This window comes from Caulobacter sp. DWP3-1-3b2, from assembly GCF_049896325.1.
Taxonomy (GTDB): Bacteria; Pseudomonadota; Alphaproteobacteria; order Caulobacterales; family Caulobacteraceae; genus Caulobacter.
This window is the reverse complement of record NZ_JAFCUB010000001.1, coordinates 130274-185517: the sequence shown is the minus strand read 5'-3', so window position 1 is coordinate 185517 and position 55244 is coordinate 130274. Positions and strand designations below refer to the sequence as shown.

Here is a 55244-nt window from a genome sequence, read left to right as displayed (position 1 = left end):
GCGGCGCCAACATTGCTGTCGAGGCGGCGATGGACCATGTGTTCGGCTACGCGGTCGGCGTCGACCTGACCCGCCGCGACCTGCAGGCCGCCGCCAAGGCCAAGGGCCAGCCGTGGGACGCCGCCAAGGGCTTCGACGCCAGCGCCCCGATCACCGCCATCCGCCCGATCGACCAGGCCAGCGTCGACGGCGCCATCCGCCTGTCGGTCAACGGCCAGGAGCGCCAGCTCGGCCAGATCGCCGACATGATCTGGACCATCCCGGAAGTGATCGCCGAGGCCTCCAAACTTTGGACCCTGATGGCCGGCGACCTGATCTTCACCGGCACCCCCGAGGGCGTCGCCGCCATCGGGCGGGGCGACACGGTGACGGGCGAGGTCGAGGGCGTGGGCCAGCTTATCTTCACGGTAGTCTGAGGCGGCGCATGAAACTCACCCTGCACAGCGCCTGGCGGGCCAGCGCGCCCTATCGCGTTCGGATTGGCTTGAACCTCAAGGGGCTCGCCTATGAGGTCGCCCCCGTCGATTTGGTCCACAGCCAGCACCACGAAGCCGCCTATGTCGCGCTCAACGCCCAGCGGCTTTTGCCGACGCTCGAAGTGGACGGCAGGGCTCTGACCCAAAGCCTGGCGATCCTGGAATGGCTGGACGAGACGGTTCCCGAGCCCCGCCTGCTGCCTGCCGACCCGTTCGACCGCGCCGTGGTCCGCGCCATGGCCGAGATCGTCGCTTGCGACATCCATCCATTGAACAACCTGCGCATCCTGCGGGCCCTGACCGGACTGGGCGTCGAGGAGCCGGCGCGTAACGCCTGGGCCACGCGCTGGATCACCGACGGCTTCACCGCGCTGGAGCCCATGGTGGCCAAACATGGCCGAGGCTTCGCCTTTGGCGATGCGCCCGGCCTGGCCGATTGCTGCCTGGTTCCGCAGATCTATAACGCCGAACGCTTCAAGGTGGACCTGACGCCGTTTCCAGCGATCCGCGCCGTCGCCGCGCGGGCCGCCGAGCATCCGACCATCGCCGCCGCCCATCCCAACCTCCAGCCGGACGCCCTCCATGCTTGAAGACCTCAAGAACAACAATCTGGCCTGGTCGCTGCGCAAGACCGAGGCCGACCCGCAGTTCTTCAAGCGACTGGAAGGCCAGCAGAGCCCGGAATATCTGTGGATCGGCTGCAGCGACAGCCGCGTGCCGGCCAACGACATCGTCGGGCTGGACCCGGGCGAGCTGTTCGTCCACCGCAACGTCGCCAACCTAGCCCCGCCGCAGGATGCGAACTATCTCAGCGTGCTGCAGTTCGCGGTCGATGTGCTCAAGGTCAAGCACGTGATGGTCGTGGGCCACTATGGCTGCGGCGGCGTGGCGGCGGCGATCGACGGCCAGCGGCGTGGTCTGGTCGATCACTGGCTGCACCCGATCCGCGAGGTTCACGCCGAGCACAAGCACGAGCTCGCCGCACTGCCGACGCAGAAGGACAAGCTCAACCGCCTGTGCGAGCTGAACGTCATCCGCCAGGTCCGCAACGTCGCCTCCGACGTCTTCGTCCACGACGCCTGGGCGCGCGGCCAACCCGTGTCGGTGCACGGCTGGGTCTATTCCCTGGCCAACGGCCTGGTGAACGACCTCGATGTCGGGATTTCCAGCCTGGAGGACTACGAGCGGGTGGCCAGCGGGCCGTGTTGATCGCCTCGTTAGATCAGGCGTGCAGGAACACGTAGGCATATAGCGGCACACAGAGGACCAGCAGCGTCCGCCCGGTCATCACCAGGCGCGACAACTTGCGATCGTTGAAGCTGTTGTGCCGTCCGCTGAACAGGAAGGGCATCGTTTTCCACGGGAAGTTTGACGAGACGCCGGCCCACAGGGATCTAGCCAGCGAGCCGGGATTCTCCAGGCGCTCAAGCCTGGACATCACCAGCACCAGCGTGATCCCGTAGACCATCCCGACCAGCCAGGCGACGAAGAAGATCGGCAACATCGTGTGGCCGACGTCGCCCTGATGCAAATCGAAGCGGAACGGCGTGGTCCCCGCCGTGCGGGTGAACATCAACGGCGGCTGGTCGCCCGGGTGGCCACGCTTGGCGCATTCGGACCCGAGGTGTTCATTGCGCGTCGGGCCAGGCCAGATGGCCGACATCGGCATCATGTCGCAAAGGTTCAGCGACGAGACGAGGGGCCGGCGCAGATCGGCGTAGGCCTGGCCGGGCAGGCTGCCGATCCAGGCCTCGACGGCGTTGACGTCCTCGACCTTGCAGACGAAGCCGACCCGGTTGATGGCGCTTTCGACCTCGCGAACCCGGTCGGCCAGCCGGTCGGGGTCGGTGTCCATTAAGGTCACCGTCGGCGTGAAATAGCCGATCGAGGCGTAGTCGCCACCGAGGATGACCAACGCCGCATCGGCGTCCATCGACTTGGCCGCCGCGTCGGGATCCTCCAGGACCGAGGGCTCCCGGGTGATGGCCTCCTTCAGCAGCGCCATGACGCCCTTGCGCTTGGCGAACCAGCGCTTGCGGACTGTGGTCACCGCCTTGAGGGCGTCTTCTCTTGTCGAGGGGCAGGAAGCGGCACACCCAGCGGTCGTTTTGCCCAGCTCGTTCAGGCGGTCCAGCAAGCCCGGCGAGGAGGTCGCCGGATAGGCGCGCACCGAGGTGGTTCGCACATAGCCGCCGCCCAGGCGCGGCACGAGGTCCCCCTGGAAATCGTCGTCCGTCAGGAAGGCGTCAAGATTAGGCCGGGGTCTCCGGCGCCTTAACGTAGTGGCGCTTGGTGGAGATGCGCTGGATAGGGTTCGGTCGCGCGCCGACGAAGGGCGCGCCCGTCGTCAGGCGTCCAGGTAGGGCCGTTGGCGGATGTGCCGCCCGAGGGCGTCGAAGAAGTAGGGGTCGCGCTTGTTGAGCCAGTGGCAGGCTCCGTGGATGGCCAGGCCGATCGGGATGCTGATCAGGGGAACCTGGAGGCCCAGCGCCAGGACGGCCGTCAGAGTGCCGTTCAGCACAGCGATCATTTGCGGAACGCCCGCGATCGTCACCGGCTCCGAAAGGGAGCTGTGGAAGGCGATCTCCAAACCCTCGATTTCCGACTGCGCCACCTCAGAACGCCGCTCCGGCGGTGGGGTTGAAGAAGGTGCTGACGAAGGTCGTGGCGGTGAAGGCGATGGCGATGATGCCGACAGCCTTGGCGACGGGACCGCAGAGCGACTGCATCACCATGGTGAGCGGGCCCTCCCATGGCATGGCGGTGCCGCCGCCAGCCACCCCCGCTGGGGTGGCCAGAAACAGGCCGACACTGGCGGCGAGCATCACGGCATGGGCGGCTCGACCGAAACGAAGCGGCGCGGACGAGACATTTCGGATCGGATTCATGGGTGGGGTCTCCCGATGCCGACGCCCGCGAACGCCGGGCTACCCACGACTGAAACCCAAGGAAGTCTAGCTCAAACACTCTTTTTATCTAAAAAGTGCGTTCAGTGCGTTTTGCACAGTCCTGCCCGCTCCTGGCCCTCGAGCGTCACGGCGCGAGGGGAGGGACCATAGCGTTCACGTAGTAGGATGGCCTAACGGTGGCGAACCTCCGGCTTCCCCGGGCTGAGCGCCCAGTCTTTCTTGGGAATCGACAAGGTGCAGGCGTGACCGACCGAAGCCATAAGCGGACCAGCGACCGCCCGTCGCGGGGGCGCTCGTTCCGTGAAGTCGACTCTCATTGTCCTGCTCAGCGCCCTGTCTCTATCAGCCTGCGTGAGCTACGCGCCCGCGCCGGTGGAGCCGTCGGCCTTGGCAGTGGAGGCTCGGACCCGAACTCTGAATCTGGGGCAGGTTCGCGACAAGGTGGCGTCAATCGCTCCCGACGCGACCTGGAGCGGCCCCCGCCTGGATCGTCTGGCGCTCTTCGCGAGCGCGCTGCTCAATAACCCTGACATCGCCGCCTCGAGCGCGGGCGTCGACAGCGCCCTGGCAGCGGCCAAGGCGTCTCGCGTCGGCCCGGCCGCGACGTTCACGCTGAGCGCCGAGTACGCCCGCAGCGCGGCCGAAAGTTCCCCCTGGCTGCTCGGTGGGGCGCTCGACGTCCCCCTCGACCTGGGCGCCCGCCGCCAGGCCCGGCTAACCAGCTTCGATCTCGCCGTCGATATCGCGCGTTACGACCAGGCCGACAGAATCTGGTCGGTCCGCATGGCCGTCCGACGGGCGTTAGCCGATTACTTCATCGCGGAACGCCAGGCCGTCGCCTACGAGCGCGTAGCCCAGGTGCGGGCGCGCCAGCTGGCGGCGATGGAGAATCGGGTCAACGCGGGGGAAGCGTCGCGCGCCGAACTGGAGCGCGTCCGCGCTGATGGGGCCGACGCCGTTCGTCGTGCCGCCGACGCCAACAGCAATGCTCGCGCCGCCATCAAGTCACTTGCCGCCGCTTTGGGCGTACCATTCGAGGCCCTGAACGGGCTCGCCCTAACCTGGGCGGGTTTCGATGAGCCAACTGATGATCCCGGCGCGCGGGTGACGGACGATTCTCGCGTCGGGGCCATCCTGTCCCGGGCTGACGTGCTCAAGGCGGTAGCCGCCTATGATCAGGCCGAAGCCGACCTTCGCGCGGAGGTCGCACGCCAATACCCGGCGATCAGTATTGCGCCCGGCTACACCTGGGAGCGCGGTCTGGTGAAAATCCCAGTGTCCGTTGGTCTGGTATTGCCGCCCCTCGACCTCAATCGCGGCGCCATCGCGACCGCGCAGGCCAAGCGGACAGAAGCCGGACGGAAGCTGGAGGCCGTTGTGTCCACATCGCAGGCGGCCATCGACGCGGGATTGGCCGAGACCCACGCCGCGCGCGAGGCGCTCACTCGCGTGAGGCGGGTCGAACTCGTCGCTGCGGCCCGCCTTGCCGCCCAGGCAGATCGCGAATTGGCGCAGGGGGCCATCGACCGCACGGATTGGGCCGCCGCTCAGGCCGGCGCCCTTCTCGCCCGCATCTCCGAACTTGACGCTCTGGCCCGTGTGCATGCCGCCGACGCCAGTCTTGAAGACGCTCTTCGCGGACCCTTGGAAGGACCCGAGACGATGATCGTGGACACCGCCTCGAGGAGCCGCCCATGAGCCGTTACAGCGCCGCCGGCTGGGCTGCCGTAGGCGCCGCGACGGCAGCGCTGGCGATTTTCGGCGCTTCGGCGCATCGCACGGCGCCAAGCGCCTCGGTGGAGGAAGGAGTTGGGGGGACCGCGTCCCTGGCCACCCTCGTCGATGGCGAGGTTCGGCTCAGCGCCGCGCAACAGGAGCGGGCGGGCTTGCGCGTGGCGCCCTTAGCGGCCGGAGGCGCGCCACAGATCAAGCAGGGTTTCGCGCGAGGACTGGATGTCAGCACCCTCGCCGCGATCAATGCTGAAATTGCCACAGCGCGCGCGGCCGCCGTTGCCTCCAAGGCCGAGGCGCGCCGCCTTGTCGCTCTGGCCGCACAGGATCAGAGCGCGTCGGCGCGGGCGGTAGAAGCCGCCCGCGCCCAGGCCGCCGCCGATGCGGCGCGGACAGATCTCGCCGAACGCCGCGTCGGACTCGAATTCGGCGCGGGGCTGGCGCGACTGGATCTGGCCGCCCGTCAAAGGCTGCTGGGCGAGATCGCGGCCGGAAAGGCTGCCCTGGTGCGGATCGATGTCCCCGGCGCATCGTCGAGGGACGGCTCGCGGGTGATCGTCGCCGACGGCGGCATCACCGCTTCCGTCAGTGTGCTCGGTCCGGCGGCGGCGGCGGACCCCCGGCTGCAAAGCGCCGGCCTGCTGGCCATCGTCCGCGGTCCGATGGCACGGTCCGCCACAGTCGGGCGCGTGCTGGCCGCGAGCCTGGAACAGTCTTCCACAGAGCCCGGGGTCATCGTTCCTCGGGAAGCCCTGGTGCGGTGGCGCAATGCCGTATGGGCCTACCGTCGCACGGCCCCCGGTGTGTTTGTCCGGCGTGAGCTGGTGGACGCCCGTCCGATCGCGAGCGGCTGGTTCGTCACAACGGGCTTTTCCCCCGGCGACGTGGTCGCGGTAGGCGGCGGCGCGGGAACACTGCTCGCCATCGAACGCGGCGGCGAGCAGCCCGGCGAGAAAGACTAGCCAATGCTTTCGCTCATTGTCAGGGTCTGCCTGCGCCATCCCGGCATCGTGCTGCTGTGCGCCTTGCTGTTGCTCGGGTTCGGTGGCGCGACCGTCGTCTCGGCGCGCTATGATGTCTTTCCGGAGTTCGTCCCGCCCCAGGCGAGCGTCCAGACCGAGGCGACCGGCCTCACCCCCGAACAGGTCGAGGCCCTGGTCACCCGGCCGCTGGAGACCGTCATCAACGGCGCAAACGGCGTCGCTGCGGTCCGCTCGGAATCCATCCAGGGCCTGTCCGTGATCACCGTCATCTTCGTCGAGGGCAGCGATCCGTTTCGCGCACGCCAGGTCGTTGCGGAAGCCTTGAGCGAGGCGGCGGGTCGCCTGCCGGCCGGCGTCTCCGCCCCCAAGCTCAGCCCGCTTACCTCCTCGACCATGGATCTCCTGAAGATCGGCTTCACCAGCGACCGGTTGAGCCCGATGGCCTTGCGAGACCTCGTCCAGTGGACCGTGCGGCCACGGATGCTAGCCACACCTGGGGTCGCCCGAGCCACGATCTTCGGCGGCGACCAACGTCGGTTGGAGGTCCGCGTGCGGCCGACCGATCTGATCGCCCGAAACATCGCGCTCTCCGAAGTCGCGACCGCCGTCCAGGCCAGCACCCTGGTCCGCGGCGGCGGGTTCGCCGAAACACCCAGCCAGCGCATCCTGGTCGAACCCACCAACGGGGCGGTCACGGCCAAGTCCCTTTCAGGCGCACTTCTGCCCGCCGCCTCGGGCCTGCCGGTGAGATTGGGCGATGTCGCTGATGTCGTGGAAGCCCCGGCGCCGAAGTTTGGCGACGCCTTGATCATGGGGCGGGGCGGCGTGCTGATCGCGCTTTCGAGCCAGTATGGGGCCAACACGCTCGACGCGACGCGCGCTGCGGAGGCGACGCTGGCCGAGCTGCGACCCGCCCTGGAGGCGCAGGGCGTCAAGATCTACCCGAGCCTCCACAGGCCAGCGAACTTCATCGACTCTGCGCTGCGCGGCATCCGCACCGACTTGCTGATCGGGGCGGGCATGATCGGCCTGATCCTGTTGGTCTTCCTGCGAGATCTGAGGGTCGCATTCATCGCGTTTGTCTCCATCCCCCTTTCACTTCTCGCCGCGCTGATCGTGCTCGACCGGATGGGTCAGACCATCAACACCATGACCTTGGGCGGTCTGGCCGTGGCGCTCGGCGTGGTCATCGACGACGCCATCGTCGGGGTTGAGAACATCGTGCGCCGCCTTCGCGAGGACCGTTCGGAGTCCGACAGGGTAGGGATTATCGAGGCGGCATCGGTCGAGGTGCGAGCTCCGGTCGTCTATGCGACCTATGTCCTGGCGCTGACCATCGCACCCATCCTCTTCCTGACCGGCCTGCAGGGCGCGTTTTTCGGGCCACTTGCCTTCGCGTTCCTGTTGGCGACCCTGGCCTCCCTGGCGGTGGCCATCACCGTGACGCCCGCGCTGTCGCTGCTGCTCCTGCGTCGCGTCCGGCTGCATGGCGAACCGGGTTACCTAAGAAAACTGAAGAGCCTTCACGCTCGGGTCCTGGAGCCGATCTGCGCACGACCCCGCCTGGTCGTGGCCGGCGCCGCGCTAGTCGGGGTTCTGGCGTTAGGAGCCTTTTTGGTCTTTGGCTCTGAACTGCTGCCCACGTTTCGCGAGCGGCACTACGTGCTGCAGGTCAACGGGCCCGCCGGCGCGTCGATGGGATGGATGCGCGACCTTGGCGGTCGCATCACCAAGGACTTGTTGGCGATCCCCGAGGTGGCGACGGTCGAACAGCAGATCGGCCGCGCCGAGGCTGGAGAGGACACCTTTCCCCCGCACCGCAGCGAGTTCCATGTTGAGCTACGTCCCCTCGGCGGAGCCGGCGAGGACCGGGTTCTGGCGCGCATCCGAGAGGTTCTGGCGCAATATCCCGGCGTCCAGAGCGAGGCCCTGACCTTCCTGGGCGACCGCATCAGCGAATCCCTGTCCGGGGAGACGGCGAAGGTTGCGGTCAATGTCTATGGACCCGACCTCGACGTTCTCGATCGGGTCGCCGCCGATGTGGCTCGCGCCCTGCAATCGGTTCCCGGCGCGGCAGACGTCCAGGTGAAGGCTCAGCCCGGCGCCCCGACCCTGAAGATCGTCCTCGACCCGGATCGCATGGCGCTTCGCGGCGTGGCTCCGACCGATGCCTATGACGCCATCGAAACGGCCTTCCAGGGCCGCACCGTGGCGCAAGTCACCGGCGCCGATCGCATCACCGAGGTGGCCATCGTCCTCCCACCGGAGTTGCAGCGTGATCCGGAAGGCGTCGGAGCCTTGCTGGTGCGCACGGCGGACGGTGCGACGACCCCGTTGTCGGATGTCGCCACCATTCGCCTGGGCGAAGGACGCACCGTCATCAATCACGACGGCGGTCAACGCCGGCAGGTGGTTACCGCCAACCCGACCCAGGCCGATGTCTCCGGCTTTGTGCGCGACGCGCGCGCCCAGGTCGCGCGCACCGTCACCCTGCCGCCGGGTGTCTTCCTCGAATACACCGGCGTGGCCCAAGGCCAGACTGCGGCGGCCCGCCAGATCCTGGTCAATGTCGCCGCAGCGTCGATCGGCATCACCGCGCTCCTCGTGCTCGCCTTCGGCGGCGGTCGGCCCGCCGGATTGATCCTTGCGGGGACACCGTTTGCGCTGGCTGGCGGCGTCGCCGCCGTGGCCTTGACCGGCGGCGTGCTCTCGCTGGGTGCTTTGGTCGGTTTCGTCACGCTGTTCGGAATCGCCGCCCGCAATGCCATTCTCCTTATCTCTCACGTCGATCATCTGGTGAGCGAAGAGGGCCAGCTCTGGGGATTGGCGACGGTTCTGCGCGCGACCCAGGAACGCGTGACACCAATCCTGATGACCGCCTTGGTCACTGGACTTGGCCTGGCGCCCCTAGCGCTCGAGGCGGGCCAATCCGGACGCGAGGTGCAGGGTCCCATGGCTGCGGTGATCCTCGGCGGATTAATCACTTCGACCCTGATGAGCCTGCTGCTGCTCCCGGCGCTCGTTCTCGCCTATCGTTATCCGCGGGGACCAACCCACGAGAGATCACGCGATGCGCCTGCTGCTGATCGAGGATGATGCTGAGACGGCCGCCTTCGTCTTCGAGGGCCTCAGCCTGCGTGGCCACGCCGTCGAGACGGTAATGGACGGCCAGGCCGGGCTGGCCACGGCGATGGCCGGTGGCTTCGACGTGATGATCATCGATCGGATGCTTCCCAGCCTGGACGGGCTGTCGGTCGCCAGGGCCCTGCGCGACGCCGGGATTGAAAAGCCCATTTTGATCCTGACGGCGCTGGGCTCGGTCGAGGATCGGGTCGCCGGCCTGGAAGGGGGGGGCGACGATTATCTGGTCAAGCCGTTCTCGATGCCGGAACTGATCGCGCGCGTTGACGCCCTTGGCCGCAGAAGCGCATCCGGTTCGCCCACCCGGTTGTCCATCGCCGATTTGACGCTCGACCGTCTGACGCGGGAGGTCCGGCGGGCCGGTGAGATGATTGACCTGCAGCATCGTGAGTTCCAACTGCTCGAAGCCTTGATGCTGCAGACGCCCAATGTGGTGACCCGCATCATGCTGCTGGAAGGCGTTTGGAAAATTCGCTTCGATCCGGGCACCAGCCTGGTGGAAAGCCACGTCAGCCGCCTTCGGGCCAAGATCGATCGCGCGGGAAGCCCGATGCTGATCCACACCGTGCGAGGAGAAGGCTATGCCGCTCGCGCGCCTTAGCCAGCTCTGGCGCTCGACCAGCTTTCGGATTTCCCTCATCCACGCCGCACTACTGGCCGCTGCAATCATCGGTGCGGTAAGCGGAGGCTGGATCGCGACCCGAGGCGCGGCCGAGCGCGAAGCCCATGATCGCATAGCCCTGGAGGTCCACGCCGTCACGCTTGAGATCCAGGCAGAGGGTCTGAAGGCCGCCGGCGACGCAGTGATGGCGCGTGCAGAACGACCCGGCGCGCTGGAATACCGTCTGGTTGATTCCGCCGGCCGTCATGTCGCGGGCGACTTGAGCGACCTGGGACCCAAGGAGGGTTGGAGGCGCCTCGACTTTGATGGATCCGCGCCCGGACTTGAGGGCAAGGACCGCCTTCTTATCCTGACCCAGCGCCTGCCAGATGGCGCGCGGCTCACGGTCGGAGAGGGCCTTGGGAGAGCCGAAGCGCTTCGCGATACGCTCTTTCGGACCCTGCTGTTGTGGGGCGGTTTGGCATTGGCCCTGGGGCTGGCGGCAGGGCTCTATCTGACACACCGAGCGCTTGAACGCATGAACGCCCTGGTTCGCACTGTGCGCGCTGTCGCCGACGGCAACCTGGCGGCCCGTGCATCCGACGCGAGACCTGAAGGCGATGACATTGGTCAGCTAGCCACGGGCGTCAATCAGATGCTCGATCGCATCGACGTCCTGGTGGCCGCCGTGCGCCGGGTTTCTGCCGATGTCGCCCATGATCTTCGAACCCCCTTGTCGCATGTCCGCCAACGGCTCGACACGGCCACGACTGCCGCGACGCCAGAACTCCGAAACGCCGCCCTTCAGTCGGCCAAAGACGGCATCGACAGGGCCATGCGGATGTTCGACGCGATGCTTCGCCTGGCGGAGATTGACGCCGGCGCGGCGCGGGCGCGTTTCGCGACCGTCGACCTGGCGGATCTGACCGATCGTGTGGCCGACGCTTACCGAGCCGAGTTGGAGGCGTCGGGACGGACTCTGCTCGTCCAGGTCGCGGGGTCCTTGGTCGTCGAGGGTGACGCCGACCTCCTCACTCAGGCGTTGGCCAATCTGCTGGAGAACGTCTTGAAGCATTCCCGCGCGGGCGCCGCAGTGCAGGTGCGCCTCGTTGAGAAGCGGGAAGGGATCCAACTCAGCGTCGAGGATGACGGACCCGGTATCCCACCCGAGATGTTCGAGGTGGCGGTCCGCCCGTTCTCCCGGCTGGATCCTGCCCGCGCAGCGCCGGGCACGGGTCTTGGCTTGGCGATCGCCGCCGGCGTGGCTCGTCTGCACGGCGGGCGGCTGCTGCTTGAAGACGCACGGCCGGGATTGCGCGTAACCATGCTGCTGGCCCAGGGCCTCATGCTTTCGCAAGGCGCCGCCTTTCGAGCCGCCGATGGAAACTGACAAGCCCAAGGCATCCTGGCGCTCCGGCATCTCGGCTGTTCCAAGAGGGGTCTGGGCGCTCGGCCTGGTATCGATGTTCATGGATATCTCTTCAGAGATGATCCACAGCCTGCTGCCGGTGTTCCTCGTCGGAACCCTGGGCGCCAGCGTTGCTCTGGTCGGTGTCATTGAAGGCGTCGCCGAGGCCACGGCTTCGATCACCAAAATCTTCTCCGGTTGGCTGAGCGACCGGCTCGGTAAGCGCAAGCTTCTGGCCGTCATAGGCTACGGCCTCGGAGCACTGAGCAAGCCCATCTTTCCCTTGGCAGCGACCCTGCTGGAGGTGTTCGGCGCCCGTTTCGCAGACCGGATCGGCAAGGGCGTACGGGGCGCGCCCCGCGATGCGCTCGTCGCCGATCTGTCGCCTCCTTCCGTTCGCGGCGCCGCCTTTGGCGTTCGCCAGTCGCTCGACACCATCGGCGCGTTTACGGGCCCGCTGGTGGCGATGGCGCTGATGCTGGTGCTCGCCGGGAATATTCGCGCAGTCTTTGCGTGGGCAGTCGTCCCGGCCATCGTTGCGGTTCTGTTGCTGGTGTTCGGCGTTAAAGAGCTGAGAGCTTCCGCTGGCGCACACGGCGCAGCGCGACCGCCCATTCAGTGGGCCGAGGTGAGGGGTATTGGGCCGGCGTTCTGGGGCGTGGTCGCCTTGGGCGTCGTGTTCACAATGTCCCGGTTCAGTGAAGCCTTCCTGGTTCTTCGAGCACAGGATGCCGGTTTGCCGATCGCACTTGTCCCCGTCGTTATGGTGGTCATGAATGTCGTCTACTCGCTCGCAGCCGCGCCGGCGGGAAGCCTGTCCGACCGGATCGACCGGCGACGGGTCCTCGCTGCCGGCCTGGTCTGTCTGGTGCTCGCAGATCTATTCCTGGCGCTGGGCGACGATGTCGCCAGTGTGCTAGTTGGGGTGGCCCTGTGGGGCCTGCATATGGGCCTCACCCAAGGCCTGTTGGCGGCGCTCGTCGTCGACACGGCGCCGACCCATCTGAGGGGAACGGCGTTCGGTCTCTTCAACCTTGCGGGCGGCGTGACCATGCTCGCGGCGAACACATTGGCCGGGGCACTTTGGTCGGCCTATGGGTATCAAGCGACGTTTCTGAGCGGCGGACTATTTGCCGGCCTCACGCTCGTCGGCTTGGTGGTGATAATCCGCCGCCAGCGGAATAGGTATTCGCCGCACGGCTGACATGCTGCCCATCATCATGATGTTAAATCAGAACATTTAGACGCAGGGAACGCTGCGCTACGTTCAGCCTCGAGTGAGGTTACGGGTTTGGTCGCCAGAGGGACTATGACCTTGCAAGACCGACAAATCGCCAGGGGAGCGTCTCGCCGGCATGAAACGGGATGAAGTCTTCGGAGGCTTCCACAAGCTTGGCGGGCACATTCACCGGCCAACGTTCGAGAATGATTTTATCGCTGTTTGGAGCAAGGCCATAGAAGGCCGGTCCGTGCTCCGATGCAAACCCCTCAAGGCGATGCAGAACCCCTTCCTCCTCGAAAGTCATGGCGTAACTCTCGATTGCGAACGGGGCGTTGAAGATGCCGGCGCATCCGCACGCTGATTCCTTTTGCGTGATGGAGTGCGGCGCGGAGTCTGTGCCCAGGAAGAACTTCGGCGATCCTGATGTTGCCGCCCGCCGCAGCGCGAGGCGGTGCGACTCTCGCTTCGCCACAGGGAGGCAATAGTGATGGGGACGGATGCCGCCCTCAAACATCGCGTTGCGGTTAATACGCAGGTGATGGGGTGTGATGGTCGCCGCAAGGTTTGGGCCACAGGCTTCCACGAACGTCACGGCGTCGGCCGTCGTGATGTGTTCGAAAACCACCTTGAGTGCGGGAAAATCCGTGATCAGCTTCGCTAGGATGCGGTCGATGAAGACAGCCTCACGGTCAAAAATGTCGACATGGCGATCTGTCACCTCGCCATGGATCAGCAACGGCATGCCGATCCGCTGCATGACATCAAGCACGCGGTGGATCTTTTGGATGTCCGTGACGCCGTGATCCGAATTGGTGGTGGCGTGCGCAGGGTAGAGCTTGCAGGCGGTGAATACGCCATCTGCAAAGCCGCGTTCGATTTCGCCAGCGTCGATGGTGTCGGTGAGGTAGCAGGTCATCAACGGCTCGAAGGCCAGGCCCGGCTCAACAGCGGCGAGGATGCGGTCTCGATAGCCCTTCGCGGCCGCGACAGTCGTGACCGGCGGATTGAGATTGGGCATGACAATGGCCCGCGCAAACTGCCTGGCCGTGTAGTTCACGACGGAGGCGAGTATCGCGCCGTCGCGAAGATGGACATGCCAGTCATCGGGGCGACGAAGCGTCAGGCGCGCAGGGGGAGCCGGATTTTCTTCGTTCATTGGCTTGTCCGAGATCGTCATTCGCATGTCCTTGATAGGCGTGGCCGAGGATCAGAAGGCAACTGAGGCTCAGTGCCGCCGTATTTTGTCAGCAACTGCGCGAGGAGCTCATTGGGGAACCGGCGGTTCCGAATAATGGCGTAGAAGCTCTCGGTGAGTTGCGGGATCCGGCAATGCTCGACCAGCACCCCGGATGCCAACTCGTCGCGCACAACGATAGGCGGAACGAGCGTCACGCCTTCGCGCTCGCGGGCGAGCAGCCGCAGCATCGCCATGTCATCGACTTCGGCCAGGATGATGGGGCGAACGCCCGCCAGATCCAGCAGGCGATCGAAGCCGACCCTGATGTCGCTGTCCAGGCTCGGAAGAAGGATGGGCTCGCTGCGTAGATCCTCCGGAAAGCGGAATGCCGGCTTCCCCGATCTCGGCCGGCCGACCAGACTGACCGGCTGCTCATTGAGAAGGTGATTTCGAAACGGCGCCCGGGCGTCGCGTTGCGCGGCGCTGTTGGAGAGGACCACATCGATGGCATGGGCTTCGAGTTGGGCGAGTAGGTCGCGCGTTGTGCCGGAGCGCACGATCAGTTCCACGTCGGCGCGGCCGACCAGAGGACGCAGAAACTCCAGCTGGAAGTTGCGCGACAGGGTCGTGAGCGCGCCCACCCGCAGAACCTGTCGATTGGCCAGAGGCCTACCCTCGAGGGTGCTCATCAGCTCGTCTCCCGCCTGGAAGACGGTGTTGGCATAGTCGAGCGCGATCTGGCCGGCCTCGGTCAGGACGAGCCGCTTGCCCACGCGGTCGAATAGTGTGTGGCCCATCTGGCGTTCGAGCTTCTGGATCTGAACCGAAAGCGCAGACTGCGACAGATTCAGCCGTTCGGCCGCCCGGGTCAGGCTGCCTTCATGCGCGACGGCCCAGAAATAGCGCAAATGGTTGAAGTTCAGGTTGGCCATATCGTTCTATAAAACAGAACGAAAACACCGGCACAATGAATTTTCCGGGCCGCACCGAACCGGCTAACTCCCGCTTGCGATCCGCACAACGCGCAAAGGGAAGTCCATTGCCAATCGATCTCTTGCCCTTGCTGGCGCCCGCAGCGCTGCTTCTGATCGCCGTCGTCGGCCTTATCAGCTGCGGGCGCCGGCCCCGCGTCCTGTCTCGGATCGCCGAAGCCTCGGCGCTCCTTGCTCTGGCCGTCGGCGTGATCTCGGCTGTCGTGCTGATCATACATGGGCCTGCGGATAGCCGCCTCATCGGGCTCTATGGTGTTGGTCTGTCCATCCGGCTTGATGCCGTCAGCGCCGTGATGTTCCTTCTGGTTTCGTTCATCGGCTGGGTCGTGGTGCGTTACGCTGCGACCTATCTGGACGGGGAGGCGCGGCAAGGCGCGTTCACCGGCTGGCTCTGTATGACGCTGGCTTCGGTGCTCCTGCTGGTGCTGTCGGGCAACCTCGTCCAGCTCGTCCTGGCCTGGGTCGCGACAAGCTTCTTTCTGCACCGGCTACTGCTGTTCTATCCGGACCGGATCGCGGCGCGGCGTGCGGCCGCCAAGAAATTTGTGACAGCGCGGCTGGGCGACGCGGCGCTGATCAGCGGCGCTGTGATGTTGGTGCTCGCCTATGGCACGACCGATATCGCGGCCATCTTGAGCGCAGCCCGCAGCGGAAGTGGCGGCGGTCTCGCGATCGGAGCCGCAGCCTTCTTGGCGGCGGCGGCACTATTGAAGTCCGCGCAGTTTCCGACGCATGGCTGGCTGACCGAGGTGATGGAAACCCCGACTCCCGTCTCGGCCCTCCTGCACGCGGGCGTCATTAACGCGGGCGGGTTTCTGCTGATCCGCTTCGCAGATGTGATGTTGCTGGCCCCCGCCGTCTTGGCGTTCCTTGTCCTGATCGGCGGCTTCACCGCGCTATTCGCGGGACTGGTGATGCTGACCCAGCCGGCCGTGAAAACCTCGCTGGCCTGGTCGACGGTCGCCCAGATGGGCTTCATGATTCTGGAGTGCGGGCTTGGACTCTTTCCGCTGGCCTTGCTGCACATCGTGGCCCATTCGCTTTACAAGGCCCATTCCTTCCTGGCCTCCGGCGGCGCGGTGGACTTGATCGCCGCCAATCGCAGACCCGGTCCCGTGGCTATTCCTAAGGCCGGTGCGGTAGGCCGCGCATTTCTGCTGGCGCTGGCGATCTATGCTGTCGTCGGGTTCTGTTTCGGCTTCCAGCACAAGTCCCCTCAGGCTATCGCGCTTGGCGCCATTCTGATCTTCGGCGTCGCCTACATGCTGGCCCAAGGTTTGGCGGACGCCGCGCCCAGAGCGTTGACCCAGCGCACCATCGGCTACGCCATCGCCACCTCCGTCAGCTATTTCGCGCTTCAAGTCTTCGCCGTCTGGCTGACCTCCGGCGTGTTGCCTGCCGCGCCGCCGCCAGGTCCGCTGCAATGGGCGCTGATCGTGCTGGCGGTTGTCAGCTTTGGCTTGGTGGCGATCGTCCAGGCGATGTTCCCGCTCTGGGCCTATCACCCAGCCGCTGCGGGCCTGCGCGTTCATCTTTCCAACGGTTTCTACGCCAATGCGGTGTTCGACCGGCTGCTGCGCGGCTGGCGGCTACGCAATGCAATTTGATCAGCTCGGAGGACGAAAAATGACGAATGCAGAGACTTCGAGCTGTCGTGATGGCCTGGAGTTGGACGCCGCCGCCGATCGCGCCGCCCGGGCGATCCCACCGCTCTGGCCACTAGCGTCAAGCGTTGCGGTCAATCCGTTCCTCGGCCAGATCGGCGAAAGCCTCGCCACAGTTGGCGCCAGACTGGAACGGGTCGCCGGAGCCCCCGTCACCATGCCGAGAAGCTGGTATCAGGAGCGGATCGCCAGCGGAGCCATCACCGACGCCGATCTGTTGGATGCTCTGGCAAGCGGCCCATCAGCGCTGCTTGCTTCAGACCTCGCGGCTCTGAAATCCATTGCGCAGGTCCCGAAGCCGAAGATCAGCGCGGCGCCGACCGTCGCGGACCTCGCGGCTGAGGTATCCGGGATTGACTGGCCGGGGCTGATTTCCGAGCGCTTCGGCGCCTGGGCGGCAGGATATTTCGACGAAGGACAGGCGCTCTGGGCCGCCCCGCGTGGGAAAGGCGCCTATGCCGCCTGGCGCGCCGTCGCGACCCACGATCTGACGCCCGAAATTGTCGGGCTTGCAGGCTTTGCGACCCGCGTCTCGGAGGCTCCGGAACGTGCGCCAGACGCAGTTGCAGGCGTGGTTTGCCGTCTCGCGCTCCTGCCCGAGGCCACGGAAACCTACTTCCACCAGATGCTCGTGACGCTCGGCGGCTGGGCGCAATATGCCCGTTATCGGCTTTGGCAGGCAGAACTCGGCGGCGGCGCGGACGCCACGATCACCGACTTTCTGGCCATCCGCCTGATCTGGGAAGCAGCCTTGTTCGACCGTTACGAGGACCAGATTGGAGTTCGGTGGAAGGCGGTCGTCGCTTTGCATGCGTCACCTGTCACGCCCACCGCCGACCATGTCGTCGATGCCATCCTGCAGGAAGCGTCTGAACGCGCCGCGCAACGGGCTTTGGCTGAAACGCTCGCGGCGCCAGGGACAGTCGCGACAGATAGTCGACCTATGCTCCAGGCCGCGTTCTGCATCGATGTGCGGTCCGAAGTGTTCCGGCGGGCGCTGGAATTCGTCAATCCAAATATCCAGACGCTGGGGTTCGCTGGCTTCTTCGGGCTTACGGCCTCACATCGCCGCTTTGCGTCAGACGTGCAGGAACTTCGGCTGCCTGTCCTGCTGAACCCCGGCCTGACCACCTGCTCGGGGGGGCCGCAGGACGCTGCAGCAGATCAGTCTGCGCGGTTCAAGGCCCGCGCCAAGCGGGCCTGGGGTCGGTTCAAGCTGGCCGCCGTCTCATCCTTCGCCTTCGTTGAGGCGACGGGACCGGTCTATGCCGGCAAGCTCGTGAGCGATGCATTGGGGCTCCACGCCACCACGGCGCCGAACGATCCCGCCCCCCGTCTCGATCCCGCCCTCGATCTCGCCACGCGGACGACGGCCGCAGAGACGGTGCTGCGGGCCATGTCGCTCACGACCAACTTCGCAAGGCTCGTAGTGTTGGCCGGACATGGCGCAAACGTCGTCAACAACCCCCATGCCAGCGCACTTCATTGCGGCGCCTGCGGCGGGTATTCCGGAGAGGTCAATGCGCGGCTGCTGGCCGCCTTGCTAAACGAGCCGGAGGTTCGCGCTGGCCTCGTTCCGCAAGGCATCGAGATCCCGAGCGACACCCTTTTCCTCGGTGCATTGCATGACACGACGACGGACGCGGTCACGCTCTATTCCGAGGACCTCCCGTCCGAGGCGCATGGGCCTGACTTGACCCAGGCGAGGACATGGCTCGCTGCGGCAGGCAAGATCGCGCGCGGGGAGCGTGCCTTGCGCTTGCCCCGAGGGGCGGGGGAGGAGAGCCTTGCCAGGCGCAGCCGCGACTGGGCTGAGGTGCGGCCGGAATGGGCGCTGGCAGGATGCAAGGCGTTCATCGCCGCGCCGCGTCGGCGCACGACGGGCAAATCCCTGGAAGGGCGCACGTTCCTTCATGACTATGACTGGAAAGCCGACAAGGACTTCAGCGTTCTCGAGTTGATCCTGACCGCGCCCGTGGTCGTCGCGAGCTGGATCAGCCTGCAGTATTACGGATCGACCGTGGCGCCCCAGGTCTTCGGGGCTGGCAACAAGCTCCTGCACAACGTCACCGGCGGCATCGGCGTCGTTGAGGGCAACGGCGGCCTGATGCGCGTCGGCCTGCCCTGGCAATCGGTGCATGACGGCAAGCAATACATCCACGAGCCCCTGCGTCTGTCCGTCTGCATCGAAGCCCCGCGCGAAGCGATGACCGAGATCCTGAAGCGACATGACGGTGTTCGCGCGCTCTTCGACAACCGCTGGCTGCACCTCTTTGCGCTCGACGAAAATGGCCAGATGGCCTGGCGCTACGCCGGCGATCTCCAATGGTGCGCGATGCCTGTTGGGGCTGATCGGGCAGCGCCTCTGAAGATGGCGGTTTGAGCCGTGAAACTTGTCCGCTCTCACCTGTCCTGGCTGGAATCGGAATCCATCCACATCCTGCGGGAGGCCGTCGCCGAAGCCCGCAACCCCATCATGCTGTTCTCGGCGGGTAAGGATTCGACCGTGATGGCGCACTTGGCGCTGCGAGCCTTCTATCCATCGATAGCCACCGTTGCCATGGCTGCATGTCGACTCGACCAGGGCGTTCAGATCGCTGATCGACTTCCGTGACGATTTTGCGGCCAAGCACGGCTTCGAGCTCATCGCCTATTCAAATGAGGAAGGTCGCGCTGCGGGCATCAATCCCTTCGATCGTGGGAACCGTTACAACTTGGCCATGCGGACGGAGCCCCTAAAAACCACGTTCGACGCCGGCGGCTACGACGTCATCTCTGGCGGCGCTCGGCGCGACGAGGAAAAGTCACGCGCCAAGGAGCGCATCGTCTCGGTTTGCGGCGCGGGCCACGCATGGGAGCCGCGCCAGCAGCGTCCCGAGCTCTGCTCTACAACACCCGCCTGAGCAAGGGTCAGACCGCCCGGGTGTTTCCGCTCTCAAACTGGACCGAGCTGGCGCCGCTCTATTTCGCGGCGCCCCGGCCGGTCGTGCAGCGCGCGGGAGCGTTCATCGTGGTCGGTGACGAGCGCCGTGTGCGATTCCAGCCCGGCGACCAGATCCAGACCCGGACGGTGCTTCCGAACCTTGGGCTGTTGGCCCGTCACTGGCGCGGTGGAGCCCGATGCGACCGAGCTCGCTGCTGTCGTGGATGAAACCCCCGCGGGCTTCCTCCTCCGAGCGTAAGGGGCGGATCAGCGACGCAGAGGATGGCGGTTCGCTCGAACAGAAGAAGCAAGAGGGCTATTTCTGAACATGGCGGCTGATGATCGTCCTTACAAAAACACCGTCGCCGTCCTCGCCACGATGCACGGGAAAGAGCGCGCAATCGGTCCTGTGCTCGAAACAGGGCCTGGGTCTCAGGGTCAAGCTTGCGCTCGGCCTGGATACCGACCACGTCGGCACGTTCAGCCGGGATATCGACCGGACAGGAACTCAGCTCGATGCGGCCAGGGCCAAGATCGCTACGGCGTTCGACTATGCGCCCTACGCTCGCGTTGGCCTTGCCAGTGAGGGCAGCTTCGGCCCGCACCCCTACATGCCCTTCCTTGCACTCGGTCGCGAACTTGTCCTGCTGGTTGACCGTGAGCGCGGCCTCGAACTGACCGGCCACTTTTCTGGGCCTGAAACCAACTACGGCCATGCCGTCGTCTCCGACATCGAAGGCGCGATCGCGTTCGCCGAGCGGTTGAAATTTCCTGAGCATGGCTGATCGTCATGGGCTGCGTTGCTGAAAAGCCCCCGCCTAGCCTTTCGTTGATCAAAGACGTTATCGACCATGCAGGTCTTGAAAGAGCTGTCGGTCACGTCGTCGCCAAATGCGGCGCGGCTTTCGTCGAAGGCGATCTGCGCGCCCACCGCAATCCGACCCGGATGCGGGCCATCGAGCGCGCGGCGAACGACCTCGTTCGCCGGTTTCGCAGTCAATGCCCGGCCTGCGCACATCCAGGCTTTGACGTTACCGATCGTGTTCCTGGTCTTCCTTGCGAAGGGTGCGGGGAGCCAACGCATGTGATCTGCTCGGAGGCCTTCACCTGCCAAGCTTGCGACTATCGGCAGGAGCGTAGGGCAACGAGCCCTATGACCGCAGAGGCGGGACGCTGCGGAATGAGCTCGACGCTCTCCCCGCAGGAGCCGCATGGTGGCTCATCGTGAGACAGTTGCTTACATCCTCCAGATGAGCTCACCTCAAGGTTTGCGCGCTAAAGTACGCCAAGAAGTACAAAGCAAGAACCTTGAATTACTACGCTGCTCGGCACAGCCGGTCGGCCGGATCGTTCAGCGGCCTAAACCCGCCAGCGCTCGCAGCGTCAGCCCATAGATAGTCACCCGTCAGACCGACATGAGCTCAGCTCATCGGCGACAGGTGCGCCAGAAGCTCATCGGGCGCGGCCACCTCCCGGTCGCGCAGATGCTCGACGGCGCGCTGCACATATAATGTGTTCCACCGCGCGATGGCGGCTTGGTGGGGTGTTGGAAGGCGGGGTCAGTGGCGTCAACCCGCACCTGGGTCAGCAGGCTCTATCCGACCCTCGGACGGCTGCTCTCGCCGGCCGTCGCCGCCCTGGCCATGGCCTTGTCTTCAGTCAGCGTAATCGGCAACGCCCTGCGTTTCCGCAAAGTAAAGCTCCAGTCATAGCGGGGGTGGGGGGCTAATTGTCTCTCGGAGTTGCCGCCGTTGTCCAAATTCTCGGAACACTACGGGTCTTCGCGAGGGCTGATCTCACCATGACCGATACGGGCGATGGTTATGGAGAGTCCTACCGCAGCGATCGCCGCCGGCCACAGAGCCTTCAGGCCAAGGTGAGCATAGGCTGATGAGCCCAAGGCGGCGCCGCCGACCAGGCCGCTCCAGAGCAAGAAATAAGGCGCCCAGGCCGTCTTGCTGCCGCCCGTGAATGCGATCGCCAAGCGTTGCCCAAGCTTGACAAGCGTACCGGTCATATAGGTCAAGCCGATGCTGACCTCGCCATCGCGCTCGAACACCGCGTTCTCGGCGCCCATGGCCAGACCCATGGCGACGATGGCGGCGTGCTTGAACCCGACAGCGTTGAGGCTTGCGGCTCCAAAAAGCAGCGCGGCGACAAATGACATGACGGCCGCGCGGCGGTGATGTTTCGCAAAATGGGCAACGAGCGACCCCAGGATCACGCCTAGAACGAAGGTGACGATCAGCGACGCCGCCAGGGCCGCGTTGGCGAGATTGCCAGTCAGGGCCACCGCGAGCCGGGTCGAATTTCCGCTCATGAATGAGACGAAAAATCCGCCCAATTCCATGAAACCCAAGGCGTCGATGTAGCCGGCGAGGCTCGCGAGGCAAATGGCCATCGTCCGGACTCTAAAATCGTAACCGGTCACTGGATTGTCCAAAAGGCTTGGTCGCGGATCGTGACGCGCAAAGTCCGGCGACCGCAAGCCACCGTTTGGTTGGTTTCATCCGTGAAGGCTTCTGACCTTGATTGCGATCAATGCGTTGATACGGCGCGGGGCGCCTTCCTCCGTGGATTGGAGGCCACGCGATGAGAAGGAGAGACATCTTGGCCGGGAGCGGCGCCGTGGCTCTGGCGGGCGTCGGCGCAGCCTGGTTGGGCGCTCGACGGATGGGCGCGATGGACGCCTATGTGGCTGCTGTCGCGGCGACACGGTCGGAGCTCTCGGCTCAACCCGCACTGCCGGACATTATCCGATACGCGACGCTCGCGGCGAGCGGCCACAACACCCAGCCCTGGCGGTTTCGGCTCAGTGAAGGGCGGGTCGATATTCGCCCGGACACGGCGCTGCGCACGCCCATCGTCGACCCGGACGATCATCATCTTTTCGTCAGCCTTGGGTGCGCCGCCGAGAATCTGGCGCTTGCCGCCGCCGCTCGTGGGCTTCCTGGCGAGGTCGGCTTCGATCCGGCCGGCGATGGCTGCGCGGCGTTTAGCTTTGGCAAGGGGCCAAGCCAAGGCTCGGCGCTGTTTGACGCCATTCCCGCCCGACAATCCACGCGTGCCGACTACGATGGACGGCCGGTCAGCGCGGCTGATCTAAGAACCTTGGCGGCTGCGGCGGCCGTTCCCGGCGTTGACCTTGTCCTGATCACCGATCAACCCCGCAGGGACAAGGTCCGGGACCTGATCGTGGCGGGCAACAGCGCTCAACTGGCCGATCCCGCCTTTGTGCGGGAACTCAAGCACTGGATCCGCTTCAACCCTCGTCAGGCCATCGAGACTGGCGATGGCCTGTTCAGCGTCTCAAGCGGCAATCCCGCGCTGCCGGACGGGCTGGGACCGATCCTGTTCGACGCGACCTTCACGGCCAAGGCCGAGAACGACAAATATGCTCGCCAGCTGAAATCGTCGGCGGGCCTCGCGGTTTTCATGGCCCAGCAGGAGGATCATGATCATTGGATCCGCACGGGGCGGGCCTGCCAACGCTTCGCCCTTCAAGCCACGGCGCTCGGGCTCCGGCACGCTTTCGTCAATCAACCGGTCGAGGTGGCGAGTCTACGACCGGAGCTGGCCGACCTAGTCGGAATGCCGAGGCGGCGTCCCGATCTGCTGATGCGCTTTGGACATGGCCCCACGCTTCCGTTCTCGGCGCGGCGGCCGGCCAGGATCGCCGCCGCCGGCGTCGCCACATGATGACCGCACAAGGGCGCGGCGCGGCGATCATCCATAGCCTCCATACCCTCATCTACGGCGTGAGGGCGGCCTCGACCCTGATCTTGCTCTATATCGGGACCACCGGCCGCCATGCCGTCTGGCTATGGGGCGCGGCGCCGCTGCCGGCGATCAAGGTCGCTGTCTTGGTAGGGAATGCCTCAAATGCCCTTTGACCGGGGTCGTTGATCTGGCCCTACGCCTCGGCGCCGATCCCGTCGCGAACGCAGCCCGCTTGCGACTTGGGCAATCGGGACAGATGCGGCAGGACGCCGCCAAAGCCTGGATGCCGTTCGAGGCCGCTGCGCGCGGTGCGGCCGTTCGTGGAAGATCCCGGGCGCACCGTCGCCGTCGGCGGCACCATCCGGATCGCCAACGGCTGCAAGATCGCCTACGGCCGCGTGGTCGAGGTGGGCGCGCCGCGCAACATCCTGGCCCTGCTCCAGACCGTCGAATATCTGCGGGCCTTCCTGATGGCGCGGATCGCCTGGAGCAGGATCGACGCCCTGACCATCATCTCGGGGGCCTTCCGGCTCTTTCGGCGCCAGGCCGTGCTGGATGTCGGCGGCTACAGCCACGGCACCGTCGGCGACGGACATGGAGCTGGTCGTCAAGCTGCACAAGCATTTCCGGCGGCTTGGCAAACCCTATCGGACCGCCTTCACGCCCGAACCCGTCTGCTGGACCGAGGGGCCGGAGAGCTGGTCGGTGCTGGCGTCGCGGGGCGATGGAAACCGTCTTTCGCCACCGCGACATGATCCTCAATCCGCGCTACGGGCGCATCGGCATCATCGGCTTTGGGCACATTCTCCTCGTCGACGTGTTTGGGCCGATCGTCGAGATCTTCGGCTATGTGCTGATCCCGTCCTTCTGGCTCCTGGGCCTGTTGTCGCTTGACTATCTCTGGGCCCTCCTGGCCGTCACCTTCGGCTTTGGCGTGGTGATCAGCGTCGGCGCTCTGGCGCTCGAAGAGGTCGAGCTTCGACGCTTTCCCAACCCCAAGAGCCTGCTGATCCTGATGGGGGCGGCGGTGCTGGAGAATTTCGGCTATCGGCAGATCAACAATGTCTGGCGGCTTCGCGGACTTTGGCAATTCATGACCGGCGCTCAAGGTTGGGGCTCGATGACCCGGACGGGGTTCAGATCTTCCTAGGCGGGGCGAGGCTCAGACGACAGGCGGCGTTTCGGGCGCGATGCGCAATTGCCGCTCGACCAACAGCGTCAGCAGGTGCTCATCGACCGGCTTCGCTAAGGTCTCGTGCGCGCCCATCCCTGCCGCCAGATTCAGGAGGCTGGCCGAAGGTAGGCGCACCGAGCCACCGCTGATGGCGATGATCCTCACCAAGGGCCAACGGCGACGAATCTCACCGATCGTTTCCACGCCTTCGCGCACAGGCATCAACAGATCGATGACAACCACGTCGAAGTCGGAGCGTTCGAGCGCGCGCACCGCGTTCGCGCCCTCTTCGGCCTCGACGCATGCATGCCCTGCGCTGGTCAGAAAGCCGCATAGCAGCGATCTCACCAGCGGGTCATCATCAACGATGAGCACTCGCCCCACGATCCCTCCATGGACAATCGATTGTTTTGACAACTGGCGCCGCAAGCCACGCTAGCGGAGCTTGCATAGAACGCAACAAATGGGGGTGTGACGCTAGGTCGCAGGAGCGCGCGCTTGCAGGACGGCATAGCGGTTGAGCCTCAAAAAGATTGGTCAGGGCGCACCGGACCCGTCGGGGGCCGGGGGCCAACGGTTCGTTAGCGTTGACATCGTAGACGATGGGCATGCGGCTAATGGCTTAGCGCTTGCGTCCGAGCTTCGTTTGCCGTTGGGAGCTGCTGATGTCGTTTGTCCCGCCTTTTTCCCGTTCGCCGGTCACCAAGGGTTTGCGGTTGCCCGCCGTGGTGGGATTGATCGTCGTTCCGCTCCTGTTGCTGACTGTGGCGCTTGAAATCCGGCGGGAGTTCGATCGGGGACGGGAGCTGCGCGCCGCCGTGAACCACTCCTACGAGAAGCGGCTGCAGATGCTGACGGTCTTCTCGCTGATGCAGGACGCGGAAACCGGCTCGCGCGGCTATGTCATCACCGGACAGAAACGGTTCCTGGAGCCCTACAACCACGCGGCCGAGGCCCTTGGGCCGGAACGGCGGCGGCTGCGGGCGCTGCAGGAAGACGAGCTGGGAACTCAAGGCGCAGATCGAGCCGAGCTTGGAGAACTCGACGCGATCGAAGCCAAGATCGACGCCAAGTTGGCGCGCGTGCGGTTGACGATCGCCGCGCGCGACACGCGCGGCGCGGCCGCCGCCCAGGCGATGGTTAGCAACGGGATCGGCAAGCAGCTCATGGACGAGCTGCGCGTTCTCATGGCGCAGATGGCAAGCGCAGAGCGACAGGCGCTGACCGAACGCGTCATCGCCGACGAAGAGCGGACACACGCGACCGAGCGCGTGACCCTGACGCTCTTCCTGATCCTCGGCGCGTTGTTGTTTGGGGCATTCGTCCTCATCCTGTTGCAAGGGAGGGGGCGACAGCGCCTTCTGGAGAAGGTCGAGCTGAATGCCGCCCGGATGACGGCGATCTTCGACAGCGCCCAGGACGGTCTGCTGACTTTCAACCTCTCGGGCACGGTCGAGAGCCTTAATCGCGCCGGACAGGGGATGTTCGGCTATGGGCCGGTCGAGACGCTCGGCCGAGACGCCTCGATGTTGTTCGATATTCCGGAGGATGGCCGGCTGTTCCTCGACCGTCTGGGCGGCGGGCGCGATCTGCGCGAGGGCCTCACGCGCGAGCTGCAGGCACGGCGCAACGACGGCTCCACTTTCCCGGCCGAAGTCTCGCTCGGACGATTTGATCTCGCCAGCGGCGCTTATGTGGTGGCTGCGGTTCGCGACATGAGCGAGCGGCGGCGCATCGAGCAGATGAAGTCCGAATTCGTCTCCACCGTGAGCCACGAATTGCGCACGCCCCTGACCTCGATCGCCGGCTCGCTGGGGTTGCTGGCGGGGGGCGCTGGGGGCGAGCTGTCCGAGCGCACGGGACGGCTGGTGGGGATCGCCCACGCCAACTCCCAGCGGCTGGTGCGATTGATAAACGACATCCTCGACACCGAGAAGATCGAGTCTGGCCAGATGACCTTCGCCATGGAGGCGATGGATGTCGTCGAGCTGGCACGGCGGGCGCTGGACGCCATGCAGGGCCTGGCCGACGAGCTTGGCGTCAAGCTGGTCCTTACCGCGTCCGAGGCCCTCACCGTCCGGGGGGACGCCGACCGCCTAGCCCAGGTTCTGACCAACCTGCTGTCCAACGCCGCCAAGTTTTCCCCCAAGGACGCGACGGTCGAGGTGAGCATCTCCCGCCTGGAGGCCGGGCGGGCGCGCGTCAGCGTGCGCGACCATGGGCCGGGCGTGCCGGAAAGCTTCCGCCAGCGGATCTTCTCGAAGTTCGCCCAAGCCGATGGGTCCGATACCCGGCGGCTGGGCGGAACGGGCCTGGGCTTGGCCATCTGTCGCGAGATCGTCGAGCGGCACGGCGGGCGAATCTTCTTCGACTCGCCTCCGGGGGAGGGCGCGACCTTCCATGTGGATCTGCCGTTGTTCGACGCGGGTCTCTCCCCCGTACTGGAACGCCGACAGATTTTGATCTGCGAAGACGACCCCGACGCGGCGATGGTGCTTTCGGAAATGGCGGCCGAGCTGGGGCTCGACGCCACGGTGGTCGGTACGCTGGCGGCTGCCGAGGCGGCGCTGCGTGAGCCGATCGGCTACATCGCCCTGCTGCTGGATCTGCGCCTGCCGGACGGCCACGGCCTGGACCTGCTGAAGCGACTGAGGTCTCGACCGGGGACCAGCACTTTGCCGGTCCTGATCGTGTCGGGTGAGGCCGCCTCTCCCCAGAGCCTGGACGTGCTCGACTGGCTCCAGAAGCCCGTCGATATCGAGCGCCTGAAGACAGCCCTGGCCAATGCGCGTCGCGGCGAGCTGGCCCGCTTGCTGGTGTTGCACGTCGAGGACGATCCCGACGTTCGGCAGATCGTCGCCACCGCACTGCGCGATCGTTGCGACATCATCGCCGCCGACAGCGTGAGGAGCGCTCGGCGCATCCTGCGCAATACCTCTCCTCAGCTCGCCATTCTAGACGTGGCGCTGGGCGACGGCTCGGGGTTGGACCTGCTGCCGGATCTTCGTAAGCAGGGGCGGCCGCCCGTGCCGGTCATTGTGTTCACCGCCCAGAGCCTGGACGACGGGCAGCTGACCGACTCGGTCGACGCCGTGTTGACCAAGTCGCGGTCAACACTGAAAGAGCTGAGCGAGCGGGTTCAATTGCTGGCGAGCCGAGCGCCTGGGGAGGGAGCACGATGACCGGCCTGAAACTGATGTATGTCGAAGACGAGCCCGATATTCGCGAGGTAGCCGCCTTCGCCTTTGAACTCGATCCGGAGATAGAATTGCGCGCCCATTCCTCGGGGGCGGCGGCGCTGGGCGCCTTGGCCAGTGACCCGTGGCGACCCCAGGCGATCCTGCTGGATGTGATGATGCCCGACATGGACGGTCCAACGACCCTGGATCTGATCCGTCACGTGGCAGGGCTTGAAAAGACCCCGGCCATCTTCATCACCGCGCGCGCCCTGCCGCAGGAGCGAGCCGCGTTCATAGCCCGCGGGGCAATCGGGGTGATCACCAAGCCGTTCGATCCGATGACCCTGGCCTCCGACGTCCGCTCGATCGTGGCCGGCGCATGAGCGATCCCCTCGCGCCCCTGCGAGCCAAGTTCATCGCGCGTTGCGCTGAGGATCTTCTCGTGGTCGAGGAGGGCCCCGCCGCGTCCGATCTACCGCGCACCATCCACCGCATCGCGGGAGCCGCCGGCATGTTTGGCTATGACGCCTTGGGCGCGCTAGCGGGCCGCATCGACGAGCGTGCCCAGGCGGGGAAGGGCTTCGTCGAGCGTGAGCTGGCTGAATTGGCGGCGGCGCTAGCGGCGGTGGCGCGAAGCTAGATCATCGCGGAAGTGGCTGAAATCCATCCGAAAAGCTTTGGCGACCTGCTGCGCAGAGGCGCTGGCGCGGAGCGCCGCTGATGCGGCCGGCGCTTGAAGCCTATGGCTTGGGGTTGAGCATGGCCGCGACGCGCTTGGTCAGGACGTCGGGCGTAAAGGGCTTGACCAGATAGCCATCTGCGCCGGCGTCCATGGCCTCGCGGACGGTGGCGAGATCGCCCTTGGCGGTCATCATCATCACCGCGGCGTTCACCCGTTGGTAGCGGCGCAGCAGGCGCAGTAGGTCAACGCCTGTCATGTCGGGCAGCTGAATGTCGAGCAAGACGAGATCCCACTTCGAATTCTGCAGGGCCTTCAGGCCCAACTCGCCCGTGCCGACGGAGGAGGTGTTGTAGCCGAGTTGGGACAGCACGAGCTCGACGTACTGGCGCACCAGTGGATCGTCTTCGATGATCAGAACGGCGGCCATCACGTTGCTCTTTCGTCGGTGCTCAACGGTCAAGCCGCCGGTGTCCCCAAGCCAAAGTCTACGGGGTCGGATATGAGTCGCGCTACAACGTTACGGAGATTCCGGTCCCTTTCTTAGAGCACAGTCTGGCGAGCGCCGCCTGGATTTTGCTCGTCCAGCAATGTTGTTTACGTGGAGGTGTTGCGCGCTTGCTTGCGTTGGCTTGCGTGCGCCTCCGGTATCATAGCCATCATCGGCGGCTCGGTTCTTGGAGCGTGACCGGCACGGCCAGCCGCTGGGCTAGGGCTTTGCCGCATCGACAACCGCGCCGAACGGGGCCCAGAGCGATCCGGCGGCGACCACGGAGCGCCGGCGCGGGAAGGTGGCGCGCAGGAAGCGAATGTCGGCCAGGTTGCAAATTTGAAGGCGTAGGGCCGCTTCGTTTTGCCGCAGCGTAGTGACCGCGTCGTTAACGGGCGCCTGTTTTCATTGGGCGCATAACCGGCGCATGAGCGTCTCGATTGCCGAAACCGCCCGACTCGCCGCCCTGCGCTCTTTTAGGGTGCTGGACACCGATCCGGAACCGGGCTTCGACCAGATCACGGGCCTGGCGGCGCAACTGTTCGACGCGCCGATCGCTCTGGTGTCGCTAGTCGATGATCACCGGCAGTGGTTCAAGGCTCGCATCGGACTTGAGCCCTGTTCGACCTCCCGCGAGCTGGCGTTCTGCGCCCATGCCATCGAACTGGGCCCGCAGGCGATCATGGTCGTGCCCGACGCCTCGCGAGACCCTCGGTTCAGGCAGAGTGTCCTCGTCACCGGCGCGCCAAACATTCGATTCTACGCCGGTGCGGTCCTCACCGACCGCGAAGGCCATAACCTTGGCACCCTGTGCGTCATCGACACCAAGCCGCGGCCCAGGCCCTCCGACGCGGAACTTGCGCAGCTGCGCGCCTTGGCCGATCTCGTCGTCGAGCGATTGCACGCCGCCCGCCTGGAGCGGGCCTTTGCCGAGCAACAGCGCATGCTTGGACTGGCCGAGGCTATCTCCGGCGTGGGCCGCTTTCGGTATGAAGTCCACGGCGGGCGGGTGACTTGGTCCGATGAGGTTTATCGCCTCTATGGCGTGGATCCGGCTGGGTTCGATCCAGGGGCTGTCGATCTTTTGTCGTTTCACCCCCTAGAGGATCAGGCCGAGCTTCGCGAGGCCTTCGCCAACGCGCTGGCGACGGCGAGCGGCTATGATCTCGATGTCCGAATCCTGCGCCCTGACTCAACGATGCGTCGCGCGGTGGTTCGTTCCGCCGCCGAACTCGACGAGCGCGGACGCCTGACGGCCTTGTTCGGCGTCATCCAAGATGTCACCGAGCAGCAGGAGGCTATCGAAAAAATTCGCCGCAGCAAAAGCCTCTACAAGCTATTGACCGAAAACATCGGCGATGTGGTCACTCGCATCGCCTTCGACGGCTCCAGCAGTTATATCTCTCCGGCGATCCAGCGGCTGCTCGGCTATAGCCGGGAAGACATGGTCGGCCTGCCGGCCCACGCCTTCGTGCATCCCGCTGACCGCGCCGAGATACTCGGGATCTTCCAGGCGATGGCGGCGGGACGCGAGGACGCGGTGCTGCAGCATCGCGCCCTGCACCACGATGGGCATGAGGTCTGGGTCGAGAGCCGCTTCCACCTTGTCCGTGACGCGCTCGGCGCGCCCTCGGCCATGGTCGTGGTCATCCGTGACATAGCGGAGCGTCGCACGCTTGAGGCGCATCTACGCGCCAGCGAGGCGCGGGTTGGCCGGATCATCGCTGACGCCTATCAGGCGATCGTCACCATCGACGAAGCTGGCCTGGTGACCGATTGGAACCGCTTTGCCGAAGTGACCTTCGGCTGGTCGGCTCAGGAGGCCGTGGGGCAGAGCCTGGCGCGGCTGATCGTTCCCGAAGCCCAGCAAGGCGCGCACTCCGAAGGCATGCAGCGCTTCCTCAAGACCGGCGTCGGCGTCGTGCTCGATCGACGGATCGAGGTGCCGGCGCGCCGGAAGTCGGGCGAGACCTTTCCGATCGAATTGGCGATCAGCGCCACCCAGGGCCCGGCCGGCTGGCAGTTCACGGCGCTGATGCACGACATTAGCGAGCGCACAGCGCAACTCGAGCTTTTCGAAACGTCCTTCCACTATGCGGCGATCGGCATGGCGCTGGTGGCGCCGGATGGCGGTTTCGTGAAGATCAACGGGGCCTTCTGTCAGTTGATTGGCTATGAAGAGGCCGAGATTCTGTCGCTCGATTTCCAGACCATAACCCACTCCGACGATCTGGAAGCCGACCTTGCTCTGCTTCAGCGGCTGGTGGCGGGCGAGATCACCAGCTACGCCATCGACAAGCGCTATATCCGCAAGGACGGCCAGATCGTCTGGGTTAGCCTGACGGCCAGCGCCATGCGCGAAGCGGACGGGTCGGTACGCCACTTCATCGGCCAGGTGCAGGATCTGACCGCCCGGATAGAGGCGCAGGAGGCGCTTGAGCAGCAAACCCTATCCCTGGCCGCAATGGCCACGCAGCTATCGTCGGCCAAGGATGCGGCCGAGGCGGCCAACCAGGCCAAGAGCGATTTCCTGGCCAATATGAGCCACGAACTGCGCACGCCGCTGACCGGCGTGATTGGATTCTCCCGTCTCCTGGCGGAGAGCGCCAATCTCACCGAGGAGGATCGCCACCGGGTCGGCATCGTCCGCGAGGGAGGCGAGTCCCTCAACACCCTGATCAACGATCTGCTCGATTTCTCCAAGCTCGAGGCCGGCGCGGTCGAGCTGGAAGCGCGCCCGTTCCTCGTCTGCGATCTGGTTTCCGAGGCGTTGGCGATGGTCGAACCACGCGCCGCCGAAAAGGGCCTCCGCCTGACCTTGACCGGCGATGACGCCGGAGTGCTGATCGGCGACAAGTTCCGGCTGCGTCAGGTGCTGCTGAACTTCCTGTCGAACGCGATCAAGTTCACCGCAGTCGGAGTAATCGTTGTCGACGTGCGGTGTCTCGCGATGGACAAGGGCCGGCAAGCCGTCCGTATCTCGGTCCGTGATAACGGCATCGGCATCTCGTCCGAGAAACAGGCGGCGCTGTTCAAGCGGTTCTCGCAGGCTGACAGCACGATCAGCCGCACCTACGGCGGGACTGGCCTTGGACTAGCGATCTCGCGCGAACTGATCGAGCTTATGGGCGGCGCCACCGGCTGCGACAGTGACGAAGGCGAGGGGGCGACCTTCTGGCTGGAACTGGCTTTACCCGTTGGCGTCCAGGCCGCGATCCAAACCGCGCAGCCCGTCGCGCGGGTTTTCTATCCTGGCCGGCTGGTGCTCGTCGTGGACGACGTCGCGATCAATCGCGAGCTCTGCCGCGTGCTGCTCGAACAGCTTGGCTGCGAGGTGATCCTGGCCGAAGACGGTCAAGCCGCGATCAATGCGGTTCGCGCCGAGCCGGTCGACCTCGTGCTGATGGACGTCCACATGCCGGTGATGGGCGGGATCGCCGCGACCCGGACCCTTCGCGCTGAAGGCTATCTGCAACTGCCGATCCTGGCCTTGACCGCCAGCGGCGGCGCCCACCAGATCGCGTCCTGCCTGGAGGCGGGCATGCAGGGTCATCTGCTCAAGCCGCTTTCGCCGGACCTGCTGGCCAAGGCGTTGGCACAGGCCTTTGATGGGGCTGAAGAGGCGGTGAGCCAAGCCGAGGCGAGCGAGCCCAGCCTCGCCGACGAGCTCTCGGCCTGCGCGGCCTTCGAGACCGCCATGGGTGCTGCGACGCTCACATTCGTAGCGATGCTACAGGACCAGTTGCTAGAGCTGCTCGTGACCGATGATGTTGAAACGTTGCGTTGCGAAGCCCACCGGATCGCTGGCTCTGCTGGAACAGTGGGCATGGTTCGGCTGACGGCTGCTGCGCTGAGTCTCGAAGCGAGCTGCATGCCAGAAGCCGACACGACAAAAGCCCTTAAAACCGCACGCGCGGCGTTGACGACCGCACGGTCCGCGCTGGCGATCTGGCGAGCACGTTTGGAAGACGCCATTGCAAAGCCGGAGTCTGAAACCCAATGAGGTTTTACGGCGGCGAGATTTCCTCGACGGCGCACTGGCCCTCTGCGTCGCCGACACAGTGAACCTGTGTTCCGACCACCCCAAACCAATACGGGCTCACCTCATATGTGGACGACCCCCTCCTCGCAAGTTGATAGGCAGTCGTTTGGATCAGATCGCTTGCTTTCATATGTCCGGCCTTTTGAGGTGTCCGCATATGAACACTGGCCAAGATGGTTTCCGCGATGAGAGTTGCAGACAAGGTAGCGGCCTCTTGAGGCCATTGCGGTGATCGGAGTATTTCTCATCATGGATCGATCGATCACACCATCTGGCTTTTCAACACGCTAGCTGAACCGCAGGTGTACGTGACGTGGCCCTGCTTTCTGCCCTCATTTGCGGGGTCATCTCAGAGAGCTTTGCGGGCTTTTTAGATCACCGCTCAAGGCGGTCTTCCGGCACGGGAACAGCCCCCCTCGGGTTGGGGCGATTGGCGCCACGATCGGCGACCAGGAGGGCGGTGTCAGCCGGCCTTCACACGACCACGAACGCGGTGATGGCCACCGACATGATTACCGTCGGGCCGACGATCTAGGTCCAGAACGCTTTCATCATCGCGCGCTCGATCGCTACCGTCTGGGCATCGATAGCGGCGACAAGGCGGTCGCCAGATTGGGGCGTGGTCTGCGAAGGCGTCATGGGGCGGCCCTTTCAGATCCCGGACGTGGATCGCGCCCAAAATAAGAGTGTGTGTCCCTCTTTCCTATTTTGGTTGAACACCTGAGCGGCGGCAGCCGCCGTCAGCCTCGCAGAGCCCGCCGAGCCGCGCGAGCAAGGGACCGCATTGTGATATCACAATGCATATCCTGCCTCCGAAGCTCAGGCCCACTTTGGACCAGGAATGGACCACGCCCCCGGATCGCGCCCTTGGTCCATCTGTCGTCCAAAGTGGTCCATGCGTGGTCCATCCCAGCCCCTCACGGCCCGGCCCTCACGTCCGGCGCCCAGCCCCAGGATTTACCCCCATGCGCCCGACCCCCGACCGCACCGGACCTGATCCTCGGCGCGCGGTTTCCCTCGCCACCATGAGCGACCAAGACGCCGCTGAGCTGCTGGAGGCCGTAGAGGCCTATTACGAGGAAGGCCGGCAGCGCCACTTCGAGCGCGCCAGGCGCGCCAAGGCCCTGATCGCCGCCAGGGCGACCGCCACGGCCGGCTAATGGCCGGGCCATATTTCAGACCCTGTGCTTGCAAAAGCAAGCAAGGCTAACACGCTGATTCCGTTAGGATAACTGGATCTGGGGCGTAAATTGCTTGCTTTTGCAAGCACCCCTCCGCAAAATATTGCTGAGCTTTTACAACACGCTAGCCGAACCGCAGGTGTGCGTGACGTGCCCTTCCTTCCTGCCCTCATTTGTCGGGGTCGTTTTCGGAGGGCTTGGCGGGTCTTCAGATCACCGCTCAAGGCGGTCTTCTGGCACGGGGACAGCCCCCTCGGGTTGGGGCGATGGGCACCGTGTTCGACTAGCGGAAGGACGGCGTCAGCAGTTCAACCGGCGACGAGCACCATGATCACCACGCCCGCCGTGGCCGCCGCCAGCAGAGCCAGGACGCAACGGTCCATCGCCCGGCAGATCGCCATCGTCTGCGCCTCGATGGCGGCGACGAGGCGGTCGCCTGGTTGGGGCGTGAGCGTGGTTTGCGAAGGCGTCATGGCAAGGCCCTTTCCTGATCGACAAGGCGCGAAGACCAACTAGCCATCCCGCCGGCCAGACATCTTGCGCCCAAGAAGAGCGTAAGCGGCCATTGCAACAGCACTCGCACCAATCGCTATAGATGCATGAGCGTCGGAAATTTTATGATTTAACCAAAGCCAAAAGCCTATAGCGAACGCGACGATCAACAATGCGCCTAAGAGCCTAAATGCTACAACTTTCATGTCATTTACACCCGGGCGGAGCATCAGAAAAACCTAGAACTGTTGTAGTCAAGCCAACTACGCCCGACAGATACGCCAACCCAGGTAGGCTAAGAACATTGTTGAAGCGAGCGAGGTTTTGGAGGGCCCCACCTGTAGCCGCGTGCGCAGCGGTAACAGTGCCTCCAACACCAGCGGCAGCCGCCACTTTGGCATTCGATTCCATCAACTTATTATAGTCGCTGCACGCTTGCTTATTATAATCTTTGTTGACCTTTGGCTTTCCATCGTCGCCGGGATCATAAACGCATGTTCCGCGCGAATTTCTGAAGGCACAGGTATCGTTGCCTTCTTCTATTAGCCTTCTAATCTGGTCCATCCGTTGTCGCTCACGCTCACGCTCAATCTTATCCTTGCGCGCGATCTCATCTAACTTTTTTGCCCTGACCGTAACGGGCTCAACAGGGTCTGGTTTACAGTCCACCCCGGCCTTAGTGCAGGTTGGATCGGTATATGACAGCCCCGTCGGATCGCTCCGATTCAGCGGATCGTTGCCGACGTAAGCGTACCAGTTCAGCCCATCCTTATACCCGATGGGGTCGGTTTGGAGAAACCGCCCCAACGTGGGCGAATAGGCGCGGGCCTTGTAATGATAGGCGCCGAAGTCGGGCAGCCAGACCTGGCCGATGAACTTGAAGCGGCCGCTGTTGCCCGCGCGGGAATGCCGTACTCGTCATAGGTGTTGGTGGTGGTGGTCACCGCAGCGGCGCTGTCGGTGGTGGCGATGATCGAGCCCTGCTGGTCGGCGGCCAACCAGCGGCGACTGGCGGCGGGCGGCGTGGCAGCGCCGCTCGCGCACCAGACCAGCGGCTCGTCGGCGCCGGGGCCGTGGAGGTAACGGCGCAACATGGCGCCTCGGATTGGGGCGACGGGCGCCGTGTTCGGCTCCCAAAAGGACGGTGTTAGCCGGCCTTCACCACGACCTGGACGGCGTCAAAAAGAGTGTGTCCCCGTTTTCTAGCGATGAGGTCACCAAGATCGGGAACATCCTCAAACGCTTCGAGGAACAAACATAAAATAACCTCCAGCTTCGGAGACGCCTTCAGAATCCCAAAGTCACAGGCCTGCAAGCAAGGCCTCATTTCATGTGCGATTCACCTGCCCTGTGGGGGATGTGTCGGCGCAGCGGCGGAGGGGGGAGTGATTGGCAGGCGGCCGGTTCCAGGATTGACGATCCTCGAACTCCCCTCACCGATCGCTTCGCGACAGCCTCCCCCACAAGGGGAGGACTTGCTACTTCGTCTCTTCCTGCAGGACCCCGATCACCCGGCCCCCCTTGGCGCCTTGGACGATGACAACGGTCTTCAGCCCCTCGTCTGCGGCCTTGGACAGGCGATACAGCTTGGGTCGGCCATTCCACGGACCCAGCTTGACCAGTTCGCGCACCACGTTGCGGTGAACCAGGGTCTGGCCGCGATTGTCGCCGCGCTTGACCACGATATCCTGCTCCCGCGGATCATAGCGCACCAGCCAGACCTCGCCGCCGCCGCGCGGGGCGGGTCCCGAGCCGACCGCGACGCGCGCGCCGGCCCCGACAAATTCCATGTCCGGCGGATTGAACGGAGCCTTGGCCGCCGCCTTGACCAGGCTCTCGACCGCCTCGGCCTTGGCGCCGGAAGCCTGCTCGCGGCCTGCGATCACCACCTGCGGGGTCGGCACGTCGCGTTGCGAGAACTTCTGGGCGTAGGCGCGCTGGCGGGCGGCGAAGGCCGGCTTGGCGAAGGTGTCGGTCCAGCCCAGATAGTCCCAGTAATCGACCGAATAGGTCAGGGCCAGCACGCCCTTGTCGTCGGCAAGGTCGGCGACGACCTGGTTGGCCTTGGCGCAGGACGAGCAGCCCTGGGCGGTGAACAGCTCGACCACCACCGGCGGCTGGGCGGCGAACGCCGGCCCCGCCGCAAGACTGGCGAAGGTGGCGGCGACGAGAGAGAGAAAGGCCTGACGCATGTGCGCGCACTTAAGCCAAGATCGCGCCTCGTGACCGTTCACGAGGCCGTGAAGGCGGCTTTTCACGGGGAAAAGCATCCCGACGCGCGAAAAGCTCAAAGAAAAAGCCGGGCCCAACGGACCCGGCTCTCTCATTCGCAGGCTCGAGAACCCAAAACGCTCTGGCGTCAGTCAGCCTTGGCCAGGTTGCGCAGCACGTAGTTCAGCACGCCGCCGTTCTTGAAATATTCAAGCTCGGTCGGGGTGTCGATCCGGCAGCGGACCGGGAAGCGGGCGATGCGGCCATCGGTCGGGCGATAGAGCTCGACGATCAGTTGCTTGCGCGGCGACAGATCCTGAAGGCCACGGATCGAGACGATCTCCTCGCCGGTCAGTTCCAGCTTCTGCCAGCCCTCCTGCAGGAACTGCAGCGGCAGGACGCCCATGCCCACCAAGTTCGAGCGGTGGATCCGCTCGAAGCTTTCGCAGATCACCGCGCGGACGCCCAGCAGCTTGGTGCCCTTTGCGGCCCAGTCGCGCGACGAGCCCGTGCCATATTCCTTGCCGCCGAACACGACGGCCGGACGGCCCTCGGCCTGGTACTTCATGGCCGCGTCATAGATCGACATCACCTCGCCCGAGGGGAAGTGCTTGGTCACGCCGCCTTCGATGTCCGGGGTGATCTTGTTGCGGATCCGGATGTTGGCGAAGGTGCCGCGCATCATCACCTGGTGGTTGCCGCGACGCGCGCCATAGCCGTTGAAGTCCAGGGCGTCGACGCCGTGGGCGATCAGATACTCGCCCGCCGGGCTGGTCTTCTTGATCGAGCCGGCCGGGCTGATGTGGTCGGTGGTGATCGAGTCGCCGAACACCGCCAGGACGCGCGCTTCGACGATGTCGACGACCGGAGCCGGCGTCATCGAGATGTTGGGGAAGTAGGGCGGGTTCTGCACATAGGTGCTGTCACCTTCCCAGGCGTAGGTCTGGCCGCCGGAGATCTTGATCCCCTGCCAGTTCTTGTCGCCCTTGAAGACGTCGGCGTAGCGGGTGGCGAACATCTTCTCGGTGACCGCCTTGCGCTGAACGGTGGCGATCTCTTCGTTGGTCGGCCAGATGTCCTTCAGGAAGACGTCATTGCCTTTCTTGTCCTGGCCCAGCGGCTGGGTGGTCAGGTCGATCTTCATCGAGCCGGCCAGGGCGTAGGCCACCACCAGCGGTGGCGAGGCCAGATAGTTGGCGCGAACGTCGGGGTTCACCCGGCCTTCGAAGTTGCGGTTACCCGAGAGCACGCTGCAGGCGACCAGGTCGGCCTCATTGATCGACTTGCTGACGTTTTCCGGCAGCGGGCCAGAATTGCCGATGCAGGTGGTGCAGCCGTAGCCCACGAGGTTGAAGCCCAGGGCGTCGAGGTGCTTGGTCAGGCCGGCCTTGGCCAGATAGTCGGTGACCACCTGCGAGCCAGGGGCCAGCGAGGTCTTGACCCAGGGCTTGGTCTTCAGGCCCTTGGCCACCGCGTTCTTGGCCAGCAGGCCGGCGGCGATCAGGACGCTAGGGTTGGAGGTGTTGGTGCACGAGGTGATGGCCGCGATGACCACGTCGCCGTGACCGACGTCGAAGTTTTCGCCCGTCACCGGCACGCGCAGATCGACGCTGTCGGCCTTGCCGAACTCACCAGCCAGGCTCTCGGCGAACTTGACGGCCGACTCGGTCAGCAGCACGCGGTCTTGCGGACGCTTGGGGCCGGCCAGCGACGGCAGGACGGCCGACAGGTCCAGTTCCAGACGGTCGGTGAACACCGGCTCGGCGACGCCGGGCTCCCACCACAGACCCTGTTCCTTGGCATAGGCCTCGACCAGGGCCACGCGGGCGGCGTCGCGGCCGGTGCCCTTCAGATAGGCGATGGTCGCCGCGCTGATCGGGAAGAAGCCGCAGGTCGCGCCGTATTCCGGGGCCATGTTGGCGATGGTCGCCTGGTCTTCCAGGGTCAGGGTGGCCAGGGCCTCGCCGTAGAACTCGACGAACTTGCCGACCACGCCCTTCTTGCGCAGCATCTGGGTGACGGTGAGCACCAGGTCGGTGGCGGTGGCGCCTTCCGGCATGGCGCCGGTCATCTTGAAGCCGATGACTTCCGGGATCAGCATCGGAATCGGCTGGCCCAGCATGGCCGCCTCGGCCTCGATGCCGCCCACGCCCCAGCCCAGGACCGACAGGCCGTTGACCATGGTGGTGTGGCTGTCGGTGCCGACGACGGTGTCGGGATAGGCGAGGGTCTCGCCCTCGGCTTCGCTGGTCCACACGGTCTGGGCCAGATATTCGAGGTTCACCTGGTGACAGATTCCGGTGCCGGGGGGCACGACGCGGAAGTTGTTGAAGGCCGACGAGCCCCAGCGCAGGAAGCGGTAGCGCTCGAGGTTGCGCTCATATTCCTTGGCGACGTTGTCGCCGAAGGCGTGCGAGGAGCCGAAATTGTCGACCATCACCGAGTGGTCGATGACCAGGTCGACGGGGTTTAGCGGGTTGATCTTGGCCGGATCGGCGCCCAGCGACACCATGGCGTCGCGCATGGCGGCCAAGTCGACGACGGCGGGAACGCCGGTGAAGTCCTGCATCAGCACGCGGGCCGGGCGGAAGCTGATCTCGTGCTCGACCGCGCCCTTGTTGCCCACCCAATTGGCCACGGCCTTAAGGTCGTCTTCGCGCACCGAGACACCGTCCTCGTAGCGCAGCAGGTTCTCCAGCAGCACCTTCATCGACACGGGTAGCTTGCTGGTGTCGACCAGACCGGCTTCCTCGGCAGCGCGAAGGCTGTAATAGACGTAGGTCTTGCCGCCGACGACGAGTTCGCGGCGGGTTTTGAGGCTGTCTACGGACGCCATTGTGAAGGATCCCTTCTCTGTCCACGGCCGCCGGAAAACCACTCCCGGGATCGCGCGCTCGAGGCGGACCCACAGCGTCCATCCCCGCGCCGCGTACATCCCATCCAGGTTGGAGGGTGACGGCCGAGGGTCTCTTAGCCTTGGTCTGCGTCAACGTCCATGCACAGGGCAGGGTCTTGAGGGCTTTGGACCCATGTTGAGAACTATTCGCATCAAGGACCTAGGTCTTGTTCGCGGCGAGCGGCGGCTGTTCTCGGGCCTGAACCTTGAGATTCAGGCGGGCCAGGCCGTGGCCCTTACGGGACGAAATGGCGCGGGCAAGACCAGTCTGCTGCGCGCCGTGGCGGGACTTCTGAGATCGGCGGAAGGGACTATTCTGTTCGAGGGTGAGGCAGGCGAGATGGAGGCCGAGGCGGCCCGGGCCGAGGGCCTGCACATGGTCGGCCATCACGACGGCCTGAAATCGACCCGCTCGGCCTGGGAGGAGCTGCTGTTCCAGACTCTTTGGACCGGCGGGTCGGAAGCGTCGGCGCGCGCGGCCGCTTCGAAGCTCGACCTCGACCGCCTGCTCGACCTCGAGGTCCGCCGCCTGTCGGCCGGCCAGCGTCGGCGGGTCGCCCTGGCGCGGCTGCTGGCCAGCCCCCGCTCGCTCTGGCTGCTGGACGAGCCGATGGCCCCGCTGGACGCCGGTCACCGCGAGGGCTTCGGCGCCCTGATGGCCCAGCACCTGGCCGGCGGCGGCATGATCCTGGCGGCGGTGCATGATCCGCTCCCTGTCCCCTGCCAGGTCGTGGAGATCGGCGCCCAGGACATGCAAGGATGAGGGCGTTCCTGATCCTGCTGCGCCGCGAGCTGGCCCTGGCCTGGGGCAAGGGCGGCGGACCCCTGCTGGCCCTGGCCTTCTACGCCTGCGTGGTCACCTTGCTGCCGCTGGCGGCCGGCCGCGCGCCCGAGCGGCTGGCGAGTCTGGCGCCCGGCATCGCCTGGCTGGCCCTGGCCCTGGCCGCCCTGCTGTCGCTGGAGCGCCTGTTCGAGCGTGACTTCGAGGACGGGGCGCTGGACCTGCTGGCCCTCGGTCCCGCGCCGCTGGAAGCCGTGGCCGTGGCCAAGTGCCTGGCCCATTGGCTGGCCGCCGGCGCGCCCCTGGCCCTGGCCGCGCCCGTCGCCGCCCTGGCCCTGGGGGCCTCGCCGCACATCATCCCGCTGCTGATCCCCTGCGCCCTGGCCGGCGGCCTGGCCTTCTCGTTCCTCGGGGGACTGGGCGCGAGCCTGGCCCTGGGCAGCAAGCGCGGCGGCCTGCTGGTGGCGGTGATCGTCCTGCCACTCTACGTGCCGCCGGTGATCTTTGGAGCTGGCGCCTTGGACGCCCTGGCCGGCGGCCTGCCCTGGACGGGCGGGCTGTTGCTCTTGCTGGCCTATTCGGCAGCGGCGGTGGCGCTAAGCCCAATCGCCATGGCGGCGGCTTGTCGCAACGCCCTGGATTAGGGCGCGGAGTTCGGCCCAACCAAAACCCGCGACGCACCCCCTAGATCGGCCCGGCGCTCGTTGTGACCAGCGGCTGACGCTTCTCGCCCAGCACCACGATGAAGCTGCCGGCGATGATCAGCAGCCCGCCGGCCCCCAGGGCGAAGGTCAGGTGGTCGCCAAACAGCATGACCCCGAGGCTGGCGCCCATCAGCGGCTCGATATTGATGAACACGCCGGCGCTGGCGGCGTCGACGCGGGCCGCGCCAAACGACCAGGCGGCGGTGGCCAGCAGGGTCGCCAACACGCCTTGGCCGACCACGGCGGTCCAGACCAGGGGGCTGAGGTCCAGCTTGGGCGGGCCGTGCATCAACAGGGCGATCGGCAGGACCGTGAAGGTGGCGACGATCACCGTCACCGCCGGTATTGCCATCGGGGTCGGCGACGGCGGCGCGCGACGCAGCACGAGCAGCCAGGCCAGGAAGATCAGCAGCGAGCCCAGCGACAAGGCCACCCCCAGCGGCGAGCCCGCCCCGTCCGGCTTACCGGCGATCAGGGCCGCACCGAGGGTGGCGGCGGCGACACCCAGCCAGGAGGCGCGGCTGACCTTCTCGCCCAGCAGCCTGGCGCTGATGGCGATCAGGGCCGGCATCGCGCCGACCAGCAGGGCCGCCAGGGTGACGCTGACATGGGCCAGGCCCTCGAACTGCACCATGAAGGCGATGCCATAGAAGGCGCCGGCCGCCAGGATCACCGGCGAGCGAAACAGCGCCCGGGTCTCGGCCCTGGCCAAGGCGAAGGGGGCCGCCGCGATCGCCGCCGTCGCGAACCGCAGCAGCACCATGTGGGCGGCGTCGGTCTCGGTCAGGATGAACTTGCCGAGCGGAAAGCCCAGGCCCCAGCAGGCGCCGGCCAGGGCGAGCGCGAGAAAGGCGAAGCGTTTTTCCATCAGGGCCTCTTGCCGGAGTTCGGGCGCCGGCGCCACGCGGCTAGAGCTTCAGCCCAAACCTTGGCCCCACGGCGGTCATCAACAGATAGAGCCCGATGGTCACGCCACACCCTGTCAGCAGCGCGGGCCAAAAGCCGATCCCGCGACGCAGCAGGGCCGGAACGATCAGAAACATCGGTAGCGATGGCAGCACATACCAGAAGGTCGCCTCCACATGGGTGGCCATCCGCCCGACGTCGTGAATGTCGCGCCACAGCCAGATCATGCCCAGGATCGAGATCAGCGGCAGCGACGCCACCAAGGCGCCGAAGCCGGGCTGGCGCTTTGCGATCTCCGAGACCAAGGCGATGATCACCCCGGACAGCGCGGCCTTGGCGATCAGATAGAGCATCAAAGGGGCCTCCGGTTGGAACGGCGAGTGTCGCCCGCTATCAAACGCTTGCGCCGGCCGCGTTCGTCAATCCTGCAACATTGGCGGGTGGTTCTGACATTCCCACGTTACACGGCGGCGGGAGGTTGCGATCAGGGACGTCACTGGAGCCATCAACATGCGCCTTTCACCAAGCCGCCTGGCCATCATGGCCGGGGTCGCACTCAGCCTTTCCGCCGCAGTTGCCGTCGCCCAGAACGGTCCGCCACCGCCCGGTCCGCCCCCGATGATGGATGATGGTCCCGGTGGCCCCGGCGGTCCGATGATGCGCCATCATCGCTTCGATCCGGAGGCCCAAGCGCAGCACCTGCGCGACGTGCTGCAACTGCGCGCCGACCAGGACGGCGCGCTGAAGGCCTATCTGGCCGCCACCGCGCCCAAGGATCATCGCGAGGAGGGGCCCGGTCCAAAATCCGACGACGGTCCGCCCAAACGCCTGACCACGCCCGAGCGCCTTGACCGGGAGACCGAGTTCCTGGCCCGCGCCAGGGCGCGCATTGACGCCACCCGAAGCTTCTACGCCGCGATGTCGCCCAGCCAGCAGAAGGCCTTCGACGCCCTGGGTCCGATGGCGGGCGACCATGGCCCGATGATGCGCCATGTCGAATTTCGCCACTTGAAAGCCGGCCCAGCCGGCCGGCCGCCCGCGCCGGGCAAGGCCGACTGACCTCGCGGTTGGGATTGCGGGCGCCCCTCAGGTCTTCTAATGCACCGGTATGGGCGCCCGTGAACCTCACCACCCGCTGGACTTCCTGACCAACCCCGAGCGGTTCATGGTCTTTTCGCGCTGGGCCGCGCCGATGTTCGGCGCCGTCGCCATAGTGCTGGCCGTGGCTGGCTTGGTTTTGACCTTCGCCGCCCCCGAGGACTATCAGCAGGGCGACACCGTGCGGATGATGTTCATCCACGTGCCGGCCGCCGTCATCAGCATGTTCGTCTATCTGTGCCTGGGGATCGCCAGCCTGCTGTCCCTGGTGTTCCGCCACGCCCTGGCCGACGCCGCCGCCGTGGCCTGCGCGCCGCTGGGCGCGGCTTTCACCGTGCTGGCCCTGGCCACCGGCTCGCTGTGGGGCAAGCCGATGTGGGGAACCTGGTGGGTGTGGGACGCGCGCCTGACCTCGGTGCTGGTGCTGCTGCTGTTCTATCTCGGCTATCTGGCCCTGCGCTCGGCGCTGGAGGACGAGGCCAAGGCCGCCCGCGCCGCCGCCATCCTGGCCCTGGTCGGCCTGATCAACCTGCCGATCATCAAGTTCTCGGTCGCGTGGTGGAACAGCCTGCACCAAGGCAGCTCCACCCTAATGGCCAAGCCGGGCGACGCCCTGCCGGCGGTCTATGCCTGGCCGATGCTGATCATGACCCTGGCCTATCTGGCGGCCTTCGGGGCGCTGTGGCTGGTGCGGATTCGCGCCGGGGTCTGGCGGCGCAAGGCCCGCGCCTTGGCGCTGCAGGCGGCGGAGGGCTAGCGGCATGCAGTTCGATTTCGACGCTGGCAAATACGCGATCTACCTCTGGCCAGCCTTCGCCCTGACGGCCATCGTCTTCGTCTGGATGATCGCCGACAGCCTGGTCTCGGCCCGGCGCTGGCGGCGTGAGGCTGAGCGGCTGCAGGCCCTGCGCGACGCTCGCCGCGAGGTGGGCCCGTCGTGAAGCGCTGGATCGGCTTTACGCCGTTGATTGTGCTGATCGCTTTGGGCGTGCTGTTCGCCGGCTACGCGTTGAAGCACGACCCCCACGTTCAGCCGCACGCCCTGGTCGGCAAGCCGGTTCCGGCCCTGTTCCTGCCCGATCTCGACAACGGCTCCCTGGTCGCGGTGCACGATGCGCCCCCTCGCCAAGGTGTGGCCGGCCCGCGCCTGATCAACTTCTTCGCCTCGTGGTGCGCCCCGTGCCGCGTGGAGCAGCCGCAGCTGATGGCCTTGAAGGCGCGCGGCGTGACCGTGGTCGGCGTGGCCTACAAGGATGATCCCGCCCGCACTCGGGCGTTCCTGGCCGAATTGGGCGATCCGTTCGCGGTCAAGCTGGTCGATCGCAACGGCCGGGCCGGGATCGAGTTCGGGGTCACCGGCGTGCCCGAGACCTTCCTGGTCGGGGAGAATGGCAAGGTCTTGGCCAAGCACAGCGGGCCGCTGACCGACGCGAATGTCCAGGACTTGCTGGCCAAACTGCACTGAAAGATCACTCAGAACCGCGACCATTAACCGCGTGTTGACCATGCTCGCCGACTTTGCATTAACCATGATAGAGTCGCGCTCATGAGTACGATCCGCCCTGCCGGCTTGCAGCCCGTCCCGCAACGACCCGCCCAGGGCTCGACGGGCGTTGGCGGCTCGCGCGCGGCGGCGTTCTTCCAGGCGGCCGTGGCCGAGGCGGCGCCGACCCGCGCGGCCATCCCGCCGATCGCCGTCCAGCTGCAGACCCAGGCCCAGCCGCAACGTCAGGCCCCGGCGAGGCCGTTCGTGCAGCCAAGCGAGGCACCGCAAAAGGTTCTGCGTCCGGGCTCGCTGTTGAACATCCTGGTCTGATTTCCTTCTACCCTTGCGGGAGACGGTGGCGGCCGAAGGCCGACGGATGAGGGGCCGCACCGCGGTTCGCGGCTGATCTCATCAACAACCCTCACCCGACCTCGCTGCGCGAGGCTACCCTCTCGCGGAAGGGCAGAGGGGATCAGGTCGGCCAGGTCTCCGGGCTCATCGCGAGCACTTCGCCGGCCAGGTACAGCGACCCGCAGATCAGCACGTGCGGCGTCGGTTCGATCGCTAGCGCCTTGTCCAGCGCCGCGCCCAAGCTGTCGCAGGCGCAGGCCCGCAGTCCGGCCAGCTCGGCGGCCGCAGCGGTCTGGGCGGCGCTGGCGGCGGCGCCACCCTCGAAGGCCACCGAAAAGACCTTGGCCTTCAACGGCGCGAACGGCGTGAAGAAACCCGTTGCGTCCTTGTTGGCCAGCAGGCCGGCGACTAGCGCCACGGGGCGGCCGTCCCGGGCGGCCAGGTCGCCCAGCGCCCGGGCCACGGCCTGGCCGGCATGGGGGTTGTGACCGCCGTCCAGCCACAGATCGGCGCCGGCCGCCTTGGCGCGCTCGGCCAGGGGGCCGGCGGTCAGCCGCTGGAAGCGGGCCGGCCAGATCGCGCCGGCGACGCCCTGGGCTATGGCCGCTTCGTCGATGCGCGGGTCGTTCAGAAGCAGGATCGCGGCCACCGCCAGGCCGGCATTGGCGAACTGATGGTCACCCGGCAGGGTGGGGGCCGGCAGGTCCAGCAGGCGGTCCTGCATCTGCACCAGCAGCCGACCCCGCTCGTTCCAGGCGTCGAAGTCCCGGCCCATCAGGGTCAGGGGGGCCTCGGCGAGATCGGCCTTGCGCTCGACGACCCGTTCGGCCTCTTCGGCCTGACGGGCCGAGACGACGGGCGTGTTCGGCTTGATGATCCCGGCCTTCTCCCGGGCGATGGCTGACAGGGTGTCGCCGAGGAATTCGCGGTGGTCGATGTCGATCGGAGCGATGACGCTGAGGGCTGGGCTGACCACGTTGGTGGCGTCCAGCACGCCGCCGAGGCCGACCTCCACCAGGCACAGGTCGGCGGGGACCTCGGAGAAGGCCTGGAAGGCGGCGGCGGTGGTGATCTCGAAGAAGGTGATTGGCAGGCCGGCATTGGCCGCCTCGACCCGGTCCAGCACTTCGGCAAGGTGCTCGTCGGTGATCAGGCTTCCGGCCAGGCGGATCCGCTCAGCGAACCGCACCAGGTGAGGTGAGGTGAAGACATGGACCCTCAAGCCCGCCGCCTCGGCGATGGCGCGCAGATAGGCTACGGTCGAACCCTTGCCGTTGGTGCCGGCCACGTGGATCACCGGCGGCAGCCTGGTCTGCGGCTCGCCCAGCGCCGCGCACAGCCGGCGCATGCGCACCAGCGACAGGTCGATCAGCTTGGGATGCAGGGCCTGCAGCCGCGCCAGCGCGGCGTCATGGGCGCGGAGATGGTCGGTCATGTCTCTGAACCTTCCCTCCCCGTCATGCGGAGGGTGGCCCCGAAGGGGTCGGGTGGGGTTTGATGAGTCTGCGGCAGTGAAGCCCCACCCACCACTTCGTGGTCCCCCTCCCCATGACGGGGAGGGAAAAGCTCTTTGCACTACGCAGCTTTCAGCGAACGCCCCATCATCAGCGTGCCGAGGATCGAGCCCAGCACCGCCGGCAGGTCCTTGCGGGGCGTCACGCGGTCGACCATGCCCTTTTCGACCAGATATTCCGAGCGCTGAAACCCCGGCGGCAGGGTCTCGCGGATGGTCTGCTCGATCACCCGGGGGCCGGCGAAGCCGATCAGGGCGCCCGGCTCGGCTAGGTGGACATCGCCGAGCATGGCGTAGGAGGCGGTGACGCCGCCGGTGGTCGGGTCGGTGAGGACCACGACGTATGGCAGGCCGGCGTCCTTCATCTGGTTGATGGCCAAGGTGGTGCGGGCCATCTGCATCAGGGACAGGGCCCCCTCCTGCATCCGCGCGCCGCCGGCGGCGGTGAAGGCGATCAGCGGAACCTGGCGCTCGATCGCGGCCTCGGCGGCGGCGATGAAGCCCTCACCGGCGGCCATGCCCAGCGAGCCGCCCATGAAGGCGAAATCCTGGACCACAACCACGGCCTTCGCGCCACCGACCACGCCGAAGGCGATGGCGATGGCGTCCTGTTCGCCGGTCGCCTTGCGGGCGGCGGCGAGGCGCTCCTTGTAGGGCTTGCCGTCGGAGAACTTCAGCGGGTCCTCGAACACCGCCGGGGTTGGCAGGACCTCGTATTCGGCGTCGTCGAAGGTGAACTTGAAGCGGGCCTCGGGGCCGATCCGCATGTGGCGTCCGGCCGGGGTGACCCACAGGGCCGCCTCCAGGTCGGAGCGGTAGATCATCTCGCCGGTGTCGGGGCACTTGACCCACAGGTTCTCGGGTGTCTCACGCCTGGCGAACGCCCCGCGCACGCCGGGGGCGATGCGCGACAGCCAGCCGCCGCGTCGCTCGGCCCCGACCTTGGTCTTGTCGCCCTTCTTGGGGCCCGGAGTTTCAGCCATAGCCATAGCCTTTAGCCTCACGCCATTTCGAGTCGCGCCGATCGCACAGCCTTAGCCAGCTCCGACGCCTTGAGAAGAACCTTCTCGGTCACGTTTTCGTTCAACTGGGCGGCCGCCTCGATTTCGTCCACCAGGGCCGAGCCGACCACCGCCGCGTCGGCCACGCGGGCCACGGCGGCGGCTTGTTCCGGTGTGCGGATGCCGAAACCGACGGCGACCGGCAGGCCCGAGGCATTGCGCAGCCGGGTCACGGCCAAGGCCACATTGGCGGGGTCGGCCGACTTGACGCCGGTCACGCCCGCCACCGAGACGTAATAGACGAAGCCCGAGGTGCGGCGGATCACCATCGGCAGGCGCTTGTCGTCGGTGGTGGGGGCGGCCAGGCGGATCAGGGCGATGCCCTCGGCCTCCAGGGCGTCCGACAGGGGGTCGGCCTCTTCCGGCGGGCAATCGACGATGATCAGGCCATCGACGCCGGCCGTCGCAGCGGCGGCGGCGAAGGCTTCGAACCCGCGATTGAGCACCGGGTTGAGGTAGCCCATCAGAATGATCGGCGTGTCGTTGTCGCCCTGGCGGAAAGCGGCGACCAGGTCCAGCGTGCCCTGCAGCGTCATGCCCGAGCGCAGGCCACGTTGGGCGGCGCGCTGGATGGTCGGACCCTCGGCCATCGGGTCGGAGAACGGGAAGCCCAGCTCGATCAGGTCGGCCCCCGCCCCCGGCAGGCCCTTGAGCACGCTCAGCGTGGTGGCGGCGTCGGGATCGCCGGCCATGATATAGGTCACGAAGCCGGCGCGGTTCTCAGCCTTCAGGGCCGCAAAACGGCGGTCGATACGGTCGTTGGTCAAGTCAAATCGCCTCTAGATCTTCCGCCCGAGAGCCTCGGCCACCGTGAAGATGTCCTTGTCGCCGCGGCCGCACAGATTCATCACCACGATCTTGTCCTTGCCCAGCTCGCGAGCGATGTCGCCGACCCGGGCCAGGGCGTGGGCCGGCTCGAGCGCCGGGATGATGCCTTCCAGCTGCGAGCACAGCATGAAGGCGTCCAGCGCCTCCTGGTCGGTGGTCGAGACATATTCGGCCCGGCCGATCTCGTGCAGGAACGAGTGCTCCGGCCCGATGCCTGGATAGTCCAGGCCCGCCGAGATCGAGTGGGCGTCGATGATCTGGCCGTCGTCGTCCTGCAGCAGATAGGTGCGGTTGCCGTGCAGCACGCCCGGACGGCCGCCGGTCAGGGAGGCGGCGTGCTTGTCGGTGGAGACGCCATGGCCGGCCGCCTCGACGCCGATCAGCCGCACGCCTTCGTCGGCCAGGAAGGGGTGGAACAGGCCGATGGCGTTGGAGCCGCCGCCGATACAGGCCACCACGGCGTCGGGGAGCCGGCCTTCCATCTCAAGGATCTGGGCGCGGGCCTCGATGCCGATCACGCTCTGGAAGTCGCGGACCATCACCGGATAGGGGTGCGGCCCGGCCGCCGTGCCGATCAGGTAATAGGTGTCCTCGACATTGGTCACCCAGTCGCGCATCGCCTCGTTCATGGCGTCTTTGAGGGTGCCGGTTCCCGAGGTGACGGGGCGCACTTCCGCGCCCAGCAGGTTCATGCGGAAGACGTTGGGCTTTTGCCGCTCGACATCGGTGGCGCCCATATAGACCACGCACGGCAGGCCGAAGCGGGCGCAGACGGTGGCGGTGGCCACGCCGTGCTGGCCGGCCCCGGTCTCGGCGATGATCCGGGTCTTGCCCATGCGCATGGCCAGCAGGATCTGGCCGAGGGCGTTGTTGATCTTGTGCGAGCCGGTGTGGTTCAGCTCGTCGCGCTTGAAATAGATCTTGGCCCCACCGAAATGCTCGGTCAGGCGCTCGGCGAAATAGAGCGGGCTGGGCCGGCCGGCATAGTGGGTGTTGAAGCTGGTCAGCTCGGCCTGGAACGCGGGATCGGCCTTGGCGGCGGCATAGGCCTCGCCCAGTTCCAGCACCAACGGCATCAGGGTCTCGGCGACATAGCGGCCGCCGAACTCGCCGAACCGGCCATTGGTGTCGGGATAGGCCGAATAATCGTTGGGCTTGGCGGGGGCGTTCGTTGGGACGTTCAAAGGACCATCCAGGGTTCAGACGCGTTTGACGGCGTCCAGGAACGCCGTGATCAGAGCCGGGTCCTTTAGGCCGGGACCTCGCTCCACGCCAGAGGAAACGTCTACCAGGGGCGCCGCCGAAGCCTTGACCGCTTCTGCGACGTTCCAGGGATCCAGGCCCCCGGCCAGGAAATGCGGCCGCGAAAAGCGCCGGCCTTCCAGCAGGCTCCAGTCGAACCGCGCGCCGGTGCCACCGGGCAGAACCGAGCCCTCCACGGGCCTGGCGTCGAACATCAGGTGCTCGACGACGCCGTCGAAGGCGGCGGCCTTGTCGACATCGGAGGCCGACGAGACCGAGAAGGCCTTGATCATCCCGGCCCCGGAGCGGGCGCCGATCTCCCGGACCCGGGCCGGGGTCTCGCGGCCGTGCACCTGGATCAGGTCGGGCTTGAGGGTGGCCATCAGCCGGTCGATCAGGGCGTCGTCGGGATCGACGGTGACGGCCACGGTCTTGACCGGCCCCTGGCGCAGTGCGGCGGCCAGGCGGGCGGCGGCTTCGGGGGTGAGATTGCGGGGGCTCTTGGCGAAGAACACGAAGCCGACGAACGCCGCGCCGCCGTTCACGGCGGCGGCGAGCGTCTCGGGGGTCGAAAGCCCGCAGATCTTGGCCCTGGTCATGAGGCGGAGGTACGGTGGCGAGGGATGTTGTGCAAGGGGCGGTGGCTCACGCCAGGTCGCGGGCGAGGGGGGCGAGGCCGAAAGCAGTGGCGGTGCTCTCCAGGGGCGGCGCTCTTGCCAACCGCCTCCCCTGGGAGACGGTCTCCAACCATCGCCGTCATAGACCTAGACCCTCCCGTTTCGCTAATTGATAGACCCCACCTATATACCCCCTCATGCTCCCCACCCTGCGCCAGCTCCGCTACCTCAAGCTCCTGTCCGAGCACGGCTCGTTCAGCCGGGCCGCCGAGGCCTGCCATGTCACCCAGCCCACCCTGTCGGCCGGCATCCAGGAACTGGAGAAGATCCTGGGCGCGCCGGTGGTCGATCGGGCCCGGTCGGGCGTGATCCTCACCGCCGCCGGCCAGGAGGCCGTGCGCCGGGGCGAGGCGATCCTGGCCCAGGCCGAGGATCTGGTGCAGGCGGCGCGCGGGGCGGGCCAGCCCCTGGCTGGGCGGTTCAAGCTGGGGGTCATCCCCACTGTCGCCCCCTATCTGCTGCCGCGCGCCCTGCCCGCCCTGCGCGACCAGTTCCCCAAGCTGAAGCTCTATCTGCGCGAGGACCTGACCCACCGGCTGATCGCCGCGCTGAAGTCCGGCGCCCTGGACGCCGCCCTGATCGCCCTGCCCTATGACATGACCGGTCTGGACTGGGCCCATGTCGAGGATGACGAGCTGCTGGCCGCCGCCCCCGCCAACCATCGCATGGCCGCCTTCGAGCGGGTCGATCCCGAGAGCCTGAGGGGCGACGACATGATCCTTCTGGAGGATGGTCACTGCCTGCGCGACCACGCCCTGGCCGCCTGCGGCCTGGAGCCGCCGCGCAACGTCAATCTGGACGACGACGAGAGCTTCGCCGCCACCTCCCTGCCCACCCTGGTGCAGATGATCGGCTCGGGCCTGGGGGTGTCGTTCCTGCCGTCGATGGCCGTGGCCGCAGGCCTGGCCGAAAACGCGCCGGTCACCATCCGGCCGCTGAACTCCGACCATTCCAGCCGCGAGATCGTGGTGGCCTGGCGCAAGGGCTCCAGCCGCTCCACCGAGGGCCGGCTGCTGGCCGAGACCCTGGCCGCCCTGCCGCCCGCCGTGCTTTCGCCACGGCATTAGAGTACCCATCTCCGTGGAGTCTGACGTGCTGGAGACCGGGATGACGCGAACCTCATCGGCCCTAGCGGCCCTGGCCGTGCTAGTCTTGGCCGCGCCCGCCGCCCAGGCCCAGACCCCGCCGCCCCAGCCCATCGAACTCTTCCCGCAGGATCCCGGCAGCGCCGTGGTCTCCGAACTGCTGGTGGTCGCCAGGCCGCCCGGCCCGGCCCTGTGGTTGGTCGAGAAGGGCGGCGCCAAGCTCTATGTGGTCGGCTCGGCCCCGCCCCTGCCGCACCAACTGAAGTGGGACAGTCCCCGGCTAAACCGCGCCCTGGATGCGGCTAGCCTGGTGCTGGTGCCGCCCGAGGCCTCGGTGGGACCTCTGCAGATCACCAAGTTCGTGCTGACCGGCGGCAGCGGCGTGCGCCAGCCGATGCTGGGCAAGCGGCTGGAAGACCGCCTGCCGGCCGACCTGCGCGCCCGCTTCGTCAGCGCCCGCGAGCGCGCCCAGCGCACCGCCGTGCCCTACAAGGACTGGAAGCCGGCGATGGCGGGCTTAATTCTGCTGTCGGACTTCCGCCAGGCGGCCGGCATCTCCGAGGCCAAGCCGGTCAGCACCATCGAGCGGATGGCCAAGGCCAAGGGCGTCAAGGTTAAGGCGATGAGCCAGTACAGGCTTGGGCCGGTGCTCGCCAACGCCGGCAAGCTGTCGGACGCGGCCAACCTGGCCTGCCTGGCCGACACTCTGACCGAGCTGGAGTATGACGGCAGCCACCCGACGACCATCGGTTCGGACTGGGCCGTGGGCGACCTGCCCAGCGTGCGGGCCCGCTACTCGACCTCTGCCGCCCAGCGCTGCCTGCTGCGCACGCCCGGCGGGGCGGGGCTGCTGAACCAGCAGATCGCGGAGTCGGCTCAGGCCTTGACCGAGGCGTTGCAGCGGCCGGGGGTGACGGTGGCGGTGGTGGACCTGGCGTTCCTGCTGCCGGCCAATGGCGTACTGGACCGGCTGCGCGCGGCCGGGGCGACGGTGACGTCGCCGGCGGAGTGACTCGGCGGCTCACACACTTGCCCCCACCTGGCGACTTCGTCGCCTGTCCGCCCCCATAAGGGGGCGGAGCCCGTTTGCCGGCGCCGTGCGCGAACTCCGCCCCCTATGGGGGCGGACAGACCGCGAAGCGGTCAGGTGGGGGCAAGTGGGTGTGATCCCACGCTACGGCGAGGCCGCGCCCCAAACCCTTGCCGGCGAGCAAGCTCCGTCGTCCGACCGCGTATAGGACCGCCTCCGGCGTCCGCGTCGCGGCGACACTCCGCGCCGTCCCTGACCCGGCCAGACGCCAGAGCTCCGATCCACCAAGGGTTTTAAGGCGCAGCCGCATCCGGGGCGGATGCGGCTGTTCGCCGGAAGCAGCGTGAACGGGTGGATGTCGAACCAAACCCAAATATTGTGGAGGGACGGAAAAGCGGGGTGGCCATGGACGATTTACGTAGCAGGTTGATGGAAACTACCGAGAAGACGAAGCCCTCCGGCGCGATGGCCTTCTTCGCGCAACACTTCGACGACCACGTCATGCTCTCAGAACTGATCGAGAAAGCATTAGAAGGCGAAGATATGGGCGATGCGCCATGGGCGGCGGCCAACGTGATCGCGAAGTTCCCCGCGGACCTTCTCCGACTGCACGAGAGCGCGCTTCGACAGATCGCTGCAGAGCCGTGGGACTATCTGAGCCGTCCTGCGAAGATCGCGTTGGAGAAGATCGCCAGCAGGTGAGTTAGCCGCTTGGACCTTAACGAGTCGAATGCCGCTGGATAGTTGCCCCCTCTTTGACTCCCCCCTCCCATTCGTGCATAAGCGCGCCCTTCCGGCGCTTCATCAGCAGCGCCTCTACCGTCACGACACCAGCCTGCTAGCGCAGGGCCCATCTGGACGAGGCCGGTGAGGACCCCCATCGACGTGATCGTCCATGGGGGCTGATTGCGTTTGGTCATTGGTTTTCACTAGGGCTACCCATGTTCGACGGCCTTACAGATCGGCTCTCCAGCGTTTTCGACCGCCTCGGCGGTCGTGGCGTGCTGTCCGAGAAGGACATCGACGAGGCGCTGCGCGAGGTCCGCGTCGCCCTGCTCGAGGCCGACGTGGCCCTGCCGGTGGTCAAGGACTTCATCACCAAGGCCAAGGAAGCCGCTTCGGGCGAGGCGGTCATCCGCTCGGTCAAGCCGGCCGACCAAGTGGTCAAGATCGTCTATGACGGCCTGGTCGACATGCTGGGCGGCGAAGAGCCGGTCGGCCTGAACCTGGCCCTGAACCCGCCGTCGGTGATCCTGATGGCCGGCCTGCAGGGCTCGGGCAAGACCACCACCACCGGCAAGCTGGCCCTGCGGCTCAGCAAGTTCGACCGCAAGAAGGTGCTGGTCGCCTCGCTCGACACCCGCCGCCCGGCCGCCATGGAACAGCTGGCCCTGCTGGCCAAGCAGGTTGAGGTCGAGAGCCTGCCGGTCGTCGCCGGCCAGAGCGCCGCCGACATCGCCAGGCGCGCCCTGCTGGCTGCCAAGCTGGGCGGCTATGACGTCCTGATCCTCGACACCGCCGGCCGCACCACCCTGGACGAGGCGATGATGAGCGAGGCGGCGGAAATCGCCCGCATCGCCCAGCCGTCCGAGACCCTGCTGGTCGCCGACAGCCTGACTGGCCAGGACGCCGTCCGCACCGCCAAGGCGTTCCACGAACGCCTGCCGCTGACCGGCCTGATCCTCACCCGCGCCGACGGAGACGGCCGCGGCGGCGCCGCGCTGTCGATGCGCCACGTCACCGGCCTGCCGATCAAGTTCCTGGGCGCCGGCGAGAAGATCGACGCGCTCGACGTGTTCGACGCCCGCCGCGTGGCCGGCCGGATCCTGGGGCAAGGCGACGTCGTTGCTTTGGTCGAGAAGGCCACGCAAGACCTCGACGTGGCCGAAGCCGAGCGCATGGCCAAGAAGCTGGCCAAGGGCCAGTTCGACCTCAACGACCTGTCGTCTCAACTCTCGCAGATGCAGAAGATGGGCGGCATGGCCGGGATCATGGGCCTGTTGCCTGGCGTCCAGAAAGTCAAGAAGCAGATCGCCGAGAGCGGTATCGACGACAGCGTCTTCCGTCGCCAGCAAGCGATCATCAGCGCGATGACCAAGCTGGAGCGCAAGAAGCCCGACATCCTGGCCGCCTCGCGCAAGCGCCGTATCGCGGCCGGCTCGGGCGTCGACGTGGCCGAGGTCAACCGCCTGCTCAAGCAGCACCGCCAGATGGCCGACATGTTCAAGGCGATGAGCAAGGACGGCGGTCGCGGCATGGCCAAGATGGCCGGCATGCTGGGCGGCGGCGACATGTCCAAGCTCAAGGCGATGGGCGGCGGCAAGATTTCCCAGCCTAGTTCCAATTCCGCGGGAGGCCTCGGCGGCCTTCCGGGGCTCCCCGGTCTTCCGGGATCCGGGGGCGGCGGCGACGCCAAGCCCAACCTCCTCTCCGGTCTGGGCGGCCTGCCCCCCGGCTTCAATCCATTCAAGAAATAGGACTACCGATATGCTGAAGATCCGTCTCGCCCGTGGCGGCGCCAAGAAGCGCCCCTATTACTCGATCGTCGTCGCTGACAGCCACTCGCCCCGCGACGGCCGCTTCATCGAGAAGGTCGGCACCTACAACCCGCTGCTCAAGAAGGACGACGCCTCGCGCGTGACCCTGAAGGTCGAGTCCATTCAGGGCTGGCTCGCCAAGGGCGCCCAACCGACCGACCGCGTCGCCCGATTCCTCGCCGCCCAAGGCCTGGTCGAGTGGACCCACGGCAACAACCCCGAAAAGGCCAAGCCGGGCAAGAAGGCCCAGGAACGTGACGCCGAGCGCACCCAGCGCGACGCCGACCGCGTGGCCGCCGAGGCTCAAGCCAAGGAAGACGCCAAGGCCGCCGCCGCCGAAGCCGCCGAAGCGGCCGCCGCCGCTGCTGCTGAAGCCGCCGCTGCTCCGGAGCCGGAAGCCGTCGCTGAAGAGGCCCCGGCCGAAGAAGCGCCGGCCGTTGAAGCCGCCGCTGAAGAGGCTCCGGCCGCTGATGAGGCCCCGGCTGCTGAAGAGGCCCCGGCCGCTGATGAGGCTCCGGCCACTGAAGAGGCTCCGGCCGCTGATGAGGCCCCGGCTTCTGAAAAGACCACCGAAGCCTAAGGCTTCGGACGTCGTGGGCCCGGGTTTGTGGCCCCGGCGCCCCCACCCCAACCAAAAACCCCCCCCCAGCCCCG

At 66.4% G+C, this 55244-nt stretch carries 56 protein-coding genes and 1 pseudogene (1 of these 57 cut by a window edge); 36 read left to right on the top strand and 21 right to left on the bottom strand.

Features of this window, described 5'->3' with window-relative positions; all coding sequences use genetic code 11:
• The 3 genes in view from ACP7AG_RS00900 to ACP7AG_RS00890 are tightly spaced (at most 8 nt apart) and all read left to right on the top strand, a layout consistent with a single transcriptional unit that may run on beyond the window.
• On the top strand, positions 1–416 hold the 3' portion of the coding sequence (locus ACP7AG_RS00900; protein ID WP_426010701.1) for a fumarylacetoacetate hydrolase family protein. The gene continues 271 nt to the left of window position 1, outside the view; only the last 416 of its 687 coding nucleotides appear in the window; the start codon falls outside the window, past its left edge; its stop codon occupies positions 414–416.
• 8 nt (positions 417–424) lie between these two features.
• Positions 425–1066 carry a maleylacetoacetate isomerase gene (maiA, locus tag ACP7AG_RS00895; RefSeq protein WP_426010699.1) on the top strand — a complete coding sequence of 214 codons (642 nt, stop codon included), beginning with the start codon at positions 425–427 and terminating at the stop codon, positions 1064–1066.
• Positions 1059–1685, top strand: coding sequence for a carbonic anhydrase (locus tag ACP7AG_RS00890; protein ID WP_426029455.1), 627 nt, complete (start codon positions 1059–1061; stop codon positions 1683–1685). Before maiA ends, ACP7AG_RS00890 begins: the two co-directional genes overlap by 8 nt.
• Positions 1686–1698: 13 nt before the next feature.
• On the opposite strand, the gene ACP7AG_RS00885 is transcribed toward ACP7AG_RS00890, so the two are convergent.
• The 3 genes from ACP7AG_RS00885 to ACP7AG_RS00875 all read right to left on the bottom strand — a co-directional run bounded on the left by ACP7AG_RS00885 (position 1699) and on the right by ACP7AG_RS00875 (position 3364).
• Complete coding sequence (locus tag ACP7AG_RS00885) at positions 1699–2685, bottom strand: hypothetical protein (protein WP_426010696.1); 987 nt, start codon at positions 2683–2685, stop codon at positions 1699–1701.
• A 138-nt stretch (positions 2686–2823) separates the two neighbouring features.
• Entirely contained in the window at positions 2824–3090 is a 267-nt protein-coding gene (locus ACP7AG_RS00880) for a VirB3 family type IV secretion system protein (protein ID WP_426010694.1), read from the bottom strand.
• Position 3091: 1 nt separating this feature from the next.
• Positions 3092–3364, bottom strand: coding sequence for a TrbC/VirB2 family protein (locus tag ACP7AG_RS00875; protein ID WP_426029454.1), 273 nt, complete (start codon positions 3362–3364; stop codon positions 3092–3094).
• Between the two features lie 372 nt (positions 3365–3736).
• Between ACP7AG_RS00875 and ACP7AG_RS00870 the strand changes: the two genes are divergently transcribed.
• Genes ACP7AG_RS00870 through ACP7AG_RS00845 form a run of 6 tightly spaced genes read left to right on the top strand, consistent with a single transcriptional unit; the run spans position 3737 to position 12453 of the window.
• Positions 3737–5083 carry a TolC family protein gene (locus tag ACP7AG_RS00870; RefSeq protein WP_426029453.1) on the top strand — a complete coding sequence of 449 codons (1347 nt, stop codon included), beginning with the start codon at positions 3737–3739 and terminating at the stop codon, positions 5081–5083.
• Positions 5080–6078, top strand: coding sequence for a hypothetical protein (locus ACP7AG_RS00865; RefSeq protein ID WP_426029452.1), 999 nt, complete (start codon positions 5080–5082; stop codon positions 6076–6078). Before ACP7AG_RS00870 ends, ACP7AG_RS00865 begins: the two co-directional genes overlap by 4 nt.
• Positions 6079–6081: 3 nt before the next feature.
• On the top strand, positions 6082–9195 hold the full coding sequence (locus ACP7AG_RS00860) for an efflux RND transporter permease subunit (RefSeq protein WP_426029451.1): 3114 nt from the start codon (positions 6082–6084) through the stop codon (positions 9193–9195).
• Positions 9170–9841, top strand: a complete 672-nt coding sequence (locus ACP7AG_RS00855) for a winged helix-turn-helix domain-containing protein (RefSeq protein WP_426010685.1) — start codon at positions 9170–9172, stop codon at positions 9839–9841. The genes ACP7AG_RS00860 and ACP7AG_RS00855 overlap by 26 nt, the downstream gene beginning before the upstream one ends.
• On the top strand, positions 9822–11231 hold the full coding sequence (locus ACP7AG_RS00850) for a sensor histidine kinase (RefSeq protein ID WP_426029450.1): 1410 nt from the start codon (positions 9822–9824) through the stop codon (positions 11229–11231). The genes ACP7AG_RS00855 and ACP7AG_RS00850 overlap by 20 nt, the downstream gene beginning before the upstream one ends.
• Complete coding sequence (locus tag ACP7AG_RS00845; protein ID WP_426029449.1) at positions 11221–12453, top strand: MFS transporter; 1233 nt, start codon at positions 11221–11223, stop codon at positions 12451–12453. Before ACP7AG_RS00850 ends, ACP7AG_RS00845 begins: the two co-directional genes overlap by 11 nt.
• Before the next feature lie 103 nt (positions 12454–12556).
• On the opposite strand, the gene pyrC is transcribed toward ACP7AG_RS00845, so the two are convergent.
• The gene (pyrC, locus tag ACP7AG_RS00840; protein WP_426029448.1) at positions 12557–13648 is read right to left on the bottom strand and encodes a dihydroorotase; all 1092 of its coding nucleotides are present in this window, start codon (positions 13646–13648) and stop codon (positions 12557–12559) included.
• Complete coding sequence (locus ACP7AG_RS00835) at positions 13645–14580, bottom strand: LysR family transcriptional regulator (RefSeq protein WP_426029447.1); 936 nt, start codon at positions 14578–14580, stop codon at positions 13645–13647. The genes pyrC and ACP7AG_RS00835 overlap by 4 nt, the downstream gene beginning before the upstream one ends.
• Before the next feature lie 107 nt (positions 14581–14687).
• Here ACP7AG_RS00835 and ACP7AG_RS00830 point away from each other — a divergent pair, with 107 nt between their 5' ends.
• The 6 genes from ACP7AG_RS00830 (at position 14688) to ACP7AG_RS00805 (ending at position 20455) form a co-directional block, all read left to right on the top strand.
• Positions 14688–16247, top strand: coding sequence for an NADH-quinone oxidoreductase subunit L (locus ACP7AG_RS00830; protein WP_426010677.1), 1560 nt, complete (start codon positions 14688–14690; stop codon positions 16245–16247).
• A 61-nt stretch (positions 16248–16308) separates the two neighbouring features.
• Positions 16309–18687: a YbcC family protein gene (locus ACP7AG_RS00825; protein WP_426029446.1), complete on the top strand. Its 2379-nt coding sequence runs from the start codon at positions 16309–16311 to the stop codon at positions 18685–18687.
• Between the two features lie 3 nt (positions 18688–18690).
• On the top strand, positions 18691–18918 hold the full coding sequence (locus ACP7AG_RS00820) for a hypothetical protein (RefSeq protein WP_426029520.1): 228 nt from the start codon (positions 18691–18693) through the stop codon (positions 18916–18918).
• On the top strand, positions 18860–19207 hold the full coding sequence (locus ACP7AG_RS00815; protein ID WP_426029445.1) for a phosphoadenosine phosphosulfate reductase family protein: 348 nt from the start codon (positions 18860–18862) through the stop codon (positions 19205–19207). Before ACP7AG_RS00820 ends, ACP7AG_RS00815 begins: the two co-directional genes overlap by 59 nt.
• A 358-nt stretch (positions 19208–19565) precedes the next feature.
• Positions 19566–20012: a DUF6671 family protein gene (locus ACP7AG_RS00810; RefSeq protein ID WP_426029444.1), complete on the top strand. Its 447-nt coding sequence runs from the start codon at positions 19566–19568 to the stop codon at positions 20010–20012.
• Positions 20013–20017: 5 nt separating this feature from the next.
• Positions 20018–20455: a DUF6671 family protein gene (locus tag ACP7AG_RS00805; protein WP_426029443.1), complete on the top strand. Its 438-nt coding sequence runs from the start codon at positions 20018–20020 to the stop codon at positions 20453–20455.
• Positions 20456–20648: 193 nt separating this feature from the next.
• On the opposite strand, the gene ACP7AG_RS00800 is transcribed toward ACP7AG_RS00805, so the two are convergent.
• Both ACP7AG_RS00800 and ACP7AG_RS00795 read right to left on the bottom strand, forming a co-directional pair.
• Complete coding sequence (locus ACP7AG_RS00800; RefSeq protein WP_426011290.1) at positions 20649–20756, bottom strand: hypothetical protein; 108 nt, start codon at positions 20754–20756, stop codon at positions 20649–20651.
• 242 nt (positions 20757–20998) lie between these two features.
• Positions 20999–21715, bottom strand: coding sequence for a YoaK family protein (locus ACP7AG_RS00795; protein WP_426029442.1), 717 nt, complete (start codon positions 21713–21715; stop codon positions 20999–21001).
• Positions 21716–21837: 122 nt separating this feature from the next.
• Here ACP7AG_RS00795 and ACP7AG_RS00790 point away from each other — a divergent pair, with 122 nt between their 5' ends.
• From ACP7AG_RS00790 to ACP7AG_RS00775, 4 genes are all read left to right on the top strand, one after another.
• Positions 21838–22926, top strand: coding sequence for an Acg family FMN-binding oxidoreductase (locus tag ACP7AG_RS00790; RefSeq protein WP_426029441.1), 1089 nt, complete (start codon positions 21838–21840; stop codon positions 22924–22926).
• On the top strand, positions 22923–23120 hold the full coding sequence (locus ACP7AG_RS00785; protein WP_426010667.1) for a hypothetical protein: 198 nt from the start codon (positions 22923–22925) through the stop codon (positions 23118–23120). The genes ACP7AG_RS00790 and ACP7AG_RS00785 overlap by 4 nt, the downstream gene beginning before the upstream one ends.
• Before the next feature lie 147 nt (positions 23121–23267).
• Complete coding sequence (locus ACP7AG_RS00780; protein WP_426029440.1) at positions 23268–23702, top strand: hypothetical protein; 435 nt, start codon at positions 23268–23270, stop codon at positions 23700–23702.
• Entirely contained in the window at positions 23672–24097 is a 426-nt protein-coding gene (locus tag ACP7AG_RS00775; RefSeq protein WP_426029439.1) for a hypothetical protein, read from the top strand. Before ACP7AG_RS00780 ends, ACP7AG_RS00775 begins: the two co-directional genes overlap by 31 nt.
• A gap of 12 nt (positions 24098–24109) precedes the next feature.
• On the opposite strand, the gene ACP7AG_RS00770 is transcribed toward ACP7AG_RS00775, so the two are convergent.
• A complete protein-coding gene (locus ACP7AG_RS00770) occupies positions 24110–24496 on the bottom strand; it encodes a response regulator (protein ID WP_426029438.1) in 387 nt (128 codons plus the stop codon).
• Between the two features lie 290 nt (positions 24497–24786).
• On the opposite strand from ACP7AG_RS00770, the gene ACP7AG_RS00765 reads away from it, so the two are divergent.
• From ACP7AG_RS00765 to ACP7AG_RS00755, 3 genes are read left to right on the top strand one after another with little or no spacing between them, the layout of a single operon-like run.
• Complete coding sequence (locus ACP7AG_RS00765) at positions 24787–27303, top strand: ATP-binding protein (protein ID WP_426029437.1); 2517 nt, start codon at positions 24787–24789, stop codon at positions 27301–27303.
• Positions 27300–27683 (top strand): response regulator, encoded by a 384-nt coding sequence (locus ACP7AG_RS00760; RefSeq protein WP_426010659.1) that lies wholly within the window; start codon positions 27300–27302, stop codon positions 27681–27683. The genes ACP7AG_RS00765 and ACP7AG_RS00760 overlap by 4 nt, the downstream gene beginning before the upstream one ends.
• Positions 27680–27940 carry an Hpt domain-containing protein gene (locus tag ACP7AG_RS00755; RefSeq protein ID WP_426010657.1) on the top strand — a complete coding sequence of 87 codons (261 nt, stop codon included), beginning with the start codon at positions 27680–27682 and terminating at the stop codon, positions 27938–27940. The genes ACP7AG_RS00760 and ACP7AG_RS00755 overlap by 4 nt, the downstream gene beginning before the upstream one ends.
• A gap of 100 nt (positions 27941–28040) precedes the next feature.
• On the opposite strand, the gene ACP7AG_RS00750 is transcribed toward ACP7AG_RS00755, so the two are convergent.
• Complete coding sequence (locus ACP7AG_RS00750) at positions 28041–28409, bottom strand: response regulator transcription factor (RefSeq protein ID WP_426010656.1); 369 nt, start codon at positions 28407–28409, stop codon at positions 28041–28043.
• A gap of 487 nt (positions 28410–28896) precedes the next feature.
• Between ACP7AG_RS00750 and ACP7AG_RS00745 the strand changes: the two genes are divergently transcribed.
• Both ACP7AG_RS00745 and ACP7AG_RS00740 read left to right on the top strand, forming a co-directional pair.
• A complete protein-coding gene (locus ACP7AG_RS00745) occupies positions 28897–32472 on the top strand; it encodes a PAS domain S-box protein (protein ID WP_426029436.1) in 3576 nt (1191 codons plus the stop codon).
• 1004 nt (positions 32473–33476) lie between these two features.
• Positions 33477–33671, top strand: coding sequence for a hypothetical protein (locus ACP7AG_RS00740; RefSeq protein WP_426029435.1), 195 nt, complete (start codon positions 33477–33479; stop codon positions 33669–33671).
• A 329-nt stretch (positions 33672–34000) separates the two neighbouring features.
• Here ACP7AG_RS00740 and ACP7AG_RS00735 read toward each other — a convergent pair whose 3' ends face one another.
• The 5 genes from ACP7AG_RS00735 to acnA form a co-directional block, all read right to left on the bottom strand.
• The gene (locus ACP7AG_RS00735; RefSeq protein WP_426029434.1) at positions 34001–34165 is read right to left on the bottom strand and encodes a hypothetical protein; all 165 of its coding nucleotides are present in this window, start codon (positions 34163–34165) and stop codon (positions 34001–34003) included.
• A gap of 226 nt (positions 34166–34391) precedes the next feature.
• On the bottom strand, positions 34392–35042 hold the full coding sequence (locus ACP7AG_RS00730) for an RHS repeat-associated core domain-containing protein (protein WP_426029518.1): 651 nt from the start codon (positions 35040–35042) through the stop codon (positions 34392–34394).
• Positions 34943–35278, bottom strand: a complete 336-nt coding sequence (locus ACP7AG_RS00725; RefSeq protein WP_426029433.1) for a hypothetical protein — start codon at positions 35276–35278, stop codon at positions 34943–34945. Before ACP7AG_RS00725 ends, ACP7AG_RS00730 begins: the two co-directional genes overlap by 100 nt.
• 384 nt (positions 35279–35662) lie before the next feature.
• Entirely contained in the window at positions 35663–36376 is a 714-nt protein-coding gene (locus ACP7AG_RS00720) for a DUF1223 domain-containing protein (protein ID WP_426029432.1), read from the bottom strand.
• 167 nt (positions 36377–36543) lie between these two features.
• A complete protein-coding gene (gene acnA / locus ACP7AG_RS00715) occupies positions 36544–39231 on the bottom strand; it encodes an aconitate hydratase AcnA (RefSeq protein ID WP_426029431.1) in 2688 nt (895 codons plus the stop codon).
• Positions 39232–39424: 193 nt separating this feature from the next.
• Between acnA and ccmA the strand changes: the two genes are divergently transcribed.
• Both ccmA and ccmB read left to right on the top strand, forming a co-directional pair.
• Complete coding sequence (ccmA, locus tag ACP7AG_RS00710) at positions 39425–40054, top strand: heme ABC exporter ATP-binding protein CcmA (RefSeq protein WP_426029430.1); 630 nt, start codon at positions 39425–39427, stop codon at positions 40052–40054.
• The gene (gene ccmB / locus ACP7AG_RS00705; RefSeq protein ID WP_426029429.1) at positions 40051–40716 is read left to right on the top strand and encodes a heme exporter protein CcmB; all 666 of its coding nucleotides are present in this window, start codon (positions 40051–40053) and stop codon (positions 40714–40716) included. Before ccmA ends, ccmB begins: the two co-directional genes overlap by 4 nt.
• 40 nt (positions 40717–40756) lie before the next feature.
• Here ccmB and ACP7AG_RS00700 read toward each other — a convergent pair whose 3' ends face one another.
• Positions 40757–41644, bottom strand: coding sequence for a DMT family transporter (locus ACP7AG_RS00700; protein ID WP_426029428.1), 888 nt, complete (start codon positions 41642–41644; stop codon positions 40757–40759).
• A 40-nt stretch (positions 41645–41684) separates the two neighbouring features.
• Complete coding sequence (locus ACP7AG_RS00695) at positions 41685–42035, bottom strand: DUF3147 family protein (RefSeq protein WP_426029427.1); 351 nt, start codon at positions 42033–42035, stop codon at positions 41685–41687.
• A gap of 157 nt (positions 42036–42192) precedes the next feature.
• On the opposite strand from ACP7AG_RS00695, the gene ACP7AG_RS00690 reads away from it, so the two are divergent.
• The 5 genes from ACP7AG_RS00690 (at position 42193) to ACP7AG_RS00670 (ending at position 44596) form a co-directional block, all read left to right on the top strand.
• Positions 42193–42741 (top strand): Spy/CpxP family protein refolding chaperone, encoded by a 549-nt coding sequence (locus ACP7AG_RS00690; protein WP_426010641.1) that lies wholly within the window; start codon positions 42193–42195, stop codon positions 42739–42741.
• A 49-nt stretch (positions 42742–42790) separates the two neighbouring features.
• Complete coding sequence (gene ccmC / locus ACP7AG_RS00685; RefSeq protein WP_426029426.1) at positions 42791–43537, top strand: heme ABC transporter permease CcmC; 747 nt, start codon at positions 42791–42793, stop codon at positions 43535–43537.
• 4 nt (positions 43538–43541) lie between these two features.
• Entirely contained in the window at positions 43542–43721 is a 180-nt protein-coding gene (gene ccmD / locus ACP7AG_RS00680) for a heme exporter protein CcmD (RefSeq protein WP_426010639.1), read from the top strand.
• Positions 43718–44245, top strand: coding sequence for a DsbE family thiol:disulfide interchange protein (locus ACP7AG_RS00675; RefSeq protein ID WP_426010638.1), 528 nt, complete (start codon positions 43718–43720; stop codon positions 44243–44245). The genes ccmD and ACP7AG_RS00675 overlap by 4 nt, the downstream gene beginning before the upstream one ends.
• Positions 44246–44326: 81 nt before the next feature.
• The gene (locus ACP7AG_RS00670; protein ID WP_426010637.1) at positions 44327–44596 is read left to right on the top strand and encodes a hypothetical protein; all 270 of its coding nucleotides are present in this window, start codon (positions 44327–44329) and stop codon (positions 44594–44596) included.
• A gap of 142 nt (positions 44597–44738) precedes the next feature.
• Here the strand turns inward: ACP7AG_RS00670 and ACP7AG_RS00665 are convergent, their stop codons facing one another.
• The 5 genes from ACP7AG_RS00665 to ACP7AG_RS00645 form a co-directional block, all read right to left on the bottom strand.
• Positions 44739–46052 (bottom strand): bifunctional folylpolyglutamate synthase/dihydrofolate synthase, encoded by a 1314-nt coding sequence (locus ACP7AG_RS00665; protein ID WP_426010635.1) that lies wholly within the window; start codon positions 46050–46052, stop codon positions 44739–44741.
• A gap of 140 nt (positions 46053–46192) precedes the next feature.
• A complete protein-coding gene (locus ACP7AG_RS00660; RefSeq protein ID WP_426029425.1) occupies positions 46193–47119 on the bottom strand; it encodes an acetyl-CoA carboxylase carboxyltransferase subunit beta in 927 nt (308 codons plus the stop codon).
• Between the two features lie 11 nt (positions 47120–47130).
• Positions 47131–47958: a tryptophan synthase subunit alpha gene (gene trpA, locus ACP7AG_RS00655; RefSeq protein WP_426010632.1), complete on the bottom strand. Its 828-nt coding sequence runs from the start codon at positions 47956–47958 to the stop codon at positions 47131–47133.
• 12 nt (positions 47959–47970) lie between these two features.
• On the bottom strand, positions 47971–49203 hold the full coding sequence (trpB, locus tag ACP7AG_RS00650) for a tryptophan synthase subunit beta (protein ID WP_426010630.1): 1233 nt from the start codon (positions 49201–49203) through the stop codon (positions 47971–47973).
• A gap of 15 nt (positions 49204–49218) precedes the next feature.
• Positions 49219–49860 carry a phosphoribosylanthranilate isomerase gene (locus tag ACP7AG_RS00645; protein WP_426029424.1) on the bottom strand — a complete coding sequence of 214 codons (642 nt, stop codon included), beginning with the start codon at positions 49858–49860 and terminating at the stop codon, positions 49219–49221.
• Positions 49861–50075: 215 nt separating this feature from the next.
• On the opposite strand from ACP7AG_RS00645, the gene ACP7AG_RS00640 reads away from it, so the two are divergent.
• The 5 genes and pseudogenes from ACP7AG_RS00640 to rpsP form a co-directional block, all read left to right on the top strand.
• On the top strand, positions 50076–51005 hold the full coding sequence (locus ACP7AG_RS00640; RefSeq protein WP_426010626.1) for a hydrogen peroxide-inducible genes activator: 930 nt from the start codon (positions 50076–50078) through the stop codon (positions 51003–51005).
• Between the two features lie 40 nt (positions 51006–51045).
• Positions 51046–52035 carry a TraB/GumN family protein gene (locus ACP7AG_RS00635; RefSeq protein WP_426029423.1) on the top strand — a complete coding sequence of 330 codons (990 nt, stop codon included), beginning with the start codon at positions 51046–51048 and terminating at the stop codon, positions 52033–52035.
• A gap of 417 nt (positions 52036–52452) precedes the next feature.
• A complete protein-coding gene (locus ACP7AG_RS00630) occupies positions 52453–52755 on the top strand; it encodes a hypothetical protein (RefSeq protein ID WP_426029422.1) in 303 nt (100 codons plus the stop codon).
• Between the two features lie 239 nt (positions 52756–52994).
• A complete protein-coding gene (ffh, locus tag ACP7AG_RS00625) occupies positions 52995–54530 on the top strand; it encodes a signal recognition particle protein (RefSeq protein ID WP_426010620.1) in 1536 nt (511 codons plus the stop codon).
• Between the two features lie 10 nt (positions 54531–54540).
• Positions 54541–55059: pseudogene (gene rpsP, locus ACP7AG_RS00620) on the top strand (30S ribosomal protein S16); the annotation flags it as partial.
• Positions 55060–55244: the final 185 nt, after the last annotated feature.

What these genes read in the sequence shown, in the direction of transcription:
- maiA (WP_426010699.1), top strand. Translation starts at nt 425, where the DNA reads ATGAAACTCACCCTGCACAGCGCCTGGCGGGCCAGCGCGCCCTATCGC.
- ACP7AG_RS00890 (WP_426029455.1), top strand. Translation starts at nt 1,059, where the DNA reads ATGCTTGAAGACCTCAAGAACAACAATCTGGCCTGGTCGCTGCGCAAG.
- ACP7AG_RS00875 (WP_426029454.1), bottom strand. Translation starts at nt 3,364, where the DNA reads ATGAATCCGATCCGAAATGTCTCGTCCGCGCCGCTTCGTTTCGGTCGA.
- ACP7AG_RS00865 (WP_426029452.1), top strand. Translation starts at nt 5,080, where the DNA reads ATGAGCCGTTACAGCGCCGCCGGCTGGGCTGCCGTAGGCGCCGCGACG.
- ACP7AG_RS00860 (WP_426029451.1), top strand. Translation starts at nt 6,082, where the DNA reads ATGCTTTCGCTCATTGTCAGGGTCTGCCTGCGCCATCCCGGCATCGTG.
- ACP7AG_RS00855 (WP_426010685.1), top strand. Translation starts at nt 9,170, where the DNA reads ATGCGCCTGCTGCTGATCGAGGATGATGCTGAGACGGCCGCCTTCGTC.
- ACP7AG_RS00850 (WP_426029450.1), top strand. Translation starts at nt 9,822, where the DNA reads ATGCCGCTCGCGCGCCTTAGCCAGCTCTGGCGCTCGACCAGCTTTCGG.
- ACP7AG_RS00845 (WP_426029449.1), top strand. Translation starts at nt 11,221, where the DNA reads ATGGAAACTGACAAGCCCAAGGCATCCTGGCGCTCCGGCATCTCGGCT.
- pyrC (WP_426029448.1), bottom strand. Translation starts at nt 13,648, where the DNA reads ATGACGATCTCGGACAAGCCAATGAACGAAGAAAATCCGGCTCCCCCT.
- ACP7AG_RS00835 (WP_426029447.1), bottom strand. Translation starts at nt 14,580, where the DNA reads ATGGCCAACCTGAACTTCAACCATTTGCGCTATTTCTGGGCCGTCGCG.
- ACP7AG_RS00810 (WP_426029444.1), top strand. Translation starts at nt 19,566, where the DNA reads ATGATCGTCCTTACAAAAACACCGTCGCCGTCCTCGCCACGATGCACG.
- ACP7AG_RS00805 (WP_426029443.1), top strand. Translation starts at nt 20,018, where the DNA reads ATGGGCTGCGTTGCTGAAAAGCCCCCGCCTAGCCTTTCGTTGATCAAA.
- ACP7AG_RS00785 (WP_426010667.1), top strand. Translation starts at nt 22,923, where the DNA reads ATGATGACCGCACAAGGGCGCGGCGCGGCGATCATCCATAGCCTCCAT.
- ACP7AG_RS00775 (WP_426029439.1), top strand. Translation starts at nt 23,672, where the DNA reads ATGGAAACCGTCTTTCGCCACCGCGACATGATCCTCAATCCGCGCTAC.
- ACP7AG_RS00765 (WP_426029437.1), top strand. Translation starts at nt 24,787, where the DNA reads ATGTCGTTTGTCCCGCCTTTTTCCCGTTCGCCGGTCACCAAGGGTTTG.
- ACP7AG_RS00760 (WP_426010659.1), top strand. Translation starts at nt 27,300, where the DNA reads ATGACCGGCCTGAAACTGATGTATGTCGAAGACGAGCCCGATATTCGC.
- ACP7AG_RS00755 (WP_426010657.1), top strand. Translation starts at nt 27,680, where the DNA reads ATGAGCGATCCCCTCGCGCCCCTGCGAGCCAAGTTCATCGCGCGTTGC.
- ACP7AG_RS00750 (WP_426010656.1), bottom strand. Translation starts at nt 28,409, where the DNA reads ATGGCCGCCGTTCTGATCATCGAAGACGATCCACTGGTGCGCCAGTAC.
- ACP7AG_RS00745 (WP_426029436.1), top strand. Translation starts at nt 28,897, where the DNA reads ATGAGCGTCTCGATTGCCGAAACCGCCCGACTCGCCGCCCTGCGCTCT.
- ACP7AG_RS00740 (WP_426029435.1), top strand. Translation starts at nt 33,477, where the DNA reads ATGCGCCCGACCCCCGACCGCACCGGACCTGATCCTCGGCGCGCGGTT.
- ACP7AG_RS00735 (WP_426029434.1), bottom strand. Translation starts at nt 34,165, where the DNA reads ATGACGCCTTCGCAAACCACGCTCACGCCCCAACCAGGCGACCGCCTC.
- ACP7AG_RS00725 (WP_426029433.1), bottom strand. Translation starts at nt 35,278, where the DNA reads ATGTTGCGCCGTTACCTCCACGGCCCCGGCGCCGACGAGCCGCTGGTC.
- ACP7AG_RS00720 (WP_426029432.1), bottom strand. Translation starts at nt 36,376, where the DNA reads ATGCGTCAGGCCTTTCTCTCTCTCGTCGCCGCCACCTTCGCCAGTCTT.
- acnA (WP_426029431.1), bottom strand. Translation starts at nt 39,231, where the DNA reads ATGGCGTCCGTAGACAGCCTCAAAACCCGCCGCGAACTCGTCGTCGGC.
- ccmA (WP_426029430.1), top strand. Translation starts at nt 39,425, where the DNA reads ATGTTGAGAACTATTCGCATCAAGGACCTAGGTCTTGTTCGCGGCGAG.
- ccmB (WP_426029429.1), top strand. Translation starts at nt 40,051, where the DNA reads ATGAGGGCGTTCCTGATCCTGCTGCGCCGCGAGCTGGCCCTGGCCTGG.
- ACP7AG_RS00700 (WP_426029428.1), bottom strand. Translation starts at nt 41,644, where the DNA reads ATGGAAAAACGCTTCGCCTTTCTCGCGCTCGCCCTGGCCGGCGCCTGC.
- ACP7AG_RS00695 (WP_426029427.1), bottom strand. Translation starts at nt 42,035, where the DNA reads ATGCTCTATCTGATCGCCAAGGCCGCGCTGTCCGGGGTGATCATCGCC.
- ACP7AG_RS00690 (WP_426010641.1), top strand. Translation starts at nt 42,193, where the DNA reads ATGCGCCTTTCACCAAGCCGCCTGGCCATCATGGCCGGGGTCGCACTC.
- ccmC (WP_426029426.1), top strand. Translation starts at nt 42,791, where the DNA reads ATGGGCGCCCGTGAACCTCACCACCCGCTGGACTTCCTGACCAACCCC.
- ccmD (WP_426010639.1), top strand. Translation starts at nt 43,542, where the DNA reads ATGCAGTTCGATTTCGACGCTGGCAAATACGCGATCTACCTCTGGCCA.
- ACP7AG_RS00670 (WP_426010637.1), top strand. Translation starts at nt 44,327, where the DNA reads ATGAGTACGATCCGCCCTGCCGGCTTGCAGCCCGTCCCGCAACGACCC.
- ACP7AG_RS00665 (WP_426010635.1), bottom strand. Translation starts at nt 46,052, where the DNA reads ATGACCGACCATCTCCGCGCCCATGACGCCGCGCTGGCGCGGCTGCAG.
- ACP7AG_RS00660 (WP_426029425.1), bottom strand. Translation starts at nt 47,119, where the DNA reads ATGGCTATGGCTGAAACTCCGGGCCCCAAGAAGGGCGACAAGACCAAG.
- ACP7AG_RS00645 (WP_426029424.1), bottom strand. Translation starts at nt 49,860, where the DNA reads ATGACCAGGGCCAAGATCTGCGGGCTTTCGACCCCCGAGACGCTCGCC.
- ACP7AG_RS00640 (WP_426010626.1), top strand. Translation starts at nt 50,076, where the DNA reads ATGCTCCCCACCCTGCGCCAGCTCCGCTACCTCAAGCTCCTGTCCGAG.
- ACP7AG_RS00635 (WP_426029423.1), top strand. Translation starts at nt 51,046, where the DNA reads ATGACGCGAACCTCATCGGCCCTAGCGGCCCTGGCCGTGCTAGTCTTG.
- ffh (WP_426010620.1), top strand. Translation starts at nt 52,995, where the DNA reads ATGTTCGACGGCCTTACAGATCGGCTCTCCAGCGTTTTCGACCGCCTC.